The organism is Zhenhengia sp. (genome assembly GCF_046966505.1).
Taxonomy (GTDB): domain Bacteria; phylum Bacillota; class Clostridia; order Lachnospirales; family Cellulosilyticaceae; genus Zhenhengia; species Zhenhengia yiwuensis.
The window spans coordinates 288,357-346,027 of sequence record NZ_JBKVCH010000001.1 but is presented as its reverse complement, the minus strand read 5'-3'; the positions used below and the strand labels follow the sequence as shown (position 1 = coordinate 346,027).

Here is a 57,671-nt window from a genome sequence, read left to right as displayed (position 1 = left end):
CTGTATAGACGTAACAAAGAAAGTTTGGAATTTTGTTTTGGGCCTTTTTTAAGTATTGGGGCACTCATTAGTCTCTTTTATGGAGAAAGTCTAATTAGCTGGTATATGAATTTATGGATGGTATAAAATAAAATTTTAAGTAGATTTTAAGGGTTTCCTATAAATCTACTTTTTTAATGTGGAAGAAGAGATTTGAAAAATACTATAGGCTTTTTAAACCTAATTTCATTTTTACTTTTATCTAATTTGATAGAATTTAAAAATTTTTAAAATTTTACTAGCATTTAGAGTTTATAAGGTGTATATATAAGGTATAAGGTTAAGTGTTACTTAAAAATAAATATAAAAGTGTAGATAGACGAGCCCATTCTAGATCAGCTCATCTATCTATGCCACTAGAAATCTATTTTGATATTTTAGTCCCCCTTCTAAAAGACAAAGTGGATTTCTGGGTACCGCAGGCTTGGTGGTGGCAGCTGAGTTCCATGCGGCATATATATTCTTTGATAAACCTTTTTAAGCCACATTTAATAACTATAAATTGCAAGCCTCAAGGTAAGCTTAAGGTAATCCTAAGACTAGGCTAGCTGACTCAGGACACTTGCAGTGATACATGCAGTATGCATCCCTTTCACTTAGAGAATACTGACCATGCAGCCAAAGCGAAGTAAGCCCTGATGTCGCACCTGATGGTTAGCTCTAAATGGTTAATAAATGCTGTTTAAGCCTTTTAATCAAAGAATTGCCACATTATAAAAAGCCATCCTAAGTTATGCTCTTATTTTAAGGGGGAGAGTATACTTGGGGTGGCTTTTTGTGTTTTTAAGAAAAATATAAAAAAGTAGGAGTGCGAAAGTATATTTTGAAGTTATTTAGGTAATAGTTCTACAGTAGGAAAGGGGTGTAGGGTAAGATGTGAGAAGGAGCAAGATGCCAATGCAGGGTAAAAGAAAAGAGAAGGGTATGACGCTTTTAGAGGTAATGCTAACATTAGTATTAAGTAGCTTCTTTTTTTGTTGTGCACTACAGTTTATAGGAACGGGAACGAAGTTTTACATTAAGACGAAAGAGAAACAGGAGCTTAGACTTGCTATGAATCAAGTTATGCGTACCTTTGAAGAGCAATATGAGGAGGCTGCACATCTATGTATTTATATAGGGGAATCAGCAGATAACTTAAAATCATTGAGTAGCTGTAAATATGAAAAGCATAGTAAAAAGCCCATAATGGAAGGGGATTATACACATTACTTTTTATATTATATAGATTATTATATGCCTTACGAAATGTATAAAAAAAAGGAAAGTGTAACAACAAGAATTGAGTTAAAAGAAAATTCAAGCAAAAAACAAGAAAATGAAGAAAAACTGTTTAAAATTAGTTTTCAAAGGCAAACTTTAATTAATAATGATTTAAAAATAAAGTTGGATGTAAAAGATGACTATCTTATTTTAAATCTTACTGTATTTAATGAGACAGGTACCTATTTAGAAGATCAATTAAAGTTAGATTTGCGTTACAAGTTATAGAAGGAGGGTCTATGGGGTATTATATCGGTTTAGCATTAATGGGAGAAAAAATAAAGCTGATTAATGTTAGAAAAAAAGGCATACATTGTCATTTAGAAAGAAAGCTCTCAATAGATTTGGAGAAACCACTGCATTTAAATGGAGAATTTGAAGAGCATAATGATCTGAAAACTCAGTTAGAACAAATCCTCTGCCAGAAAAAATTTAAAGGCAATAAAATAGGGATTCTTTTACCTTCTTATGCTGTTATAAGACGTACGATCAAGGTGCCTTGTTTTATCAATCCACAAATTAAAGAGTATATTGAAACAAATAAGGCACAGTTTTTACCCCTAGCTGCAGATACATCTACTATAGATTATGAAATGTGTAGAATGCAGTTAGATAGGGTGTATCAAAGATATCAGATTAGAGGAATAGACCATACATTTCTAGTTCCGTTTACATTTTGGTTAGAGGATTTAGGGTTTCATACACTCATCATTACAACTTTAGGAGATACCTTACCTTATGTTATAAGAGATCTAAAAAGAGAAGGGCATTATTGTCTATTGTGCTCAGAAGAAGAGGTGTGGCATGTCATTTTCTATGAAGCTGACCAATGTGTTTATGAACATATAATAAGAAAAAATGTAGAAGGACAAAAGAATGAAGCATGGGAAATTTTTAAAGTGATTCAGTTTATGTATCCTTATGAAAATAGAGGAGAATTAAAAGAGCTGCTTTATCTTCAGGCAAATGATAAGTATGAGAGGGATATGAACAAAGAGGTTGTGGAAGAAGTTTGTAGTTTGTTAAATAAGAAGATTGAGGACATATTAAGCCCTAGTCCGTTAAACTATATCGGTTTAATAGGATTAATTCATCAAATGAGCGAGGGAGGAAAAAGGCATGAATCTCGTACCTATACCCTATAAGAAATACTATGTTAAGCAGCGAAATAAGAAGATAGCCTTTAGGTTATTACTAGCCATGAGCCTTATAAGCCTAGCTATGAGTCTTTCGATTACACTTAAAAGAGAACAGATTACGAAACAGTTAGGGATAATTAGTCAGTTCCTTAAACAAGGAAGCTATGAAAGTATGGTAGAGATGGAAGAACGTATACTGGAGCAGGAAAAGCATTTGAAGGACTTAGAGAATACTAACATAAAATTACAAAATGAGAAATTGCAGACACTAAGACATTTGGAGTACTTAAAATCAGCACATACAAATGCCCTACATATACAGGGATATGACTTAAATCAAGAAAATAAGACATTAGAGATGAAGGGATATACAGGTTATAGAGAAAATCTCTTAGACTATATAGATTGGATAAAAGAAATAACTCATTTCAAAGAGATAACATTTGATACCATAAGTAGTGATCAAAAAGAAGAGCTACTCTTTACTATTTGGATAGAGATAGACTAGGGGAGTGAAATATGTTGAGTAGTATAAGATGTCGTAAAGGATTAGTGACTGTTTATGGAATATTAGTAGGTATATATTTTGGGGGAATGTTTCCCTTTCAGTTAAGAGAGCTTATGGAGATTCAGAGACAGGCAGATATGCAGCAGAAATACTATGAGGACTATATGAGGCAGCAGAAGCATTATGAAGAGACCATAGCCTATGAAGCTGTACTGAATTTACAAATCAAAAGCTATGAAAAAGAGTTTTTAAGTTATGAGACAGATTATATAGGGACTGAAAGATTACGCACCTTTTTAAGTCGTTATCCTATTAAAAATCTACAAGTAACAAGGCAGAATAGTAGAGCTAAGGATGATGGAGTACTAACACTTAGGGAAGAAGTTTACCAGATTACTTATGAGAGTACTTTTTATGAATCTTACGAAATCGTTCAGAACTTACTCAGAGTAACGGGTGCTTCTAATTTACAAAAGATTTTAATGACTAACTTAGATCAGCCAATGGTTAAGTCAGATTTAACTTTTGTACTACGTTTAGAGGGAGATAAGGATGAAGGTAGGGACAAAAAAGTATAAAGGTTTTAGCTATTTAGAAGTTGTTGTAAGTCTAGGAATTATAATGAGTGTTATACAAATTTTTAGTATGGGTATGTATTATACTATAAGATCTTATCAAAAGTTGAAGGAGGCTGAAGAAGCTACTCTATATGGAAAAGAAGTACTGCAAACTATGCTTAGGTCTATACAAAAGGGAGAGTATATAACACCAGATATACTTAAGGATTATGTGGATAGCAGAGAAGAGCAAGTACAACGTTATGAATATCACTGTATTCTTATGGAAGACATTCCAGTGGGAACAACACTTACGTGGGAGCAGATTGAAAAGGGTGTACATTTTACATCGGGAGAGGTATTTGACTTAGAGATTTTTAAAAGATTGTATGATGAGGGAGCGCTAACACTTAGAAGAACAAGTAATAAAGCAGCTACACCTTCATATTATGAGGGAATTGCATTACAATCTACATCCCTTAGGCCAGTTATGATTACACAGGGTGAAGTAATAGAACAAGCAAGAGAGTTGATTGACTTAGAAGTAGCTTTAGGGGGAGATAAAGTGCATATAGAAGTTAATGCAAAAGTTCTAGATTTAAACGAAGTGCAACCCATTTTTATAATTTGGGAAGGGATAGACTACTTAGAGGGTAGAAATCTTGATATAGAGTGGATTAATCATACACCATGTAAGATTATTCTAGGTTTAGTAGGAGATGTAAAGGGATTGGATGGCATACGTTTTACAGTGGAAGAAGGAAGTCCACTACTAATGATTAAACTGCTAGAGGAAAAACCTGGTAAAGATTCACGTTATATATTAATGGAAGCCGTGACGAAACAAGAAAATGAGGAGCATAAGATACTTAAAACGTATGTAGTCATGCAGTAGAGAAGTATGGAGTGATAGAAGGAAAGGAACTACGAGGAGCATTTAGCAAAGAGAGGTCGTTAATAGAAGTCAGGTCATAGAAAAGATGCTAGAGGATAAAAAGAAGTGAGCAAAGGAGAGGGGTTGCATGAAGCAGAAAATAAAGAGAAGAAATGAGAAGGGCTATACCCTCTTCTATACACTTATAATTATGTCACTCATGCTTTCTTGGTCTGCTTATCTATTTACTAAGGTAGATCTTTATAAGATGTTAGTAGTGGGAAAAAAGTATGCAGCCAATACGTATTTAGCAGCCGAGACTATGGCAATTAATGAAGGAGAGCGTATTGCAGGGCGCTTTAATAAGTTGAGTGGTTATGAATTGATGCAGGAGGAAGAAGTTTTTAAGGTTTTATCTGAATGGCAAGAGGAGTACTGTGATTTGTATTATACAGCCAAGACTTGCATGGAAGTAACAAAGAGTTTATTTCATACGCAGTCCAAAGATGGGTATTTTTATCAAAGTAATCAGGTCAAGCCTAAATATATAATTCAAGGAGATCGAGAGAGTCAAGAGCTTGTGCTAGAAGTAGAAAGCCGGACGCATCCCTATAATATGCAAGATGTATCTAATCCTTTAAAAAAGGATTTAGTCAACCTAGAAAAGATTAAAAAGACATTGGGGACAATTGATAAAGGGATTAAAAGGTCAATTGAAGAAATGGAACCTATAAAAAAGCAGGAAATCTTAGAGGGATTAAAACCACAATTTAGTATTTTAGAAGAAGAGATGCTTACGAAGCCTTTATATGAAGTAGAGAGCATTGCAAGAATTAAAAGTGGTTTTAGTATTTTAAGTTCACAGACGGTTTATCTTACCTTAAAACTAAATAAGAAGGCAGCAAATTGTGAAAAGAAGGTAGAAAATGCGGTCTACTATTTTACATTACCTTATGAGCTTGAGGTAGGTTATTTAAAAGCTAAGAAAAATTCAAATTAGACGTTATAGGGGAGAAGGTTGGGCAAAATGTCTATATGTGAAGGAAAGTAGGGAGTTAGTCAAATGTTTAAGGGGTTTAATAAGAATTTTAATAGAGGTTTAAAAAGAATTATTATAATGGTTAGTATATCTTTAATACTTGTTGTATTTGGGGTTTTAAAGATGAGTGTATATGATACTAAAGCACAACAAGAAGAAGTATTAGGTCAACCTTTAGAACGAAGCTTAAGTGATGCAGGTGAATTATTGCAGCTTTACAAAAAACAAAAGAAATTGATAGAAAATGAAGCAGTTACGAGAACAGTAGGATTAGAAGCAGGTAGCGTAAGAGCTGTAGAACTTTACAGTATGAGACCAAGAGAAATAGATTTAGAGTATACCATAGAGGTGACAATGGAGGTACCTATATCAAATGGAGATAGAAAGTGTATCAAACAAAAATATGATATAGTCATGGATAAAAGTATACCTAGTAGTCTGGCTACCAATATGAAAAGTGCAGTAAAGACCAGTCCGTTTGTGAGTCATGCTACAGAGCAAGTGGCTTATACGGATGAAATCAGCGTAAAAGAGCAGAATAAAATTAAAGAAGTTTTATCTCTTTTATTAGCTAAGGACCAAGCGTTTTTTAAAAATTATGAACGGAGTTGGTTAAAAGGATATGAGCAATGGGTAAAATTCCTCACGCAGGCACCTGCTTTTTATAAGCAAATTAAAATAGATGAAAGGGCTTATAGGGAAAACTACAGCTTAAATTTATCACCTTATGGGTTAGAAGATGAAACGATTAGGTGGGATATGGATCAAATAAGTTTTCATATAGGCCCTGCTACGACTAAAGACTTCAAATACGTATGTGTAAATATTCCAGCAGAAGTATTGCGCGATTATCATAATAAGCTATACTATAATTACGAATATTTAGTGACATTAAATAAGGAGGCTGTTACAAGTATAAAGTTTATAAAGAAAGAGCCTCTTTAATAGAGAAAGGAAATGACAACATGTTGAGAAAGCTTTATCCTAAACTTTATTTAGGTTCTATTTTTGAACTGGACCTAGAAGCATTAAAAAAAGAAGGTATTAAAGGACTTATATTTGATATTGATAATACACTGGTACCTTATGATGTAGCAGAGCCAACAAAAGAGATTATTGAACTTTTTAATACACTTAGAAATGAAACATTTAAAATATGTTTGATGTCTAATAATGTAGAAGATAGAGTAATGCGCTTTAACCAAAATTTAAAGGTATTTGCTATCCATAAATCGGGTAAACCACGTATTAAAAGTTTTAAGCGTGCATTAGAGTTAATGGATTTAAGTAAAGAAGAAGTAGCTATTGTAGGTGATCAAATCTTTACAGATGTTTATGGAGGAAATAGAATGGGGGTTAAGACCATTTTGGTTCAGCCAGTAAGTGATAAGGACGAATGGATGACAAAGATTAAGAGGGGACTTGAGCAAAGGGTGATTAAACTTTATGAAAAACATGGCAAATAAGAGAGCAGTATGTGGTGTAATAGGTAATCCTATAGGGCATACTTTATCGCCACTTATTCATGATACATTAGCAGCACATATGGGACAAGCTTTAGACTATGTCCCGTTTTTAGTAGAATCAGCACATTTAGAGGAAGCGATTAAGGGAGCACGTGCTCTGAATATAAAGGGGTTAAATGTGACGATGCCTCATAAAAAAGAAGTTATGGAGTATGTAGAAGCATTAGATGAAATGGCTAAGAAGGTAGGGGCAGTCAATACACTTGTAAGTACCGAGACAGGCTATAAAGGCTATAACACAGATGCTATGGGGCTAAGAATGGCATTAGAATGTCACCATTTAGATTATGAAAATAAAAATGTAGCAATCATTGGAAGTGGAGGAGCAGCCTATGCCAGTGTAGTAAGTGTTATGGATAAGGCTAAGAGTGTTCATGTTTTTAACCGTACAAAGGCCAATGCACAGCTCCTTAAAGAGCATTTTGAAGAACAAGATTATAATAAGATAGAAGTATATAGTGAAGAAGAACTACCTAAAGTACCTATTGATTATGTGATTCAAACAACAGGAGTAGGTATGGGAAAATTAGAAAATCAAATACCAAAATGTACAGGCACCTTGCTTAAAACGGCTAAGATTGCTGTGGATTTAATTTATAATCCAGACGAGACATGCTTTCTTAAGGAAGCAAAAGAAAAGGGATGTTTAACACTTAATGGATTTGATATGTTATTTTATCAAGCGGTTTTAGCTTATGAGCTCATGCATCATTGCACACTGGAACGTACATCTTTAGAAAATATCAAGCGTGGCATTATAAATCAGCTAGAGCAAATGAAGTAAATTTGTTAGAGAAATTGATGAGATCATTCAATAAGATAGACAAATGAATTGATTAGGATGATAGCAATGAATAAAAAGGGTTTTACATTAATAGAGATGGTAACCGTTATAGCTATTATAAGTATTGTGAGTATGATATTTGCAGGAGGATATACTTATCAGACTAGGCAGGAGATGAAGCGATTTGCTGAGCAGATTGGAGAAACAATCCAAGTCATGCAGCAAAAAGCTTCCATAGAAAATGCAACATATGCTTTAAGTAAAGGTGTAGAAAAGGACAAGAACTACATGGAGGTTATAGGTAAACGAGCGCGTATTTTGCAATATGAAGTGCCGAGTCAGTTTAACGTAGAATTTAAAAGAGATTCTGTAGATGCTTCAAAAATAGAATTTGCACAAGATATGTCACCCTCTTATGCGGGAACCATTATCGTTAAGCATCGCTATTTACCTTATCAAATTAGAATAACTGTAAGACCTGTAACAGGACTTGTAACCATCTATCCGTTAGAAGAAATATAGAAAAGGATTAACTAAAGATGAATAACATTTATTTAATTGGGTTTATGGGGTGTGGCAAGAGCACCCTTGCCAAGAATTTAGCGGAAGCATTAAATATGCATTGTATGGATTTAGACCAGCTTATTGAAGCGAAGGCAGGGCAATCTATTCGTGAACTTTTTGATGAAAAAGGGGAGGAATATTTTAGAGACTTAGAGACCTACTATCTAAAAGAAACAAGTAACCTTAAAAATACTATTGTTTCTACAGGGGGTGGAGCTGTAGGGAGAGAAGTGAATAGACAGTTTCTAAAGGCGCAGATGACTTTTTATTTAGAATGGCCATTTGAAGTACTTTATAGCCGGATAGCAGGAGATGAAAAGAGACCACTCTCAAAAAGTTATGAGCAGTTATTAGAACTTTATCAATATAGACGTGCGCTTTATGAGGAAAGTGCAGTATATACTATAGGTTGTCAAGATGAGACGCCATATTTACTGGTAAAAAAAATCATAAAACTTTTACAGGAAAAATAAGAGAAAGGAAACAAAACAGATGAAGATTGCAGTAATTAATGGGCCTAATCTGAATTTTCTAGGCATACGTGAGCCACAAATTTACGGATATGAGACATTAAAAGACTTAGAGCATATGCTTAAGAATGAAAGTGAAAAATATAAAGCAGTAGAATTGGAATTTTTTCAGTCAAATAGTGAAGGAGCACTTATAGATTTTATGCAGCAATGCTATTATAATAAGGTAGATGGGATTATTATGAATCCTGGAGCACTTACCCACTATAGCTATGCCCTTGCAGATGCTATTAAAAGTGTATCTATTCCGGTAGTAGAAGTACATATTTCAAATATTCATGCAAGAGAAAGTTTTAGAAGTCATTCAGTAACAGCCGCTAATAGTATAGGTATTATTGGTGGATTTGGATTTGATGGTTATACTATGGCTTTGGCAGGGCTTGTAAAATATTTAAATCAAAAAAGTAAAGAATGAATAAGAGGAAGTTACTTAAAAGAAATAAAAAATTGAGAAGAAGCAATAAGGAAGTATAAAGAAAGAGATAACTCTAGGCAAGTACTGAGTATTGAAAAGGATAAAGAAGAGAAGACTTATAGCTAAATATTGAAAATAAAATAAAGGAGAGAGTAAGATGATAAATAAAAGAGTTCAAAAATTAAGAGAGCAAATGGAAGCTTTAAATCTAGATAGTATACTTATTTCAAATCGTTCAAATATACGTTATTTAAGTGGTTTTACAGGTTCAAGTGCACTTGTTTACATTACAAAGGATAAACAAATTTTGATTACAGATTTCCGTTATATTGAGCAGGCTACTATGCAATGCCCAGAATTTGAAATTGTAAATCAAACTACAAAGGGATTAATTGGAACAGCTATGGAAATTGCTGAAAGTCATAAGGATAAGCATATTGGTTTTGAAAGTGATCATACTAATTATAGTACCTACTTATCACTTAAGGAGCGTAGCTGCTTTAATTTTGTGCCAACAAAAGAAGTGGTAGAAAACCTTCGTCAAATCAAAGATGCAGCTGAAATTGAGAAATTAAGAGAAGCTGAAAGAATTGGTGATCTAGCCTTTTCACATATCATTCCTTTTATTACAATGGAGTATAAAAATGGTTTAACTGAAACAGATATTGCCCTTGAACTTGAACGATTTATGCGTATGCATGGTGCAAGTGGTAACTCATTTAATCCTATTGTAGCAGCAGGTAGCAAGTCTTCACTTTGCCATGCTGTACCAGGCAAAGAAACTCTACATGAAGGTGACTTTGTTGTAATGGACTTTGGTTGTATTTATGAAGGATACTGCTCCGATATGACACGTACTGTGGTGATTGGTCAGCCATCTGAAAAGCATCTTGGAATCTATAATACGGTTTTAGAGGCGCAAAAAGCAGCACTTGCAGCAATTAAGCCAGGTATGAAAGGTAAGGAAGTAGATGCTGTAGCAAGAAAAATCATTACAGATGCAGGTTACGGAGATTACTTTGGTCATGGCCTAGGACATAGTGTAGGTATTGATATCCATGAAAATCCAAGGTTTTCAATGGCTGAAGAACGTACTATAGAGCCAGGCATGGTACTTACTGTAGAACCAGGAATCTATCTTCCAGGTTTCGGTGGGGTACGTATTGAAGATATGGTCGTTGTAACAGAAGATGGCATAGAGAACCTTACACATTCTAAAAAAGAGCTTATCATTATAGAATGATGCAAAAAATCGTTGAAAAATCTAATAATCTAGTTTACACTATATTAGGAAAAACACATTAGGAGGAAAGCCCATGATTCAAGCAGGCGATTTTAGAAACGGCGTTACCATTGAATTTGAAGGTAACTTATATCAAATTATTGAATTCCAACATGTAAAACCAGGAAAAGGTGCAGCGTTCGTACGTTGTAAAATTAAAAACATAAAAACAGGCGGTGTGGTAGAAAAAACATTCCGTCCATCTGAAAAAGTACCAAAAGCTCATATCGACCGTAGAGATATGCAATACTTATACTCAGATGGTGAATTATATCACTTCATGGACGTAGATACTTATGACCAAATTGCTGTAAATGCAACTGCAATCGGTGATTCTTTAAAATTTGTTAAAGAAAACGAAATGGTTAAAGTTATTTCTCACCAAGGTAGTGTATTTGGTGTAGAACCACCAATCAACGTTGACCTTCAAATCACAGAAACTGAACCAGGTCTTAAAGGTGATACAGCACAAGGTGCTACAAAACCTGCAATCGTTGAAACAGGTGCAAGAGTAATGGTTCCATTATTCATCGAACAAGGTGAAATGATTCGTATTGATACACGTACTGGCGAATACATGGGTCGTGCATAAAACCTCATATTGAGCGTGAACTTAGGCATACAAGATTTTATATCTTGTATGCCTTTTTTTCTTGTTGTTTTTTAGTTCTACTGAGACAAGCTTAAGCATATAGTAAAGTATCAAATTATACAAAGGAGGAACTTTATGATAGAGAACAGTATTTTAGAGATTATGCCTATGAATCTCAAAAGTATGCTTCTTGAAATAAAAGATCCCATATGTAACAGTATTCAGGAAATGAGGGTAAGAGCTTATAAGCCTATCATCTTACTTGTAGAGGGAGAAGAATATGGGTTAAGTAATAAGGGGATTGATCAAGTGGGAGCAGGCTATGTGGCAACGCTTCAAGATGTACAAGCTATTTTAAAGTTTTTAAGTGGATATTCCTTATATGCTTTAGAAGATGAGCTAAGGCAAGGGTATGTCACCATTCAAGGCGGACATAGAGTAGGACTAGTAGGCAAGACTGTTATAGAGGAGCAGAAAGTTAAAACACTTAAATACATAAGTGGACTTAACATTAGGTTCTCACATGAAGTGCTTGGATGCAGTGATAAGGTACTGCCTTATCTGCTTTCACGGGATAAGGTCTATCATACACTTATCGTCTCACCACCTAAGTGTGGCAAGACCACTTTATTACGCGACCTTATCCGTAACCTAAGCAATGGTTTTAGTGGGTTTGGTCCCTATACAGTGGGAGTAGTAGATGAAAGGTCAGAAATAGCTGGCTGTTATATGGGTGTACCACAAAATAATATGGGCATGCGTACAGATGTACTGGATGCCTGCCCGAAAGTAGAAGGTATGCGCATGCTGCTTAGGGCTATGGCACCAGATATTATTGCAGTAGATGAAATTAGTAGTAAGGCAGATATGGAGGCTATAGAAGAAGTACTAGGAGCAGGTGTAACCCTCTTATGTAGTACACATGGGAAAGACCTGGAAGATTGTATGAAAAAGCCAGTACTAAGTAGCATGCTTGAAAAGGGTTTGTTTGAAAAAATCGTTGTGCTTTCTAGTAGAAGAGGCCCATGTACCATTGAAGCCATAGAAGACGTCAGAAAAAGCAGGGTGAAAGTATGTTAAAAATCTTAGGTATTTTAATGGTTTTTACAGGTTGTAGTTTAACAGGGATTATGATTGACCTTAACTATAGAAAAAGAGTTAAGGAACTAGAAGAATTGATTTATGCATTGGAATGCTTAAAGGGCGAAATCAGCTATAGATTATCTCCCTTGCAAGAAGCGAGCGCTATCATAGGGCAGCAGATGAGATATGGTATAGGAGAGATTTTTACCACTTTTGCAGGGCATCTTAATGAAAAGACCATTGATGATGTGTATACCTTATGGCAAAAATCTTTAACATCAACGGCTTATAGCCTGCATCTTAATGAAGATGACTATAACAAACTAGATGAGTTCGGTAGGGGATTAGGGTATTTGGATAAGCATATGCAAGAAGTTAATATTGAACTCTATTTGAGCAAATTTAAAAACATCTTGGACAAGGCACTTAAAGAGCAGGAGAAATCAAGCAAACTTAGAACAGGGATGGGCATTCTAATTGGTGCCTGTATCAGTATACTGATTATTTAGGAGGAGAGAAAAGATGGATCAAATGATAGAGCTTTTAAAAATTGGGGGCCTTTCAATGGCGGTTATGTTTATGAGTATGATTTTAAAGCAGGCGGGTAAAGATTCTTATGCCAATATGGTATCGCTAGGAGGGACAGCCCTTATACTCATTATTATTGCGAACTATATTTTACAGCTATTTGAAGTGGTGGAGACCATGTTTATGTTCTAGGAGGTAGAAAGATGGAAATTATGAAACTGGTTGGCTTCGCGCTAGCAGCTGTAATTCTTACCCTCTTTATTGGGGAACAGCATAAAATGTCGGGGAATCTCATTCGTATTTTTGCATGTAGTTTGCTACTCATTTTACTTTTGCCACAGCTGCAAGTGATTTTTGCTATTATTAATGATCTATCTACAAAGATGAGTCTAGAAGATACTTATCTTAAGATTATATTTAAAATTATTGGGATTGCGTATATTGCTGAGTTCGGCTATCAGCTTTGTAAAGATGCAGGAGAGTCAGCTATAGCTAGTAAGGTACAGTTAGCAGGAAAGGTACTTATTTTGGTACTTGCTTCACCTATTGTGCTGGCACTTATTGAACTTATTACGCAGTTAATTTGATAGACGGGGGAGTCATATGCAAAAGAGGATAATGGTACTTATAAGCTTTTTACTTGCTATGGTATGCTTATGCGTACCTTGTATGGCAAAGGAAGAATCCCAGCTTTCTACACAAGGCATTTTGCAGCAGCAATTTGACCTTCTAAACTGGGAGGAAATCAAGGAACTTGAAGACCAGCTGAAACAATCTGTACCCTATATGCAAGACTTTAACTTAAGTGAGCAGGTCGCAAATCTGATTACTGGGGAAGAGCGGTTTTCTTTACAGGAAATTATGATGCAGATAGGGGAGCTTTTCATCAAAGAATTTAATACATATTTTAAGATTATCTTAAGGTTTATTTTAATTGTTATCTTATGCAGTATCTTGCAAGTGCTAAGTCAGTCCTTTCAGTCGCAAAACACGACAAAGGCAGCTTTTCTAGTATGTTATGTACTCGTTATCTATACGCTTACACAATCTTTATTTGTCATTGTAGAGTTAGCCCAAAGTACCATCTCCAACTTGTTCCAGATGATGCAGGTTACACTTCCAACCTTATTAGCTTTTATGGCAGTATCAGGCTATATTACATCATCAAGTGCACTAGCACCTGTTATTATTGGGGCATTTAATATTATGACTTTTTTCATTCAGAAGATTTTGCTTCCTGTCATCATTAGCATTATAGTACTGCAAGTCGTTAGTACAATGAGTGAAGAAATCAAAGTAGATAAGCTAGTAGGCCTCTTTTATAAAGGGATGAAATGGCTTTTGAGGGGAACGCTTGTTTTAAGTATTGCCATTATGGGGATTTATAAGCTAACGCTTCCTTATGTAGATGTAGCGATTAAGAAAGGTGCAATTAATCTTTCTACAGCCTTTATTCCTATTGTAGGCGATGCAAGTCGTGGAGCGCTGGAATTTATTATGTCTTGTAGTGCACTTATTAAGAATGCCTTTGCTATAGGCGTTATTATATGGGTTGTACTCATTGCAGCCATTCCGCTTATTAAGATTTTAAGCCATGTGGTGCTCTACCATATTGCAAGTGCTTTAATTCAGCCTATAGGTGATAAGAAAATGGCCGAGATTGCGACCATTCTAGCTAAGGGTTGTGAATTTATTTTAAGTGCAGTAGGTATTGTAGTGGTACTGACCATTGCTTCTATGATTATCTGTGCAAGCATAGGAACAAGTATGACATAAAGGAGGGAGATAAGATGAAGCAGTACTTAATGATGATTATATGGACCATGTTATTTGTTATTGTAGTAGAAATGATTTTTCCATCTTCAGATTTAAAGAAGTACTTAAAAATAGTACTTGGATTTGTAATGGTCTACATGATTGCAAGTCCTATGATTAAGCTGATCACCAGTACCCCTCTTTTAGAAGCTGGCAGCTTATCTAGCTATGTACAGTTTTATGAAACGCAGTTTAGAGAGGGGAAGTATACACCTTATGAAGAAGAGCGTAAAAAACAGGAGGAAAGTATGCTCACTATCTATAAGGAGCAGATAGAAAATCAGTTAAAGAGTCTTATAGAAACAAGCTTACCTGTAGAGGTAGAAGCACTTTCAAGTAAAGCAACTCTTGAGGGAAGCCATTTTAATTTAGAAAGTCTAGAAATAGAAGTAGCTTTGAAGGAGGAAGAGGGGCTAGTGGGAATAGGTGATAAGACGGAGAGTTTGGTGCTTGATCAAAGTGCATTAGAAAAAGAAATAAAAAAATGCATAAATAACTTCTATAACGTGGACAACACTAATATATATATTATAGTACAAGATAGTTAAAGTAGGGGAGGAAATGAAGTGGTAGATAAAGAAGATGAAAAGAGACAATTTACCATTAATGTAGGCAGCATCAGTCAACTCGAACAGCCTGTAAGAGAGCGAGTCAATCAGCAAGCAGCCGCAGGGCAGGGGCAGTCTAATAAGAGCGAGGAGAAGGGCAAAAGTGGCGGTAAGGATAAACCAAAGCTTAAGGCCAACACCACCATAGGGGTTGCACTTCTTGGAATTGTTATAGGAGGCATACTCCTTACTTATTTGCCAGAACCGGCCAAAACGGTCATTAGTGAAGGTGCAGAAATGGTACAAGTTAGCTCAGGAAACACAGGTAGTACAGGACAAATGACGTATGAAGAATTACTCGAGATAAGAATGGAGGAGATTTTAGGAAATCTTGATGGTGCTGGCAAAGCCAAAGTCATGATTACAACATCAGGGTCAACTGAAAAAGTAGTGGCAGAAGAAGTAGTTCAAAATAAGCAAGGTACAGAGGAAACAACTGGGTCAGGGACAAAGAAAACGAGTGAAAAACAAGATGTAGAGCGTAAGGTGGTGATGGAAAAGGGCGGAACACCTTTCATCATCAAAGAAAACAAGCCACAAGTTGAAGGGGTACTTGTTTTAGCAGAAGGAGCAGATGATGTGAATATTAAAAATGCCATTATACAATCTGTGTCATCGCTCTTAGATGTTCCAGTACATAAAATAGCTGTCTATAAGATGGTCAATAATTAAGAGGGGGTTCTTATATGTTTCAGTTTAAGAGAAATCAGGTTATTGTAACAGTACTTGTTTTTATGATCGCCATTGCAGCGTACCTAAGTTTAACAGAAGCACCAGCTAACTTAAGCGTTCCAGATATGAATGAAGCAACTATTCCAGTTGCAGATAGTGAACTTGATCAAGACTTCTTCGATGAATATGGTGTGATGGAAACACTTCCTCCAGATGAAATGGATGATATGGATGGTTTAAGTGTAGAAGTATCTACACCAGATGCTGCGGTAGGAAGCAAAGAAGTTGTTATTGCTAACAAAACTAATAAAGATGTAAAAGAAGAAGGGCTAACAGATCAAAAAATAGTAGAAGTAAGCTACTTCGCTGAAGAAAAAATGCTTAGAGAACAATCAAGAGCTGAGCAAATTGAGAAGCTTAATGAGTATGTAGCAGATCCAAATCTTGATAAAGATTCAAAAGCAAAAGCTGCTGAAAGTCTTTTAACCATTCAAGATCGCATTGAGAAAGAAGCAGGTGCTGAATCACTTCTTCGTGCAAAAGGCTTTAAAGATGTCTTTGTAAGAATGGATAAAGATACAGTAGATGTAGTCGTTAATAAAGATGATGCTTTAACCGACGAAGAGATTGCTCAAATTGAAGAAATCGTTCAAAGAAAAACAGGTTATTCAGTAGGTAAAATCAAAATATCTTGTTTAAAAGTGAATAATCAATCAGCATCTAACTAATACATATACGGGTCAAGGGGTAAAAATTTACCTTTTGGCCCTTTTTTCGTACAAATCTAATTTGCAACTTTTGTATATTTTGATATAATAAGTATAAAAGTACATATTCTTTAAATGCCCAAGATGTATGATTAGTTTGCAAGTTGGGTATTTATATAAATAAAGAAAATGGGAGGCAATTACTGTGGAAGAAAATAAAGTAATCGATGTAGATTTAGATAACAAAGAAGTAGGCGAGGTTCAAATTGCTGATGATGTTATAGCAGTAATCGCTGAAATTGCTGCATTAGAAGTAGAGGGTGTTTATGCAATCGCAGGTAACAAAAACGATATCGTTCAAACAATTAGAGGCAAAAAAGCTTCAAAAGGTATGAAAATTGAAGTAAGTGACCATGAAGTATTCGCAGACCTTTCTATTGTGGTACAATACGGTGTTAAAATACAAGAAGTATGTTTAAAAGTACAAGAAAAAGTGAAAAATTCTATTGAAACAATGACAGGACTTGACGTACAATCTGTAGATGTACATGTAGTAGGCGTTGATTTTTCAAAAACTAAAGCGCAAGAAGAACACTAAACACAGTGAGCTAACCTCTTTTTGGGGTTAGCTTTCATTAATGAGGAGATAAAAATGACAAGACGTGAAGCAAGAGAACTTATAATGAAAATGCTCTATGAGATGACTTTCCATCCAGAAAAGGATGCAAACCTTTTATTAGAAGGTTACACACAAGATATGAAAGGTAAAGTAAAAGACTTTATCGTAAATGAATTTAACGGTGTATTACAGCATCAAGAAGAAATCGATTCTATCATCGAAGCGAGCAGTACAAACTGGTCCATAAACCGTATTGCAAAAGTAGATCATATGCTTTTACGCATGGCAGTTTATGAACTTAAATGGGGAGAAGATATCCCACAAAAAGTAGCTATTAACGAAGCCATTGAAATTGCGAAAGTTTATAGTACAGATAAATCACCAAAATTCATCAATGGTATCCTTGGAAATATTGCAAAATCAATTGAGGGATAAGAATGAAACGAAAAGTTGTAGCTGTATCCGAGATTAATAGATATGTAAGCCATTTATTAGAAGAAGACTATCTCTTATCTGATGTATGGCTTTCAGGTGAAGTATCCAACTGCAAATACCATCAGTCAGGTCATATTTACTTTACAATCAAAGATGAGCGTGCGGGCATCAGCGCAGTGATGTTCGCCAAAGATGCGGCTACCTTGGATTTCACCTTAAAGGAAGGCCTTAAAGTCTATGTAAGAGGACGTATTTCCCTTTATGAGAAGACAGGGCAGTATCAGTGCTATGTGATTGAAGTAGAAAAAGAGGGCAAGGGTACTTTATACGAACAGTTTGAAAGACTTAAAAAGCAGCTTGAAGAAGAAGGGCTTTTTGACCCAAGATATAAGAAGCCTCTCCCAACTTATCCGCAGAAGGTGGGAGTTATTACTTCAAAGACAGGCGCAGCCATCCAAGATATTTTGCAGGTTTCAAAAAGAAGAAACAACGCCATTCCTATTTATATTTATCCTACAGCTGTTCAAGGGGAGTACGCTACAAATGGCATTGTAAGTGCCATTGAACGTGCTAACCAAGATGGGCTAGTAGATGTTCTCATTGTAGGACGAGGCGGTGGGTCTATTGAAGACTTATGGAGTTTCAATGAGGAAGCAGTAGCGCGTGCTATTTTTGCTTCTAGAATTCCTATTGTTTCAGCTGTAGGACATGAGATAGATTTCACCATTTCTGATTTTGTAGCAGACAAACGTGCGGCTACACCATCAGCAGCGGCTGAAATTGTTATTCCAGATAAAGAAAGCTATCTTCTTAAAATTGATAGGTCTAAGGAACTTCTTAAGCATCATTTAACAAGGCACTTAGATCTAGAAAAAAGAAGGTTAGAACAGCTCTTATCACGCCCAGTTTATCAAAATAAACAAAAATATTTTAGAGATTTAATGATTCGAGTAGACTATAGTGAGGAGCAGCTCGTAAAGGCCTATACAAAACATCTTACTTTCACAAGAAATGTCTTAAATGATAAGATTACCAAGATGGAAAAACTCTCACCTCTTCTTACATTAAAAAGAGGTTATAGCGTTACAACTACTGAGTCGGGTGAAATGATTACACATAAGGATCAAGTAGAAGTAGGCGATCACATTAAGGTAGCACTTAAAGAGGGTACTTTACATGCAGAGGTAGTAAAGAAAGGATAAGGTTATGGCTAAAAAAATAGCAAAAAACTTTGAAAGTGCAATGGAAGAGCTTGAAAAGCTTATTTATAGCTTAGAAGATGGCTCACTTTCACTTGATGAAAGTATTAAAACTTATAAAAAAGGTATGGAACTTGCAGCTTTTTGTAGTGAAGCACTTCAAAAGGCAGAGCAGGAAATATATGTACTTGAGCACAATGCAATAAGTAAAATGAATGGGGAATATAATAATGGAGAATAAACTGGAGCTTTATAGGAAAAGAATAGAAAACCAGCTTAAAGAAGCCATTCCAAACAATCATGGAAGCTTTGGGGAGCTTTATGAAGCCATGGCTTATAGCCTTTATGCAGGTGGCAAACGTATTCGCCCATTACTTATGCAGCTTGCTTATGAAGCAGTAGGGGGAAAAGAAACCATTACCCCTTATCTGTGTGCAATTGAGATGATTCACACCTATTCACTTATCCATGATGACTTACCTGCTATGGACAATGATGATCTTAGACGTGGTAAGCCAACCAATCATAAAGTATTTGGAGAAGCAACAGCTATTCTTGCTGGAGATGCACTTTTAAATGGTGCTTTTGAAATGATGTTAGAAGATGCACTTAACCAGGACGATATGAATCGTGTTAGGGCAGCACATGTTTTAGCAGAGGCAAGTGGTGCTAGAGGTATGATTGGTGGACAAATTCTGGATATGCAAAGTGAAGGTAAGCAAATTGATAAAGATACTCTAGATAGTATTCATCTACATAAAACAGGTGCACTTATTGCAGCAGCCGTTCATATGGGTGCGCTATTAGGTGGCGCTTCATCTAATGAAGTGACAGCCCTTACGTTTTATGGTAAGTATTTAGGAAAAGTTTTTCAAATTATTGATGATGTGTTAGATGCTACATCAACAGTAGAAGAATTAGGGAAGCCTATTCATAGTGATATGAAAAATGAAAAAAATACGTATTTATCTTTCTACGATGTAGACACTTGCTATAGTATTGCAGAGGAACTTACAACGAAAGCGATTAAATGCTTAGAACGTGTAGAAGGTGATACATCCCTACTTGAGCATGTGGCATTCAGCCTGGTTCAAAGAAGGAATTAGGGGGCAAAAATGAAACAATTAACACAGCTTTTTAGCAATGATCTTTTAATGGTAGCTTTATTAAGTTGGTTTATTGCACAAGTACTAAAGGTCATTTTAACTTTAATTAACGATCATAAACTTGATCTTAATAAACTTGTCTCTTCCGGTGGAATGCCTAGCTCACATAGTGCTATTTCTACTTCGTTAGCTATTGGTGTTGGTCAACTTCATGGGTATGATAGTGCAATTTTTGCAGTAGCAGCAGTACTAAGCTTTATTGTTATGTATGATGCAGCAAATGTGCGTTTAGAAGCTGGTAAACAAGCAGCACTTTTAAATCGTATTATTGACGTGATGCAGGACCCTAATGTGACACTAGAAGTAAGACTTAAAGAATTACTTGGACATACACCACTTCAAGTTGCCGCAGGTGCTGTACTTGGTATTGTAACTGCATTAATTTTTATACCATAATGTTAAAATGACAATCTTATGGGTTGTCATTTTTAGTATGATTAATAAATATGAATAAATTTACAATAAGTAATTAATGAAAGTGTGAGAACATGCTAAAAATATTAGATAGTATTAAAAATATAGAGGATCTCAAGAAGATAGATCAAGAAGAACTAGGCTTTTTAGCAAGAGATATACGTCAATTCTTAATACAGTCTCTTTCTAAAACAGGTGGACATTTGGCATCTAATTTAGGTGTTGTAGAACTTACTATAGCACTTCATTATGTTTTTAATTCGCCAGAAGATAAAATGATATGGGATGTAGGCCACCAGGCTTATGTGCATAAATTATTAACAGGTAGAAGAAAAGGGTTTAAGACTTTAAGAAAAACAGGTGGAATGAGTGGATTTCCAAAACGTAAAGAAAGTAAACATGATGTATTTGAAACAGGACATAGTTCAACTTCTATTTCAGCTGCACTTGGAATGGCTATCTCAAGAGACCTTAAAGGAGAGAATAGTCACGTTATTGCTGTTATAGGAGATGGGGCTTTAACGGGTGGTATGGCTTATGAAGCACTGAATAATGCAGGTAGAGGGCATACGAATCTTATTGTTATTTTAAATGATAATGAAATGAGTATTTCAGAAAATGTAGGTGGTATGAGTAGACACCTTAACCATATTCGTTCGAGTAAAGATTATTTACGTGCAAAAGAAGGCGTAGAAGATGTGTTAAAACGTATTCCAGCTATAGGTGGTCAGTTAGTAGGCGCTGTGCGTAAGACAAAAGATGGTGTAAAGACTTTTCTAATTGAGCATACATTGTTTGAGGAAATGGGCTTTACATACTTAGGGCCTATAAATGGACATAATTTTAATGACCTTATTGAGATTTTAGAGAATGCAAAAGAGATGAAGGGACCTATTTTAATCCATGTGAAAACAGTTAAAGGTAAAGGGTATAAACCAGCAGTGGAAAACCCAAGTAGCTATCACGGAGTAGGACCATTTGATATTAAAGCAGGGGTAGCACCTAAAAAAGCAGGCGGCTATACTTTTTCAGATGCTTTCGGCTATGCTATGGTAAGTTTAGGTGAAGAAGATGAAAAACTTATAGGGATTACAGCAGCTATGGCAGATGGTACAGGACTGAACCATTTTGAAAAGCAGTTTCCTAAACGTTTCTTCGATGTAGGTATTGCAGAGCAGCATGCTGTAACTTTTGCAGCAGGACTGGCAGCTACAGGTTTTAGACCAGTATTTGCAGTATATTCATCTTTCTTACAACGTGCCTATGACCAGATTCTTCATGATGTATGTCTTCAGAATTTACCTGTTATCTTTGGAATAGATAGGGCAGGTCTAGTGGGTGAAGATGGCGCAACACATCAAGGTATATTTGACATTGCTTATTTAAGCCATATGCCAAATATGACAGTACTTTCTGTCAAAATGCCTGAAGAGATGGAAGGGGCGCTCCGTTATGCGAAGCGTCTTAATAGCCCAGTAGCCATTCGTTATCCAAGGGGAACTGTGAAGTTAGATCCTAAGTACCAACTTAAATATGATGACGTTCGTATGGTAACTTTAGAAGAAGGTCAGTCTGTTTGCTTACTGGCAACAGGTAAGATGGTAGAACAAGCATTAAGAGTAAGAGAAGCCTTATTAGATTTAGGTATAGAAGCAGCAGTTGTAGAAGCACCTTGTATTGTGCCAATGGATGAGGAAGGTATTCAGACAGTGGCTAAAACGTATGATTATATCTTCACAATGGAAGACCATGTGAAAAAAGGTGGCTTTGGTATGCAAGTAGGTGCCTTTATGTTAGAACATGGCTTAAAAGCTAAGCTGCATAACTTTGCCTATAAAACAGGTATTGTAGAGCATGGAGATATTCCATCTTTATTAGAAAGTGAACACTTAAGTGTATTAGATATGGTAAGTACAATTACAGAAATGATAAAGGAAGAGAGAGCATAATGGCAGATAAAGAAAGACTCGATATTTTGATTGCGCAAAGAGGCCTTGCGGAATCACGTGAACGTGCTAAAGCTTATATTATGGCAGGCGTTGTGTATGTAAATGGACAAAAAGAAGATAAAGCAGGACTTAAGGTCGATGTGACAGCATCTATAGAAGTACGTGAAAAAATGCGTTATGTAAGTCGTGGTGGATTTAAACTTGAAAAAGCAATGGCACAGTTTCCTATTGAACTTGAAGGGAAAACTTGTATGGACGTAGGTGCTTCAACAGGTGGTTTTACAGATTGTATGCTTCAAAATGGTGCAGTAAAGGTCTACTCTATTGATGTAGGATACGGACAGCTTGCTTGGAAGTTAAGAGAGGACGAACGTGTTGTATGTATGGAAAAAACAAATATGCGTTATGTAACCCATGAACAGATTCCAGAAGAAATCGACTTTAGTTCAATCGATGTATCTTTTATTTCTTTGACAAAAATCTTACTTCCTGTCTATAATTTAATTAAAGAGGGTGGAGAAGTAGTAGCCCTTATTAAACCACAATTTGAAGCTGGTCGTGAACAAGTTGAAAAACACGGTGTTGTAAGAGATCCAAAAGTGCATAAACAAGTTATTCATTTAGTATGGGAATATGCAAAGAGCATTGGTTTTAGCATTCGTGGGCTTGATTTTTCACCCATTAAAGGACCAGAAGGAAATATTGAATATTTAATTTATCTTAAAAAAGCAACAGAGGAGCTTCCATTAGAAACGGACACACTTATTGAAAAAGTGGTGAGTGCATCACACGATACATTATAGGTAGGTGGGGAGTATGAAACATATTGGGATTATACCCAATCTTTTAAAAGATAAAGATTTAGAAACAACAAAGGTGGTCATAAGTTGGCTTTTAGGACATGATTTTAATGTTTATATGACACATCATATAGGTTCCTTACTCGATGAATCTATTCAAACCTTAGAAGAAGAGCATCTTTATGAAACCTGTGAGGTCCTTATTACCATTGGTGGAGACGGCACTATTTTAAGCGTAGCACAAAAAGCTTGTTTATATGATAAACCTATTATAGGTATCAATTTAGGTAGACTAGGCTTTTTAGCAGATGTAGAAATGTCTGAGATAGACCAGTTCTTACCAAAACTTTTAACAGATGATTATACAATAGAAGAACGTATGATGCTTATGATCAAAGTCATTGACCCATCAGGAGAGGCACATAAATTTTATGCACTTAACGATGCCTATGTTGCAAGGGGGAGTTCTTCAAGAATTTCAGAATTCGAGATTAAGGTGAACGAACATTTTCTAGATCTTTATCCAGCAGATGGTATTATTATTGCTACCCCTACAGGTTCAACGGCTTATAATCTTTCAGCAGGAGGACCTATTGTAGCACCATCAGCTAGTCAGATAATGATTACCCCTATCTGCCCGCACTCCATTTATTCAAGAGCGGTTATTGTAGCTGATACAGATGCTGTGCAGATTAAAACTAATAACTATGATGGTACCACGCTTGAGCTTGTAGTAGATGGTCAGATGAAAATGAATATTACTCCTATGCATTTTATTGAAGTAAGAAAAGCACCTTATACAACAAAACTCATTAAGCTTTCTGACTTGCATTTTTTTGAAATCTTAAGAAAAAAAATAGTGGAGAGGCGTAAATAAACTATGGGAATGAAAGAACAAAGACAATCGAAAATATTAAGTCTTATTCAAAAACAAGAAATAGAAACACAAGAAGAACTTGCAGAAAACCTTGAAAAAGCAGGGTTTAAAGTAACACAAGCCACAGTGTCTAGAGATATTCGTGAGCTTAAGCTTACAAAAGTTGCAGGTAAAAATAATGCTCAAAAGTATGTAGCATTAACCAACTATGAAAATCAAATTTCAGAAAAAGTCATTCGTGTTTTTAAAGCTGGTTTTGTATCTATGGATGTAGCGCAAAATATTTTAGTTGTCCGTACTTTAGCAGGTATGGGTAATGCTGTAGCAGCAGCTATTGATGGCTTTAATTATGAAGAAATTGTAGGAACACTTGCAGGAGATGATACGATTTTCTGTGCGATTCGTAATATAGAAGAGATAGGTGACGTGATTGCCAAGTTTCAAGAAGTATTAAACTCATAAGATAAGGAGTGATAAAATGCTTACGTGTTTACATGTTAGAAACATTGCTCTAATCGAAGAGATTACACTGAATTTGCATCATCATCTTAATATTTTTAGCGGTGAAACAGGTGCGGGAAAATCTATGCTCATTGACTCTATTCAATTTGCTATAGGTAACCGTACTTCTAAACAAATTATCAGGAAAGGTGAGCAGTGTGCTTATGTACGCCTCACTTTTGAGGATGATAAAGGACTAGGAATTGCTTACTTAGAAGAAAATGGTTACCCTTATACACATACAACTATTGAAATGGAACGCATTTTATATGTATCAGGGCGAACAGTTTATAAAATAAATGGTATTACATGTAATAGACAAGTGGTGAAAGATTTAGCAGCACTACTTATAGATGTTCATGGTCAACATGAACCTCAATCTTTATTAGATGTGTCTACCCATGTCCATATGTTAGATAGCTTTGGAGACGAAAAGTTTCTTCATCTTAAGGAAGCTTATAAAACACATTATGAGCGCCTTATGAATTTGAAAAATGAACTAAGTAAAATCAGTACAGATGATCGTAAGAAGCTACAGCTCCAAGATATGCTAGAATTTCAGATTAATGAAATTGCTGCATGTAAACTAAAACCTCATGAAGAAGAAGAACTTAAAAGTCAATATGAGATTTTATCCCATGCAGAGAAGATTCTTATGCAATGTCAGAAGGCTTATGATGCCCTAGAGGCAGATGGGCATCACGCAGGTGCTATAGAACTTGTAGGCAAGGCAACACAACATATACAAGATGTTAGCCATATTAATGAAGAATTAGGGAGCCTTCATGCAAGGCTTTTAGCAGTAGAAGCTGATCTTCAAGATATTACTTATCAAGTAAGACGTTTTGCAGACCAGATTGAATATTCACCAGAACTCTTACAAGAAATTCAGACAAGACTTGATACAATCTATAGACTAAAACAAAAATATGGTAGTTCTATTAGTGAAATTCTAGTATATAAACAAAACTGTGAAAAAGAGCTTGAAGAGCTATTAGGTAGCACGCATAATAAAGAAAAATTAGAGCAGGAAATAGCAGATTTAGAAAATAAATTAAATACTATTGCATTAGAACTTACAGAAGGCAGAAAAAATATTGCTGAGAGTATAGAAGTACAAATTAATGAGCATCTGCATGACCTTCAAATGCCCCATGCACAGTTTAAGGTGGCTATACAGCAAAGTGAAACGTTTAACCGTAATGGGCAAGATGAAGTAGAATTCCTCATTCGTACTAACTTAGGTGAAGATATGCATGGACTTGCAAAAATTGCATCAGGTGGGGAAATCTCAAGAGTAATGCTTGCTATTAAGACCGTCCTTGTACTAGGTGATAGTATAGAAACTGTTATTTTTGATGAGATTGATACAGGTATTAGTGGGCTTGCGGCGCAGAAAGTGGGCGAGAAGCTAGCAGTTATCTCAAGAGCAAGACAGGTTATATGCATTACGCATCTCCCTCAGATTGCAGCTATGGGAGACCGTAACTATTTAATCGAAAAAAGTGCTGTAGACAATCAGACTAAAACACAGCTAATGACACTACCAGATGACAAGCTTCAAGAAGAACTTTGCCGTTTAATGGGTGGTTTTATTACAGAGAGTACTTTAAAAAGTGCAAAAGAGCTTAAAGAATCAGCAAATCGTTATAAACAAGGCATCGCATAAGCGATGCTTTTTTTATATGTAAATCTTACCTTGTCAACCTATCTTGAAGCTGAATAATTGTATTTTAAAAAGGAGAATTTAAACATATGACAGCAAAATAGGACAGATAGGATGTGGCAGAAAATGAAAGACAATCAAAAACTTAAGAAATGGTTCTGTTACATATCACTAATACTTCTCTTTATGATATGTAGCCCAATGATTATTTCTAAATTCTTACCTAACCATATTCAAATTGCACAAGGTACAATAGAAGAGGAACTTTTTAAATGGCCGTTTAAGGCACAAAAAGATACTAATGATGATTTAGAGCTTTCTTTACTTGGATACATTCCTATTAAAACCGTTAATGTAGAAGTTGTAAAGCCTAAGGTACTAGTCCCTTGTGGGAATCTTATTGGTGTAAAGGTAGAAGCAGAAGGCATATGTGTTCTGGGTACAAGCTCTTTTACATCAGGAGGGAAAGAAGTATCTCCATGTAAAAATAAAATAGAAAAAGGAGATATTATTTTAGAAGTAGAGCATGTTCCTCTAAAATCAAAGGAGCACTTTAGAGATCTAATTAAAGAAAATGAAGATCAAGATATAATGCTTAAAGTAAAACGTCGAGAGGAAGTTATGGAAGTTGTTTTAAAACCTGAGTACTGTGAAAATGAAAGCAGTTATAAATTAGGCTTATGGGTAAAAGACAGTACACAAGGTATTGGAACAGTTACCTATTTTGATCCAGAAACTAAAGTATTTGGTGCACTGGGTCATGGCATTAATGATGCCGATATAAAAAGATTGCTACCTATTAAAGCAGGAGAGGTGACAAAGGCTACTATTACAGCTATTAGAAAAGGAGAAAAAGGAGAACCTGGTGAACTTAAGGGAATTATTGAATATACACCAAGAAATATATTAGGTAATATTGAAACCAATACAGCACTTGGTATCTTTGGAACGCTTAATAAGAGAGGAGAGGCACTTTTTATAAAAAATGCGATGCCTATTGCTTATCAAAATGAGATAGAAGAAGGTCAGGCAGTAATTTTAAGTAATATTATTGGGGATGAAGTCAAAGCATATAGTATAGAAGTTAGAAAAGTAGCACGTTATACAAGTGAGCCTGCAAAAGGAATGATTATAGAGATTACAGATCCAAGACTTTTGGAAATGACCAATGGGATTATACAAGGGATGAGTGGTAGCCCTATTATACAAAATGGTAAATTAATAGGAGCAGTTACCCATGTTTTCATTCAAGACCCTACAAAAGGGTATGGGATTTTCATCGAAAATATGATTAATAATGAAATAAAATAGAGATACTGTAAAAAAAAATAAAATATTCCAGAATATGGTATTGATTTAAAGTTTAAAATTAGATATAATATTATTATATTTCGGTAAAATATTGGAGTTTATACAGGTAGGGGGAGTCGTTTTGCAGGAAACAAAAATAAAAATCGTATTGGCTGATGACAATAAAGATTTCAGTCAGATTTTAAGAGAATTTTTGAACAAACAAGAAGATATGGAAGTAGTAGGGTGTGCGGCTAATGGAGTTGAAGCATGTGAACTGGTAAAAAGTTGTGAGCCAGATGTGCTTATTTTAGATGTAATTATGCCATATTTAGATGGAATTGGTGTTTTAGAAAACATTCAATTGATGAATAACATTAATAAACCACTGGTTGTGATGCTTTCCGCAGTGGGACAAGATAAAATTACAGAACGTGCATTAGGCTTAGGGGCAGCATATTATATTGTGAAACCATTTGATATGGATACGCTTACAATGCGTATTAGACAGCTTAAAGCTATGACAGGTGGTTCTATTCAAACTAAAGCAGACACAATGACAACATCTGCCTCAAGTTCAGCTATTTTATCTACAAATAATAATAGTAGCATGGGTATGAAGGCGCAAAGGCCAGTTGTCACTCAACATAGCCTTGAAACAGAAGTGACAAGTGTTATTCATGAGATTGGTATTCCAGCACATATTAAAGGTTATCAATATTTAAGAGATGCGATTATTATGGCTATTAATGATATGGATATTTTAAATTCTATTACCAAACAACTTTATCCATCCATTGCTAAAAATTATAATACAACACCAAGTCGTGTAGAACGTGCTATTCGTCATGCTATTGAAGTAGCATGGAGCCGTGGAAAAATGGATACTATTGATAAACTCTTTGGTTATACTGTAAACAATGGTAAGGGAAAGCCTACTAATAGCGAGTTCATTGCACTTATTGCTGATAGATTAAGACTTGAGATGCAAGTAAGTTAAAGTATTGGGAATGCTAGATTTATGAGCAATAGTGACACCAACTAACATTTTAAAGTATGATCTATAAACTCTTTTGAAGCATTGATTGTGGAATTTTCTAGAGTAAAACCTATAAATTTCTTTAAATAAAAACTATAAATCCTTCTAATTGATTGGTTGAATGGTATACCATATATTAGGAGGATTTTTGTATGTTTGATAACTGCTTTAATAGGATTGGAAGAGACAATAAGAATAAAATATAAGTATTTTATTGAAGAGTATAATAAGATTAAATTGGTTGATATTAATATATATTACGACCCTATAATTAGAATTGATAATTTACCTAAAGATAACATAAAAATAGGTAGAAAAATACATTTTCATCCGATATACTGAATAAGAAAAGATATGTAAAGGAAAGATTTGAATGAAAAAGTTTAGCAAAAAAAATACTTTAATAATCCTGATGGCTGGAATAGCAAGCACTTTGGTAGGGTGTAGTATGAATCAGCAAAATGTTACACCACAAATACAAGAAGAGAGTAAAAAAGAGTATTTTCAACCAGTCAGCTTTACTTATTCAGGAGCGGGAGGTACTTATGATATAGTAGCCAACTCCCCAAGAAAAAGAGCTGTTACGTTATCACAATTTATGACAGAGATGTTATTAGCATTAGGGCTAGAAGACCAAATAGTAGCAACTGCTCTACTAGATAATCCTATATTACCTGAATTTGAAGAAGCCTATAGTCAAATTCCTGTACTTGAAGTTGGCGAAGGACATGCTATCTCTAAGGAAGCTTTTATTGCAAGTAATCCAGACTTTGTAAGTGGATGGGACTCATCTATTAGCGAACAAACAACAGGTTTACCTGATGAACTCATTGCAAAAGATATTGTTCCTTTTATGGCTAAATCCTATGAGGGGGATGCTACTGTCGAAACAGTATATGAAGACTTTGAGCTTTTAGGTAAATTGTTTAATGTACAAGATCGTGCAGACGAAGTCATACAGCAAATGAAAAAGGATATAAAAAGCGTGACGGATAGGGTCGGTTCTATTAAAGAAGAAGAACGTGTCAAAGTGATGGTTTATGATTCAGGACAAAATGATGCTATGGTAGTTGGTACGGGACTTGCAAACAACTTAATAGAACTTGCAGGGGGCAGTAATGTATTTGCCAATGATGTTAATAGACCTTACGTTAATGTTTCTTGGGAAAGTGTAGTAGCTAGAAATCCAGAAGTTATATTGATAACAGAGTTCATGGCAGGAGATAGCGCAGATAGCAAAATAAGTTTTTTAAAAAAACATCCAGCATTAAAGGATGTAGAGGCTATTAAAAATAATAGATTATACGTTGTTAGATTAGCAGACTTATCACCTGGAATTAGAAATCCTATGTTGATTGAACAAATGTATCACGATTTTTATGAAGCGCCTAATATTGAAGAAAGTAAGGCAGAATAATGATAAAAAATAAAATAAGACATTGGACAAAGAGGAATTTTTTGTTGGGGGTGAGTGTATTAATCGTACTCTTAATCCTTTCAATAGTAATAGCGGTGGCTATAGGAAGCACCTATATTGCTCCTAGAGAAGTTTATAAGGCAATCATTTATAAACTGACTAATGGATTAATGTATAAAGATACAAGTGATGCAATGGTTATGGCAATTATATGGGAAATACGCTTACCAAGAGTCTTATTAGGAGCGCTTTGTGGTGCAGGACTAGCCCTATGTGGGATCTTGATGCAGTGTGTCACTAAAAATCCAATAGCTGAACCTTATGTATTAGGACTTTCTTCGGGAGCATCTTGTGGTGCTGTTGCAGTCATTGTTTTAGGGAGTATGTCGTCTGTAGGTATAACAAGCATTACAATGGGAGCATTTTTAGGTGCTATTTTAACGGGTATACTTGTTTTTGCTATAGGGACTCAACTAGGAAGAACATCTTCTACAACACGTCTTGTCTTATCGGGAATGGCTATCTCTACTATTTTTTCTGCACTTACCAATTTGCTCATTTATGCATCCCCAAATACCAATCAAGCTAAAACAGCACTTTTTTGGACAGTGGGCAGTTTAGGTGGTGCAAAGTGGGAGATTTTATTATTTCCATTTATAATATTTTGTATAGTTATGATCATTACATTTTTCCTTTCTAAGTCACTGGATATTTTGTTAGTAGGCGATACGAGTGCTATTATACTTGGGATTAACGTTAAATGGATTAAGGTATTGCTTCTACTATTAACAACACTATTAACATCTGCATTGATTGCTGTTACAGGATCAATAGGCTTTATAGGACTTGTAGTCCCTCACATATGTAGGACTTTAGTTGGAAGTGATCATAAAAAACTTATTTTATTGTCATCATTAATAGGAGCAATATTCTTAATAGGATCAGATGTTATGGCTAGAGGCTTGTTCCCACCGCTAGAACTACCCATAGGCATTATTACAGCTTTGGTAGGAGGGCCTTTTTTCTTATATCTTATTTCCAAAAAAAATTATTCATTTGGAGGAAATGAGACATGTTAAAACTTCAAATTAACAATCTAAAATTTAGTATTGATAATGAAGAAATACTTAAAGATATTTCTTTTGATATAAAAAACGGAGCATTTGTAGGTATTATAGGACCTAATGGATCTGGTAAATCTACATTACTCAAAAATATATACAGAGTGTATAAACCATCTAGTGGCAAGATTATATTAGATGAGAGGGTATTAAGTAAACTAAAAGAGAAAGAATGTGCACAAAAAATAGCAGTCTTAGCACAAGAGAGCAACACCTACTTTGACTTTACAGTAGAACAAATTGTAAAAATGGGGAGGTATCCCTATAAATCAATTTTTGAAGACTATTCTAAAGAGGATCTGCAAATAGTCAGACAAACGTTACAAAAGGTAGGATTAGAAAATGATATGAATCGGACATTCTCCAAGCTATCCGGAGGGGAAAAACAGCGTGCTTTAATTGCACGTGCTTTAGTCCAAAATGCTGATTTTTTAATACTAGATGAACCGACCAATCACTTGGATATAGGGTATCAGATTCAACTTATGGATTTAGTAAAAAACCTTAAAATGACCACTTTAGCTGCCATACATGATATTAACTTAGCAGCAATGTATTGCGATTATCTTATTGTGATACACAAAGGAAAAATCATTAAAGTGGGTTCTCCAGAAGAGGTGATTACGGTAGCATTATTAAAAGAAATATTTGGGGTAAATGCCTATGTAGGTATAAATCCAATTAATAAGAAGATACAAGTGTCTTTTATGTCAAATATTGGATAAATTTAAAGTAAAAATACTTGTTAAGTTTTAGATTGTATACTAAACTATTTAATAGATTATTTAATGATATAACTCAAATATATAGGAGTGAAAAAATGAGATTATCACCAAGAGACAAAGAAAAATTACTCATTGTAGTTGCTGCAGAAGTAGCAAGAAGAAGAAAAGCTAAAGGAATTAAATTAAACTATCCAGAAGCTGTTGCATTAATTACTGATGAAATTATGGAAGGTGCAAGAGAAGGCAAAAGTGTTACAATGCTCATGAACGAGGGTAGACAAATCCTTACACAAGATGATGTCATGGATGGCATTAAAGAATTAATAGATGAAGTACAAGTAGAAGCAACTTTTCCAGATGGTACAAAGCTTGTAACGATACACAACCCAATTGCATAAGGAGAAATACACATGATACCAGGAGAATATATTTTACGTAAAGAACCTATTATATGTAATAAAGATAAAGAAAGTACAAATATAATTGTTGTGAATCGTGGTGATAGACCCATTCAAGTAGGTTCACATTTTCATTTTTATGAAGTGAATCAAGCACTTGAATTTGATAGACAGCAGGCTTATGGTAAAAGACTTGATATTCCAGCAGGAACAGCAGTAAGATTTGAGCCAGGGAATGAAAAGCAAGTCTCTTTAATTGACTTAGCAGGAAAAAGAGAAGTTTATGGATTAAACAATCAAATTGATGGGCCATTAACCAAGGAGGATAAATAAAGTGAGTTTTGAAATAGGAAGAAGACAATATGCCGATATGTTTGGGCCTACAACTGGGGATAGTATACGACTTGCGGATACAGAACTATTTATCCAAATAGAAGATGATAAGACTATCTATGGCGAAGAGATGAAATTTGGTGGTGGTAAATCTGTTCGTGATGGAATGGGGCAAAATTCATTAGAAACAAGAGAAAATCCATTAGTAATGGACCTTGTTATTGTTAATGCAATTATCCTAGATTATACAGGTATTTATAAAGCAGATATAGGTATCCGTGATGGTAAAATTGCAGGGATTGGTAAGTCAGGTAATCCACTCATTATGGATGGTGTCGATTTTATTATTGGTGTTGGAACAGAAATCATAGCAGGTGAAGGATTAATTGTCACTGCAGGTGGTATTGATACACATGTTCACTTTATCAATCCAAAACAATGTGAAGAAGCACTTGTATCCGGTATAACAACTATGATTGGTGGTGGTACTGGGCTTGCAGAAGGAAGTAAAGCAACCACATGTACGCCAGGGACATGGCATATTCATCGTATGCTTCAAGCTGTAGAGGATATTCCTATGAATATTGGACTTCTTGGAAAAGGCAGTGGTGCAGCAAAGGCACCAAATGAAGAACAGATTAAAGCTGGTGCCGTAGGGCTTAAAATCCATGAAGACTGGGGAGCAACACGTTCAGCAATTGATTATTCTTTACAAGTTGCAGATGAAATGGATATCCAAGTTGCCATCCATACAGATACACTTAATGAATTTGGATTTGTAGAAGATACTATTGATGCGATCAAAGGTAGAGTCATTCATACATTCCATACAGAAGGTGCAGGGGGTGGACATGCACCAGATATTATAAAAATGGCCTCACAAATGAATGTTCTTCCAGCCTCTACAAACCCAACAAAACCTTATACAGTAAATACTATTGAAGAACATTTAGATATGCTTATGGTATGTCATCACTTAAGTCCAAATGTACCAGAAGACGTTGCTTTTGCAGATTCTAGAATTAGAAAAGAAACAATAGCAGCAGAAGATATTTTACAAGACTTAGGTGTATTTAGCATGATGAGCTCAGACTCACAAGCTATGGGCCGTGTAGGTGAAGTTATTACAAGAACATGGCAAACAGCACATAAGATGAAGATTCAAAGAGGATGCCTTGAAGGCGATCATGAATATGGAGATAATAATAGAGTAAAACGTTATGTAGCCAAATATACGATTAATCCTGCTATTGCTCATGGGATTAGTGATTATGTAGGTTCCATTGAAGTAGGTAAAATCGCAGACCTTGTGATTTGGCACCCAGCCTTCTTTGGTGTAAAAGCTAATATGATTCTTAAGAGTGGTATGGTAGCGAATGGTTGGGTAGGGGATGTCAATGCTTCTATTCCAACACCACAGCCACAACAGTATACAGAAATGTTTGCATCTTATGGGAAAGCTAAGAAAGCATGTAATATTACTTTCGTATCTCAAGCAGCTTATGAGGATGGTATTAAAGAAAAACTTGGCTTAGAGAAAGTTGTTCTTCCAGTAAAAGGCATTCGTAATGTAACGAAGAAAGATATGAAATTAAATGATGCAACACCAGAACTTACAGTTGATCCACAAACTTATGAAGTAAAAGTTAATGGTGAATTGATAACTTGCGAGCCAGTAGATGAAGTACCAATGGCTCAAAGGTACTTCTTATTCTAAAGAGATAAACAATACGCTAGATAAAGGAGCACATTATGATTATAGAGAAAGTAATTGGTAATATAGAAGATAAACAAGATATTCAAGCATTTCATATAGAAAAAGTTATTTTAGAGAGTGATGGATTACTTAAGAGAATTCAACGTGTGAAAACGGACCATGGTACAGAGCTTGGGATTAGCTTATCTCCTAATAGTGTATTAAGAGATGGTGATATTTTACACGAGGATGGTAACAATCTTATCGTCATTAGTGTTAAAGCTGATGATGTGTTAGTGATTCGCCCAGTTGATATGATGCAAATGGGGATTGTTGCACATATGTTAGGTAATAGACATTTACCTGCTCAATTTGAAGAAGATAGTATGATTGTGCAATATGATTATTTAATAGAACGACTTCTTAAAGAAGAAAACTTAAGCTATACAAGAGAAAATAAAAAATTAAAACAGGCATTTAGACATGTTGACCACAGCCACTAATAGGCAACTTCTTCAACTTTTGCAAATTTGTGATTCAAATTTTCCAATTGGTGCTTTTAGTCATTCTTATGGTATGGAAACTTATCTAAGAGATGAGTGGATCACAAATCGAGAAAGTTTTGAGGAGTATATTAAAGCTTTCTTAAAAGGTCAGTTTATATATTCAGATGGTTTAGCTATACGACTTGTCTATGAGGCACTTAGTACCCAGAACTTAGAGAAGTTATGGGAAATAGATCAATTAATTACAGTGCAAACTATGGCAAGAGAAACAAGGGAAGGTACAAAAAGAGTTGGACGACAAATGTTACAGCTGATTTTGGATCTTTATGATAATCCCATTTTAGAAATTTATCAAAAACGTATTGCACAAGCAGTATCTTATGGTCATCCAGCACTTGTTTTTGCAATTGCTGTACATACCATGGGTATTAGTGAAAAAGATGCTATCCTGAGTTATAGCTTTAGTACTGTCTCGAGTTTAGTGCAAAATGGCGTACGTGCTATTCCATTGGGACAAAGAGACGGGCAGATCATTTTAAGAGATATAAGTGAATTTTTAATAGAACTGTATGAAGCAATTAAAAACTTGGAAGAAGAAGATTTTGGAATGACTATACCAGGTCTTGAAATTGCGCAAATGAGACATGAGACATTACACTTTAGACTTTTTATGTCATAATCAGTAAGGAGGAATAGGATGAGACCAATCGTAATCGGGGTCGGAGGACCAGTTGGAGCAGGAAAAACTTTATTAATCGAAAGACTTAGCCGAATGATGTATCCAAAGTATAGTTTAGGTGTCATTACAAATGATATTTATACACTAGAAGATGCTAACTTTTTAATTAAAAACTCCATATTACCTGAAGATCGTGTAATAGGGGTAGAGACAGGTGGATGTCCACATACTGCTATTCGTGAGGATGCCTCTATGAATTTTGCAGCTATTGATGAGATGAAAAAAACTCACCAAGATCTAGATATTATTTTCTTAGAAAGTGGTGGCGATAATCTAGCAGCTACATTTAGTCCAGATCTTGTTGATTTTTCAATTTATATTATTGACGTTGCACAAGGTGAGAAAATTCCTAGAAAAGGTGGACAAGGGATGATAAAAAGTGATCTTTTTATCATTAACAAAACAGATTTAGCACCTTATGTAGGAGCTAACCTAGAAGTCATGAAACAAGATACCATTACATTTAGAGGACAAAAAGAATTTATTTTCACGAATCTAAAGACAGATGAAGGTGTTAACCAAGTGATTGAATGGATTCAAAAGAATTGTTTATTAGAAGGTCTGAATTAAGAATGAAAGAAGGATTAACAGGCTATTTAGAACTTGGTATGCAAAGCAAAAAGGGTTCTTATAGTGCCAAGACGCTTCTGCAAAAGGGTGCTTCTCGTATATCACCAGCAATGTATTTAGATACCAGCGATATTCCTTGTTATTTTATGTTAAGTTTAGGAGGAGGATTTGTAGCAGGCGATGTATACGAAAATAAGTTTACACTTGAAAAGGACGCAAAAGTCATCTTAACAACACAATCCCCTAATAAAATTTTTAAAAGTCCTAATCAAATACCAGCTATCCAAAAGACTTTTATTCATTTAGAAGAAGGTAGCCAGTTAGAGTATATTTCTGATAGTCTTATAGCTTATGAAGATGCTTATTATGTACAAGATACAAGAATTGATATGACAGAAAATGCAAGTCTTGTGTATATCGATGGCATTACTTCAGGATGGGCGCCTACAGGTGAAAAACTTAAGTATGAAGAAGTCAAGTTAAAAACCCATATTTATATGGATGGTCAGCCCGTTGTACTTGATTACCTAAAACTTACTCCTAAAAGTTCTACAATGCAGGCATTAGGAATGTTAGAGGAATATACACAGTTTGGAACTATGATGGTTATTGATTCTAGAATAACAGATAGTATGATAAAAGAAATGAGAATGTACATTGAGCAATTAGGTAAACCCGTAAGATACGGACTTTCAACACCACAATGTAATGGCTTTGTACTTCGTGTATTAGGTAACTTAACACAAGATATTGAAAAAGTAATAGAACGATGCCATGATTATATTCGAGAGCAACTCTATGATATTGAACCATTAAGATTAAGAAAATATTAATTAAGGAACATACAAAATGAAAGTACATATTAAAAAGAGGAATTGAATCTTATTAATATGTACTTTTTAATTATCCTATCTAATCGTTTAATAATATAATATTAAAGAGCGATACCATTAAGAGAGTTTTTTGGGTCTATATGAAAAGTAGGTACTTAAATTTCCAGTTTAATCCTAACATAGGTTAATTTCTTATTTGCTCAATAATGGTAAAATAAAGTTAATCATTTAACAAGCGAAGGAGAAATGGATATGTCAGTTACTTTTAAAAAATTTGATCATATTATTACAGAGCAATATGCGTTAGAACAAGCTTTTCTAACAGAATATAAAAATGGAAACCATACATTGAGTACACCATTTATTAAGCTTAATCCATATGGTATTGCACCTTTAACAGCACTTATTTTATTTAAAACAGAACAAGCTTTAGGGGTAAATGTACTTGTGAAAGGGAAAGAAAAAGCAGGAGATATAACTGCTACTTTTGAAAAAAATACAGAACATGTATTACCTATTTACGGCTTATATGCAGATTATAACAATGAAGTTGTGATTACTTTAGAAAATGGTGAAAGTCATACTGTTTACATTCAGACAGAAGCAGCACCAGAAAAAGTACTTCTACCAACTTACTTAGAAACAACACCAGGTTACTTAGGTGAAAATGTTATTTTTGTTAGCCCAACTTCTAAAGCAATGACAGCAGCTTATGACTATAAAGGGGAAGTACGCTGGTATGGAACATTAAACTTTGCCTTTGACTTAAAACGTATAAAAAATGGGCGTATCCTTCTTGGAACAAATCGCCTTGTAGCACCACCTTATCATACAACTGGTCTTTATGAAATGGGCATGATTGGTAAAATTTATAAAGAATACCGTCTTCCAAGTGGTTATCACCATGATGAATTTGAAATGGAAGATGGCAATCTTTTAGTTCTTACACAAGATCTTCCAACAGGCACAGTAGAAGATATGTGCGTTCTTATTGATAGAGAAACAGGTAAGATCTTAAAATCTTGGGACTATAAAAAAGTATTACCTCAAAATGTAGCCGGTTCAGGAAGCCAAGATGCACATGACTGGTTCCATAATAATGCAGTATGGTATGATAAAAAGACAAATTCTCTTACATTATCAGGTAGACACCAAGATGCTGTCATTAACTTAGACTATGAAACAGGTGATTTAAACTGGATTATTGGTGATCCAGAAGGATGGCCAGCTGAAATGGTAGAAAAATATTTCTTCACACCAGTAGGAGATGAATTTGACTGGCAATATGAACAACATGCTTGTGTTGTCCTTCCAGATGGCGATATTATGGTATTTGATAATGGTCACTTCCGTGCTAAATCAAAAGAAAACTATGTACCAGCAGATAAGAACTTCTCTCGTGGGGTAAGATTCCGTATTAATACAGAAGATATGACTATTAGACAAGTATGGCAATTTGGTAAAGAAAGAGGAAAAGACTTCTTCTCAACTTATATTTCTAACGTAGAATACTATGGTGAAGGCCATTACATGGTACATTCAGGTGGAGCAGGTACTTTAAGAGGGGAAACATGTAACGTACCTCCTGTTATGCATGAAGGTAAAGAAGAAGGCTTAGTGATGAATTCAATCACTATTGAAATTAAAGACGATGTGATTATGCATGAAATGCACTTACCAGGCAACTTCTACCGTGCAGAAAAACTTTCACTTTACTGTGAGGAAGATGTTTTAACATTTGGCAAAGGTGAGCTTCTTGGTTCATTAGGTGTTACAGAAGAAATGATGACGGAAGTACCAGCAGAAAACGGTGGTATGGTACCAGATACTTATAAAGTAAGAATTGGTGAAGAAGAAGACCGCATCATCTTAAAAGCAAGTTTTGAAAAAGGTCAACTTGTTATGATTATGCTTGAAGGTGAAGAAACTACACATCGTTATTTTGTACCAACAACAAAAAGACCATTCCTTGCAATGTGTGTAGGAACATTCCAGGAAACAGATGAAAGAGCTGTAGAGCATCCAATTAGTAAAGAAGGTCTTAAAGGTGACTTTAAAGTGACACTTCTTATTGATGATCAAAAGTATGAAACGGGTGTTAGTGTAACTTGTTAAGAAAAAGTAAAAGAGGCTATGCAAAGCATAATTTGCACAGCCTTTTTTCGTTGTAGTGAATAGTTTTATAAAAAAGGGTCTACACCTTAAAGAGAATGCTGTCAAAACATTGATAAATAGCATGAACGATAGTATAATGTTTACTTAAAAAGAGGAGGTTGAAAATGGAGATTAATAAAGACCAATTTAAGAAAATATTTTTAACTGCGGCAGCTATTATTTTATTTTACTGGGCGCTGCAAAATCATATAGAAGTAGCAGATTGGTTTAATCAAATCTTAGGACTTTTTGCACCTATTCTGCTAGGGCTTGCTATAGCCTTTATTATTAATATTCCTATGGCTGCTATAGAAAATAGACTTTTAAAAGCCGTACCTAATAGATTCAATAAGTTTAAGCGTCCTGTAAGCTTGGTTCTAGCTATGCTTCTTATGGTAGCAGTTGTAGTACTTGTTATGGTTATTATTATTCCAGAACTTGTACGTACTTTCTTGATTATTAAAGAAAGTATTCCAGGTTTTGTAACACAGGTACAAGATTTCTTAAATGATATCATTCAGTACTTCCCAGAGCTTCAAAGTGAAATGACCATTACGATTGACTGGGCAGAATGGGGCAAGAAACTTTTTGAATGGATTCAACGTGGTGCAACAGTTCTTGCAGGTTCTACTTTTAGTGTAATTTCAGCAACTTTTAGTGGGGTATTTACTTTTGTGCTAGGTCTTGTTTTAGCTATTTATGTATTACTTCAAAAAGAGAAGCTAGGCATGCAAGCTAAAAAAGTGATGTATGCTTATATTAAAGAGGATAGGGTAGAACATTTATTACGTGTACTCCATATAGCAAGTAGAGCATTTAGTAACTTTTTTACAGGGCAGTGCTTAGAGGCTATGATTTTAGGCGGAATGTTCTTTGTAACGATGTCTCTCTTTAATCTTCCTTATGAACTGATGATTTCAGTGACTATTGGGTTTACAGCACTTATTCCTATTTTTGGTGCTTTTTTAGGATGCTTTATAGGAGCCTTTTTAATCGTTGTAACCAATCCGGTTCAAGTTATTTGGTTTCTTATTTTATTCTTTGTGCTTCAGCAGTTAGAAGGTAACTTGATTTATCCTCGTGTTGTAGGAAGTTCAGTAGGCCTTCCAGGTATTTGGGTACTCATTGCTGTAACATTAGGTGGTAGTATGTTTGGTGTATTGGGTATGCTCATGATGGTACCGATGTGTTCAGTAGTCTATACTTTATTAGGTGAAAGCGTCAACAAGCGTATAAAGGATAGGAAAATTAGTAAGCATAAAATAACTAAAAAGTTTAACGTATAAAATACTGAAGCAAAGGTTAAGTTGAAACGATTAATAGATTGAAAAGCTTGTTCTAATGATTTATCACAGAGAAGAAGATAGCCTTGTGGTGAGCGTATCAGTGACTTTTGAATTTAAAGAGCTTATTATTGATAAAAAACTATAAAAGAAGTGATAGTTTACTATCACTTCTTTTAAATTGCGCTTTAATGATAGACAACCTATAATAAAAAAGAAGAAATAGATAGAAAAGGTGAAGAAAATGATTTATACAATAACACTCAATCCTTCATTAGATTATGTTGTGAGGGTCAATGATTTTCAAGTTGGTGGGATGAACCGATGTAGTGAAGAGCAGATTTATGTAGGAGGGAAGGGAATTAATGTTTCTCTGATTTTACATCAGCTTGGTATAGAAAATGAAGCATTAGGTTTTGTAGCAGGGTTTACAGGTGGGGAGATTATACGTCTGTTAGATAAGGCACAGGTGAAACATAATTTTATTACGCTTAAAGAAGGTATGTCCCGTATTAATATGAAGTTAAAAAGTGGTGAAGAAACAGAGATTAATGGAAGGGGACCTCATTTAGAAGTAAAGGATCTTATAGAACTTGAGCAGCAACTAGAGTGTATGAAGGAAGGTGACTTCCTTATTCTAGCAGGGAGTATCCCTTCTACATTACCAAGTGATACTTATGAGCAGCTGGTTAAAAAATTCAGTAGCCGTGGTATAGCTTGTATTGTAGATGCTACAAAAGATCTACTGCTTAATGTATTACCTTATGGGCCATTTCTTATTAAGCCTAACCATCATGAACTTGGGGAGCTTTTTGACATGGAACTTAAAACACATGAAGAGGTTATTCCTTATGCTAAAAAGTTACAAGAAAAAGGTGCTCGTAATGTACTCGTTTCTATGGCAGGATTAGGCGCAGTACTTGTAACGGAAGATGGCACAGTTCTTACGCATGAAGGCATAGACGGTAAAGTCAAAAATTCGGTAGGAGCAGGAGACTCTATGGTGGCAGGCTTTATTGCTGGTTATAAGGTAAGTGGAGACTTTAAAGAAGCACTGAAAATGGGTATGGCTGCAGGAAGTGCCACAGCTTTTGAAGAGGATCTTGCAACAGGTGAGCAAATAAAAAGTTTATTTCATAAGCTCTAAGCATAAATCTTTAGTCCTTCTTATATATAAATAATAAGAGAGACTGAGGGGGAATGCAGATGTATGACCACCATGAAAATAAATTGGGAATGCTTATTAGGGAGAGAGTAAGAGAAAAAAATTGGTCTATGCGTAGGCTGAGTCAATATGTACAGATGGACCAGGCAACACTTTCAAGAATTGTGAATGGCAAGCAAAAGGCAGGACTTGTTCATATGCAGAAACTATCACAGGCATTAGATTTATCGATGCATACACTTATTGAAGCAGCAGGTTTTCAGATGAATTTAGAAGAGCGGGAGACAAGCAAAGCATCTGTATCAGATGAGTACCCAGATTTGATGGACTCTATTTTTAAGTTTTATGGACTAGAAAAAGACCCTTTATTAATAGATAAAATTAAGGCAGAACTTATTAAATATGAGCCATATGCTTTGACACATGAAGGAGAAGATCTCATTGATAGAAGGCTAGGAGATAAAATAGAGGCTTTAAGTGCAGAAGGTCTACTTATTGAAAGGCTGAAAGTCCTTTATAAGCATTTTAAAGAAGAGGCATTATCTAGGGAAAAAAAACAAATTATAGGGAGTGGGTTATTATACTTTGTCATTTCAACAGATATTATACCTGATTATATCTTCCCAATAGGTTATTTAGATGATGTGATTGCCATTCGGCTTGTGGAAGAAAGGCTAGCTAAGTTATAAGTAAAATAGGAAAGTATACCTACTTTAGTATACTTTCCTATTTTCATTTATAAAGAGATTCCCTTGTCATAGGAAGCGTGTTGTTAACGCCCTTAGAGAATAAGATTTGATGTAAGTCTACAATCCCATTATTAAAGCAGGCGGCACAGGAACATAAATACATACGCCACATACGGATAAACTTTTCATCAAACATAGTCTCAATCTCAGGGAGATGTGCTTCAAAGTTCTTATACCACTCAAGTAAGGTCTTTGTATAATGTCTACGTAAGCTTTCTACATCTAAAGTATAGAAATGATGGTTAGCTGAAAGGGTGATAATTTCTCTAAGGCTTGGGATAACCCCACCAGGGAAGATATACTTTTTAATCCAAGCATCTCCTGGAGATTCAGTTAGTCCGCTAATATAGTGAAGGAGGCACAAGCCTTCCTCCTTAAGTACGGCATCTACAGCTTTAAAGAAAGTAGGGTATTCCTTACGGCCTACATGCTCTAGCATACCGACACTTACGATACGGTCAAACTTAAGGCCGGAATCAATAAGATCACGGTAATCCATAAGCTTCACATCGAGCAAGTCCGTAAGGCCTTCAGCTTGGATACGTGACTTAAAAGCTGCATGCTGCTCAGTACTAAGGGTAATGCCAAGTCCTTTTACTTTGTAGCATTTGGCCGCTTCAATAAGAAGATTACCCCAGCCGCAACCAATGTCAAGAAGTGTCTGACCTTCTTCTAAGTAGAGTTTCTTAAGTATATGATGGATTTTATTCATTTGCGCTTCATAAAGGGTGTCTGTATCTTTTTTGAAATAAGCACAGGAATAACTCATGGTTTTATCTAGCCAAAGCTTATAGAAATCATTACCTAAGTCATAGTGAGAAGAAACTTGCTGCTTCTGGGTCTTGGCATGAGTAGAAGTATGAAAAATATGAGGTAGTAGATGAAAGTGTGTATGAAAATGTCTCTTATATTTTAAGATGGCATCAAGGGATTCATATAAATCTCCTTCAATGTCAAGGGCTTTATTCATATAAGCTTCACCAAAGGCTAAGGTATAGCTTTTGATAAATTCCATTGTATGAATAGGTTCATTGAGGATAATTTTGAACTGTGAGGGGGGCGTTCCTACTTCTATTTCCTCTCCATCCCAAAAGCGTAAAGTAAAATGGGTATCTTTAAACTTGGAGACAAGTTCTTTAATAGGTGTCTTTTGCATAATCAAACCTCCTTATAAGCAAGTATGACCATAAACTTCCTATTTAATGCTTAGACAAGAAAATTTTAAAGAAAGGTATTGAATAGTGTAGAGTGGGAAATGTATAATGAATAAAGTTTGATATTTTAAGAAAGAAAAGGAAGTAATATGGATAAAAGAATTGATTTAACACAAGGACACATGGTAGGAAAGCTCATTAAACTTGCGATTCCTATTATGGGAACGTCTTTTATACAAATGGCGTATAACATGACAGATATGATCTGGATTGGACGCGTTGGCAGTAGCGCTGTTGCTGCAGTTGGAACAGCAGGCTTCTTTACATGGCTTGCTATGGCCTTTATTATGATTTCAAAAGTTGGAGCAGAAATAAAAGTAGCTCAGAGTATAGGGGAGAAGGACCTAGAAGGGACTAAATCCTATATTTTAAGTGCCATTCAGATTAATGTTGTTTTAGCTGTGCTTTATGGCTTATTCCTAATTGCATTTTGTAATCCACTTATTGGTTTTTTCAATTTAGGCGATGGTGAGATTATAGGTATGTCTAAAACGTATCTTATTGTGATGGCACTGGGTATGGTATTTTACTTTATCAATCCTGTTTTTACAGCCATTTTTAATGGGCTTGGAGATAGTAAAACACCATTTATTATGAATACAATAGGGCTTGTTTTTAATATGATTTTTGATCCACTTCTTATATTAGGATTTGGTCCTATTGCTCCAATGGGTGTATTAGGTGCGGCCCTAGCAACCGTAGCTGCTCAAATTATTGTAACAGTAGCTTTCATCATCGTTTTAATTAAAAGAAAAGAAAGCTACTTACGTATTAATTTATTTACAAAACCTAAATGGGACTCTATCAAAACTATTTGTATTATTGGCTTTCCTGGAGCTGTGCAAAGTGGACTCTTTACACTTTTCTCAATGGTGATTGGACGTATTATTGCTGTATTTGGCCCTGTACCAATTGCTGTACAGAAGGTAGGTTCTCAGATTGAAGCCATTTCATGGATGACGGCAGGAGGGCTTTCAACAGCACTTGGAACTTTCACAGGCCAAAACTATGGTGCTAAAAAGTATGACCGTATTGAAAAAGGGTTTGGCATTACAATGGGTATGGCGCTTATATTAGGTGTTTTTGCAACGGTACTTCTTATTGGATTTGGTAAACCACTCTTTTCTATCTTCATTCCAGAAGCAGAGGCTATTGCAGGTGGAGAAGTTTATCTTAGAATTTTAGGTTACTCACAGCTCTTTATGTGTGTTGAGATTACGATCACAGGTCTTTTTAATGGGCTAGGAAGAACTTATATTCCTTCTATTGTGGGCATTCTATTAACAGGTGCACGTATTCCGATGGCTTATTTCTTATCACAGCCTGGGATTTTAGGTATTAACGGGGTATGGTGGAGTATTAGTATTAGTAGTATTTTAAAAGGTTTAGTGCTGGCGAGCATTTGGTTCTATCTTGTAAAACGTAAAAAGCTTTATAAAGAAGGTGCGGTGATGGCAGATGCAGTATAAAAATAGCATTCAAGCTACTTTTATAGAAAGGCCTAATCGCTTTATTGCTTACTGTGAGGTAGAAGGCAAGCGGGTGAAGGTGCATGTTAAAAATACAGGACGTTGTAAGGAACTGCTTGTACCTGGCTGTACGGTCTATTTAGAACATGACCCAAATCCAAACCGTAAAACAGCATATTCTCTCATTACAGTACAAAAAGGTGAGAGGCTTATAAATATGGATTCTCAAGTACCTAATAAAGTATTTTATGAAGCCATTCAAGAAAAAAGTGTGACTTTGCCAGGTCTACTAGGAGATGTAACGCTTCTTAAACCTGAAAAGACTTATAAAAACTCTCGATTTGATGCGTACATTGAAACGAAGCAAGAAAAAGCTTTTGTAGAAGTCAAAGGGGTTACCCTTGAAGATGAAGGTATTGTACGATTCCCTGATGCGCCAAGCGAGAGAGCTGTTAAACACATTTATGAACTCATAGAAGCTATGGAAGAAGGATATAGGGCTTATCTTATCTTTATCATTCAAATGAAAGGTGTTAAGTATTTTACACCAAATCGTGTAACACATGAGGCTTTTGCCAAAGCAGTAGAGCATGCTGCGGCAAAAGGTGTTCATATCCTTGCTTACGACTGCAAGGTGACAGAAGAATCGATTAAAATAGGAGAAGACGTGAAAGTCATCCTTCAACCTTAGAGGGCTATTGCATAAGCAATAGCCTTTTCTTATAACCCATCCTTTTTGCATAATAGTACATAATTTAGCCACAGAATTTACAAAGTTTTGTCACAATCAGTTGGTATAATAAGGCAAGATCATAGAGATGAGAGGGGCACTATAGAATGCTAAAGAGAATCTACATAGCAGATGATGAAGCGAATATATGTAAGCTCATTCAATCTTTTTTAGAGAAAGAAGGATTTGAGGTCAAATGTTTTGGAAATGGAGTAGACCTTTTAAATCGTTTTAGAATAGATCCGGCAGATTTACTTATTTTAGATATTATGATGCCAGGAATAGATGGTTTAAGTTTGTGTGCCATGATTAGGCAAGAAAGTAGTGTACCTATTATTATTGTTTCAGCCAAAGATAGTGAGATTGATAGGGTAACAGGCATTACCATAGGAAGTGATGATTATCTCGTTAAACCCTTCTCTCCCCTAGAACTGGTGGCGAGGGTTAAGGCACTTTTTAGAAGAAATGAGCTTTTGCTGGGACAAAGTCATGTGGAAAGTGAAGTCCTTACCTATCACACACTTATACTTAATATGAAAATGCGAACTTTAATTATTAATGAGCGAGCTGTAACACTTACACCAATGGAGTTTGACTTCCTAGCTTTTTTGGTGAAAAACCAAGACCGTGCGGTCAGCAAAGTGGAACTTTTAAAAGAACTGTGGCAGGTAGACTTTGAAACAGATACAAGAGCAACAGATGATGTGGTAAAAAGACTACGTAAGAAATTAAAGGAGCACGGTAGCATTTCTATAGAAACGGTATGGGGGTTTGGTTATAGAATAGGCCAGGAGGTATAAAATGAAACTCAGTATACGAAAAAGTATTTTTTTACCTGTTGTTATTATTTTACTTTCCATTCCTATTTTGACTTATATTGTGTTTAATAAGACTTCTTCAATCTTTATGGAAAAGCAAGCTAGGTATGATTTAATGATGCTCTTAAAAACAATAGAGCCTTTTGTAGATCATACTTTTGGGAAATATATGAAATATCCGCCTAGAACAAAAGAAGAGCAGCTCATCTTCAAGCAGCTTCAAGCAGCAACTTTTTTTGATGAGATTAAACCTATTTTACAAAATGGACTTAATGAGACAAGAGTTATTCTATTAGATAAAAATGAAGAGCTTATTTATCCTATGGGGGGACATTTTGAAGAGGGTGCAAAGGCAATTTATGAGTACTGCATGGCAAATCCAGAAATCTTTAGAGAGAGTGGTAGCATTCATAAACGGACCATTGAGGATAAACACTATTTGATTGGAAGTATTCATAAGACTAATAATCCTAAGGCAAATGTGCAGTATATAATAGGCTATAGTATTGTGCCTAATACAGATAAATTTTTAAGTAGACTCTCTACGCTTGTCTTTGGTATAACAGGGATTATTGCGGTCATTATTTTACCATTTATATGGAATCTAGCAAATCGTATTTCAAATCCTATTAAGAATCTATGTAATCAGGCTAAAGCTATTGGAGAAAGTAATTTTACACAGAATCAAGAAGTAAGTAATTTGCAAGAGATTAAGGATTTAAATACCGCTATGAATGAGATGGCTATGCGTCTTGAAAGTTATGATAGAGGGCAGAAAGTATTCTTTGAAAATGTATCTCATGAGCTAAGAACACCTCTTATGTCTATAAGAGGCTATGCAGAAGGTATTGAGTGTGGTGTATTTGAAGAGACAACTTATCCAGCGGCGGTCATTATAAAAGAAAGTGATAAACTTGCTACTTTAGTTAATCAGCTACTGACACTATCTCGTATTGATAATGCGAAGCAGCGTATAGAGCTTCAGCCTATTGAAGTAACGGACTTTTTAAAAGGGCGTATAGAAGTCTTTAGACCTTTAGCAGAGCAAAAAGGGATTCTATTTAGATTGCAAGCAAAAAGGACACGTATTGTGGCAGATGAATACTTACTTGAAAGTGTTATTGATAATCTGTTTTCTAACTGTTTAAGATATGCCACATCCTCTATTTTGGTACAAGTTACTTCGGATGGCTTTATCATTGAGGATGATGGCAAAGGATTTGATACGGAAGACTTTCTTCATCTCTTTGAAAGGTTTTATAAAGGTCAGGGAGGGCAGACAGGGCTAGGACTTGCTATTGTGAAATCAAGTATCGAATATATGGGAGGACATATAGAAGCGCATAATGCTAAGGGACAGGGCGCTATCTTTAAACTTCATTTTCCAAGAGGCTACTAGAGGCTGATACAGTATGTATCAGTCTCTTTTGCTATATCTCCAAAAGGGTTACCTTCCTATAAGCTGCCACATTTTTGCCACAAAGTTGCCACCGGAATGCTCTAGGATAAGTTTAGATGAAAATGTAACATAGTCCTATAGTGCAGATTTAAAGGAGGTTATAAGATGCTTGAAGTGGTAGAAGTATCTAAGAAGTACGGTAATAAGCTGGCGGTAGATCGCATTAGCTTTACTGTAGGCAGTGGTGAAGTTGTAGGATTCCTAGGAACCAATGGTGCTGGTAAGTCCACCACTATGAATATGATTACAGGATACCTTTCCTGTAGCGAAGGGAAAATTACAGTAGATGGTCATGACATTTTAACAGATCCGGAAAAGGTAAAAAAACAAATAGGGTATTTGCCAGAAATTCCACCTCTTTATCAGGACCTGACAGTATGGGAAAGTTTATGCTTTACTTATGACTTAAAAAAAGTGAAATTAAATAAGAAGGAACATCTAAATGAGATTTGTGAACTCGTACAAATTACAGATGTAAAAAATAAACTTGTACATAACCTTTCTAAAGGGTATAAGCAAAGAGTAGGATTAGCTAATGCACTTATTGGTAATCCACCCCTTTTGATTTTGGATGAACCTACAGTAGGCCTTGACCCCAAACAAATTATAGAGATTAGAAAGCTTATTCATGAACTAGCGAAGACAAGAACGGTTATTTTATCTTCTCATATTCTTCAGGAGATAGAGGCTGTATGTGACCGTATCATTATTATTAATCAGGGCAAGATTGTGGCAGACGATACACCTATAAAGCTGATAGAAACGCAGCAGACGGAAAAATGTATTACATTGCAAGCTCAGGGTAAACCAACCCAAATCGTAAGCTTACTTAAAACGATTCCAAATGTAGAAGATGTAACTTACAAAATGACAACCCAGCAAGATGTGTATGAATATTACTTAGAGACAAAAGGGGTAGATGTACGTGCTACTTTATCCTTTGTGCTGGTCCAGAATCACATACCGCTTTTGGAACTAAGATCTAACCAGCCTACTTTAGAAGATGTATTTATGAAATATACAACAAAGAGTTACGATGCCTATACATTAGATGAAGAAGAAGGGGGAGAGGAAGATGTTTGCGATTTATAAGCGTGACATGCGTTCTTATTTTGTAACGCCTATAGGCTATGTGTTTCTAGCTATCTTTTATGCTATAGCAGGGTATTATTTCTTTGGCTATCAGCTTTATGGAGGTAATGCGGATTTTAGTTATTTATTTGATGCACTTTTTAGTATGGTCATTTTCTTATCACCGCTTTTAACTATGAAAATGTTTAGTGAGGAAAAGAGACATAAGACAGATCAAGGACTGATGACAGCGCCTGTTAGTCTTACGGGTATAGTAGCAGGCAAATATTTAGCAGCTCTTAGTATTTTTATGTTAGCCCTTGCTATTACCCTTTTATATTTAGGTATCGTAGCAGTGAAAGCACCTGTAGAGTTAGCTGTATTTTTGGGGCACTTTATAGGGATGTTTTTACTAGGCGGAGCCCTTTGTGCTATAGGGATGTTTGTATCTGTTTTAACGGAGAGTCAAGTTATTGCAGCCGTTGGGACTATTGGATTTGGTATATTCTTTACTATGGTTGACTCAGTAGGTGTGATGTTAGGTACGCCACTCATAGAAAAAGTTTGCAATTATTTATCTTTCTATACACATTATCAAGATTTTACAACAGGTCTTTTAAATATAGCGGATGTCATATTCTTTGTCTCTATTGCAGCTCTCTTTATCTTCTTGACTGTTAGAGTACTAGATAAAAGACGTTGGAGTTAAGGAAGGGATGTGAGGAAATGAAAAAGAAGTTAACTGTACAGAAAAAAACAGGGATTATGAGTACGGCAATTACTTTGATTGTGGTGTTATGCCTTATTGTTGTCAATGTTATTGCCTCTGCCTTTACAGAAAAATATCCAGTGAAAATAGATTTAACCTCTAATAAGGCCTTTGAGCTATCTGAAGACTCTATTAAATACATAAGTGATTTAGATAAAGACATTACGATTACTGTTATGAATACACGAGATAGCTTTGCTAGAGGTGGTGAATACTATGAGCAGGCTATAACTGTTGTAGAGCAGTATGCTAAGTATAACGATAATATTACGTTAGAATTCATAGATTTAATGGCTAATCCAACATATGCTTCTGAGCATGCTGATTTAAGTATTAGTGTTAATGATATTTTAGTAGCATGTGGTGAAAATACACAGAAGCTAACAGCTTACGACCTTTTCAACATTCAACAGTCTTGGTATGGTGGTAGCATTACGTCTTCTAATGCTGAACAAGCTATGACAGGTGCTATTATGAATGTGACAAGTGAAGAGAAAACAAAAGTAACCTTTTTAACAGGACACGAAGAAAATGAAAATATAAATTTAGAAGATCTACTTGAGAAAAATAACTTTGAAGTAAATAGTATCATGCTTCAGGCTGAGGCTATCCCAGAAGACACAGAGATTTTGATTGCTATTGCACCACTTAGAGATTATACAGAAGAAGATATAGAAAAATTGGATAGCTTTATGATGGAAGCATCTGAAAAAAATAAAACCATGCTATACTTTGCGTCCGCGGAGCAACCAGAGCTTCCTGTATTAGAGGGATGGCTTGAAAAATGGGGCTTATCTGTACCACGCGTTATGGTAGCAGAAACAGACCAAAATAGAGTAATTAGTAATAATGCTTACTTTGGTATTGCAGATATAGATGATTTTCTTGTTACAGAGCATATGACCAATACAGATATTCCACTTACTATGCCATTTGCTCGTCCAGTAGAGATGTTATTTACAAGTAATATGGGCTATAACACAGGAAGCCTTCTTGCTTACTCTGAATCTGCAGGGATTATTGATGAAGATGTTAATTCCGTAGAGGATATTGTTCAGGAAGGGCCAATTAGTGTTGCAGCTAAATCTACTTATAATCAAGATGGCGTAAATGCTATGCTATGTGTATTTGGTTCTGATATGATTTTAAACGAGCAGTTTTTAAATAGCAGTTCACTTGCTAACATGGAATACTTCTTATCTTTCTTTAATACAGTAGCAGATCGTGAAAATGTATTTTCTATTGCACCAAAAGTTTTAGGAGGGGGTTCTTTTACTTTAACGCAGGGGCAAGTACTCTTATATACAGTAATGCTTGTTATTATACTTCCAATTGCTGTACTTGCAGTAGGTATTACTATTTGGATTAAACGAAGAAGGAGTTAGATACCATGAGTAAACAGACTAAGACTTTAATAGGTTGTACGCTTCTTTTAGTCCTTCTGCTAGGAGGAGCAGCCTTTGCACTCACATGGGAAGGCGTACCAGAAGAAGAGACTGCAGCAAGTGAGAGCATAGAGCTTATAAAAGAGGAAAAGAATCAAGTAAGTAAAATAAAACTTGAGACAGATACGGAGCAGATAGAACTTATTAATCAAGGTGAAGAAGAAGGTTTTAGTGTAACAGGTCTAGAAAATATGCCCCTTTCTACTAGTGCTGTAAATAGCATTGTTGAGGCATGTATCAATCTTGAAGCGAGTCAGGAAATCAAAACAGAAGAGGCTTTAGATTTAGCTCTATATGGATTAGAATCACCTGCTATTAAAGTTCAAATGGATATGCAAGATGGAAAAGCGTACCAGTTAGCTATAGGAAATGAAGCACCATCTTATCAAGGGCAGTATGTTCTTTTTAATGATAAAGTGTACTTGATTAGTACAAGTGTTGCTATGAGCTTTGACCAAACACTCTATGATTTTGTGGAAACGCAAATTCTGCCTACCAAATCAAGTGATGTACATATTGAAGAATTGGTATTAAAAAATACAGGAAGACCTGAAATAAAACTTACTTATGTACCAGAAGAAACAATTGTTACAGAAAAAGAACCTGAAGAGGGAGAAAATGTAGACGCAGCCCCTGAAGATACTGCACAGAATGGAGAAGCTGATGCTGCATCAGTAGATACATCAGAGTCTAAAGAAACAGAAGTAGAGGAGGAAGTGATTCCAGCTTATTATAAAATGACAGCACCGTATGCAAAGGATCTTACAACTTATGATGTAACTTCTTGGGCAGATGGCCTATTTAGTATCTATGCTACAGCTGTTGAAGGGATTCGTGTAGATGAGCAGAAAATGAAAGATTATGGATTTGATGCTCCTCTTTCTGTTCTTGAAATAAAGCTTTCAGATGGGCAAAATTATAGATTAACCGTTACAAGACAAAATGACACTTATTATATGATGAGAGAAGGGACGCCGATTATTTATAATGTTAACCAAAGTGATTTAAGCTGGCTCGATATTACACCTATAACACTGACACGCAATATGTTTGAAAATAGAACAAGTGATGATATAGCAAGTATTAGCGTTACAACGGAGTCAGAGACATTAAATCTTATACCAGATGGAAAAGAACTTACAAGTGAAGAGCTTAAAGAAGTAGGCAATATGATTATAGCTTTCACACCAACTAAAGTAGAGCCGGTAGAAAGTTTTAATTTGCAGACGGTAGCTACCATTACGTTAAGTTATAAAGATGGAAAAACAGATAGATTAGAACTGATTCCAACTGGAAGTGGAGAGCTTTATATGGTACTTAATGGTGTATGTGAATACACAACGAATGAATGGAGTTTTACATCACTCCTTGAAAAATGTAAGAGTGTATATGAAGAAGTAGAAGAATAAATGGAGTAAAAAAGTCAGCCTTTAAAGGTTGACTTTTTTGCATATAAATAGGTAAAAATCAATATATTTTGCTAAAACTAAAAAAAGTTATGTTTTATGTATTTGGAATATTTAGTATAATAAAATTACATTTAATTTATTATAAGGTTTAAATATACCAGAAACAAAAGATAGGGGAGGGGTAAGATGAGTTTAATCGAAGTACAGGCATTAAGTAAAAGCTATAGGAATACGATTAAAGAGCCAGGGGTAAAAGGTGCTTTTAAACATTTAATACATCCTAAATATGAGGATAAAGTGGCTGTATCACATGTTAGTTTTACAGTGGAAAGAGGGGAGAAAGTGGCTTATATTGGCTCTAATGGAGCAGGTAAATCTACTACAATAAAAATGCTGACAGGTATACTATTACCAACATCAGGTAAAATTTCAGTAAATGGTCTAGATCCGCATAAAAATCGCATAGAGAATACTAAAAATATTGGTGTTGTATTTGGGCAGAGAACACAGCTTTGGTGGGATATTCCTATTATAGAGTCTTTTAAGTTACTAAAAGATATTTATGAAATTCCAGGACCTATGTATAAGAAAAATTTAGAGATATTTTGTGATATATTAGGGATGGAGCAGTTTATCCATCAACCCGCTAGAAAGCTATCTTTAGGCCAGAGGATGCGTGCCGATATAGCCGCTTCACTTTTACATAATCCACCTATTCTTTATTTAGATGAGCCAACTATAGGACTCGATGTAGCTGTCAAGGAGAAGGTGCATGAATTTTTAAATTATATTAATAAGGAGAAGAAGACAACCATTTTATTAACAAGCCATGATTTAGCAGATATAGAAAAAATATGTGATAGAATAATCATCATTGATCAAGGTACAGTGATTTATGATGATACCATTCAAAAGATTAAAGGTGAACTGATTTCAGAAAGAAAAATAAATGCCCTTATAGAGGATACAGGAAATGTCTTAGAAGAGAAACTGAAAAATTTACCTGTAACCGTTATAAGAGAAGATACTAATAAGGTAAGTATTTTATTTAGTCAAAATGAAATAGCAGCGGTTACCATACTTGAAAATATGCTTCAGATAACGGGTATTCAAGACTTTTCAATAGAAGAGCCAGGACTTGAGCAGCTTATTAAAAAAGTCTATAATGGTACCTTTTTAATAAGCTAGGAGGTGAATAATGAAAAAGTATATCTCTCTTTTTAAATGTGCAGTACAAGAAACTATGATTTATAGATGGAACTTTTTCTTTGGTATTCTCTCGAAGTTTGCTGTAACAATTGTTATGTTTTATATTTGGAGAATTATGTTTAAATCTAATCAGATCATAGCAGGATATACATGGGAGAGTATGAAGGTTTATTTATTCGTTTCTTTCTTATGTACGTCTACTATTTCATGGAATGCAGAAATGAGCATGTCAAAAAAAGTTATTCAAGGTAATATTATTGCTGATTTAATTAAACCTGTTAATCTCAGGACAGTCACTTTAGTACAAGCTATAGGAAATAGTTTTTTTAGTAATTTATGTGCAATAGGCATTATGTTTTATTTTGCTATATTTATTTTTAAGGTATCTTTGCCAACAGATTTTCAAATATGGATTTCGTTTCTTATAAGTATAGGGTTATCTTTTTTGCTTAATTTTATCTTAAGTTATATCTTTTCTTTATTTAGTTTTTGGACTTCAAATGTTTACGGTATAGCAACGGCTAGGTCTACTATTTCTAACTTTTTTTCAGGTGCGTTAGTCCCACTTGAACTCTTTCCACCCCTATTAGCAAGAATTGCTTTTCTACTACCTTTTAAGGGAATAGTATATATACCCACTTCTATTTTTATAGGAACTTTAAGTGGAAGTGAGATCTATCATGCACTTATGGGACAGACAATATGGCTGATGGTATTGTGGGGAATAAGTAGCCTATTATGGAAGCAGGCTGTTCAACAAGTTACCATTAGTGGAGGTTAATATGACGACTATCAATAAGTTTATAAGTCTTTATATAAAACTTATGATTCAACAACTAAAATGTATGATGGCATATAAAATGGATTTTCTCATTATGCTAGCTTTTACATTTTTTACACAGATTTCAGGCTTATTTTTTATTTATCTTATCTTTTCAAAAATCCCTTATATAGATGGATGGAATATGTGGGAAGTCATTTTTATGTACGGAATGATTTATTTTACAGAAGGTGTAATAAATTTTTTGTTTGAAGGAACTTGGTTGTTAGGTCAATATATCCATTCAGGTAATTTAGACCGCTATATTTTAAGACCACTTCCTATAGGGATGCAGGTTTTAGCAACTAAAATTAACCTAGATGGTTTTGGAAAGATTCTCATTAGTGCCTGTATGATGGCAAAAGCTTTAAGTATGCTAGAAGTGAATTGGAACCTCGCTAAGGTAGGGATGTTTATACTTTTTATACTATCGGCAAGTATTATTCGCGTTTGTTTGAACTTATCAGCTAATTGCACTTGCTTCTGGCTCAAGAGTGGTAACACATCTTTTGCGCATCTGATTCACACTTTTTCTGAGTTTGGTAAGTATCCTCTGACAATTTTTCAGACAGGTATTCAGTTTGTACTTATTTTTATCATTCCTTATGCCTTTATTAGTTTTTTTCCCACTTTGTATATTTTAGATAGAGGGGAGTATGCTGTTATAGGTTTATTAACACCTGTAGTAGCACTGATTACCATATGCATTACGTTTGTTATTTTTAAACTGGGACTCAGAGTATATGACAGCCCGGGCAATTAATACAAGAGTGTATTGAGTATGTTGATTTCTTTCTATAGGACCAAAATAAGAATATAACAATAAGGTTGTATAGTGATTATTATAGGGAATAGTCATAGGCTTATTAATGGGATAGAGTCTTTCGTAAATTAATCCTTGCCAAGTGGTCAACTAAGGATACTAGGGATGAATAAATTAGGCCTAAATTTAACTTTAAAGACAATAAAAAGAGGAAACCTTAGTATTCCCAAAGTTTCCTCTATGATTTAATCGGAATGACCAGACTTGAACTGGCGACTCCTCGCCCCCCAGACGAGTGCCCTACCACCTGGGCCACATTCCGATACAAAACAATGAAAAGTGTTTTATATTCTGAATTATATCATGTGAAGATGGAAAAATAAACAAAAAAATGAGGAAATGTCATTGATTTTTTTTAGATGACTTGAATTCTTCAAGAAACCTTTACAATATCTAGCCTAGGCTATACTGGATGTATATGGGAATGCTTTTAAGGCTCATATGGGACTTAACTTAGTAAATTATCTATGATAGAATAAGAAATCATAAGAGATAATTGATATTATTTAAAAATTTTTGTTCTATAAATTAGTCGTTAAAGGAATGATGTATGTGAGTATTAGAATACAAAAGAGAAATGGTACTTTTGAACCACTTTGTATAGAGAAAACAAAGAAAATGGTTGAATTAGCCTGTGAAGGGCTTGCAGGTTGTGATCCTTTAGAACTGGAATTAGACGCACATATTCAGTTTAGAGATGGGATGACCACAGCAGAAATTCAGAAAATTCTTATTCAGACAGCTATTGAAAAAGTTATTCAAACGCAAGTAGATGGTTTCGGTAATGCAGTTAAGACCACTCACACAAACTGGCAGTATGTAGCAGCAAAGCTACTTGCTTTTGATCTTTATAAAAAAGCTAAAATCAATAGAGGTTACAATCATTTTGGTTATGGGGACTACTTTGAACTTGTAAAAAAGATGGTAGAGATGCATCTGTACGGGGAGTACCTAACAGCAGTTTATACAGATGAAGAAATTAAAGAACTTGCAGCATATATTAAGCCGGAACGTGATTATTTATTTAACTATGAAGGACTAAAACTGCTTGCAGACCGCTATTTAGTAAAAGGGTTCAAAAAAGAAGTGTTTGAATTACCCCAAGAGCGTTTTATGACCATTGCTATGCATTTAGCTATACCTGAAAAAGAAAATAAGGTGTACTATGCTAAAGCTTTCTATGACCTGATGAGTCAGCTTAAAATGACTTCTGCTACACCAACACTTGGTAATGCAGGAACACCTTTCTATCAACTTAGCAGTTGCTTTATTTCAGCTGTAGGGGATAATCTTTGGTCTATCTATGATGTAAATCAGAAATTTTCACAGGTTTCTAAACATGGGGGCGCGCTAGGCATTTATCTTGGAAAAGTAAGAGCGCTTAATAGTGAAATACGTGGTTTTAAAAATGCATCAGGTGGGGTAATTCCTTGGGTAAGACTTTATAATGCTACAGCTGTAGCTGTTGACCAATTAGGAAAGCGTAAAGGTGGGACGACTATTACCCTCGATGTGTGGCATAAAGATTTATATGATTTCTTAGAAATTAGAACTAATAACGGTGATGACCGTAGAAAAGCGCATGATGTATTCCCTTGTGTAGCTATTCCAGATTTATTTATGAAGCGCCTGGAAAAGAGAGAAGAGTGGAGTTTATTTGACCCTTATGAAGTAGAAAAGCTTATGGGTTATAGACTAGAAGATGCCTTTGATGATATAGAAGATGAAGCCTTTACAAAGCGTTATCTCGAATGTGAAGCAAATTCATTCTTACAACGTATTACGGTTAAGACATTAGATATTATGAAAAAAATCATGAAGAGTGCTGTAGAGACAGGAACACCATTTATCTTCTTTAGAGATACAGTAAATAGAGCCAATGCAAATAAGCATGCCGGCATGATCTATGCTTCTAATCTCTGTCAGGAGATTGCTCAAAATGTAAGTGAAAGTGAAAAGATAGAAGAACAGATTATAAATAAAGATGGTATACCAGAAGTGCTAACAACAGTAAAATCTGGGGATATGGTTGTATGTAATTTAAATTCTATTAACTTAGGAAAAACTGAAATAGATGAGCTTAAAGATAGTATTCCACTGCAGATTAGAATGCTGGATAACGTTATTACACTTAATCAATTACCTGTAGCAGAAGCAAAAATTACAGGAGATAAATACCGTGCCATTGGTCTAGGAACAAGTGGTTATCAGCACTACTTAGTTAACCACAATATTGCATGGGAAAGTGAGGAGCATCTTGAAGTAG

63 protein-coding genes and 1 tRNA gene (2 of these 64 cut by a window edge) are annotated in these 57,671 nt (G+C 35.1%); 62 read left to right on the top strand and 2 right to left on the bottom strand.

From position 1 onward, the window contains the following. The 50 genes from ACLTBU_RS01745 to ACLTBU_RS01500 all read left to right on the top strand — a co-directional run. A protein-coding gene (locus ACLTBU_RS01745; protein ID WP_412217199.1) for a prepilin peptidase crosses the window boundary here: on the top strand, positions 1-126 show its end. 540 nt of this gene lie to the left of the window's left edge; 126 of the gene's 666 nt are visible here — the last part of the coding sequence; the start codon falls outside the window, past its left edge; its stop codon occupies positions 124-126. Positions 127-936: 810 nt separating this feature from the next. Continuing rightward, positions 937-1,530 (top strand): PilW family protein, encoded by a 594-nt coding sequence (locus tag ACLTBU_RS01740; RefSeq protein WP_320650641.1) that lies wholly within the window; start codon positions 937-939, stop codon positions 1,528-1,530. 11 nt (positions 1,531-1,541) lie between these two features. Further along, a complete protein-coding gene (gene pilM / locus ACLTBU_RS01735) occupies positions 1,542-2,447 on the top strand; it encodes a pilus assembly protein PilM (RefSeq protein ID WP_412217197.1) in 906 nt (301 codons plus the stop codon). Beyond that, positions 2,422-2,949: a hypothetical protein gene (locus tag ACLTBU_RS01730; protein WP_412217196.1), complete on the top strand. Its 528-nt coding sequence runs from the start codon at positions 2,422-2,424 to the stop codon at positions 2,947-2,949. The genes pilM and ACLTBU_RS01730 overlap by 26 nt, the downstream gene beginning before the upstream one ends. A gap of 11 nt (positions 2,950-2,960) precedes the next feature. Then, positions 2,961-3,527, top strand: a complete 567-nt coding sequence (locus tag ACLTBU_RS01725; RefSeq protein ID WP_177669429.1) for a hypothetical protein — start codon at positions 2,961-2,963, stop codon at positions 3,525-3,527. Then, positions 3,502-4,401: a hypothetical protein gene (locus ACLTBU_RS01720; RefSeq protein ID WP_320650643.1), complete on the top strand. Its 900-nt coding sequence runs from the start codon at positions 3,502-3,504 to the stop codon at positions 4,399-4,401. The genes ACLTBU_RS01725 and ACLTBU_RS01720 overlap by 26 nt, the downstream gene beginning before the upstream one ends. Positions 4,402-4,528: 127 nt before the next feature. Then, positions 4,529-5,380 (top strand): hypothetical protein, encoded by an 852-nt coding sequence (locus ACLTBU_RS01715; RefSeq protein WP_177669432.1) that lies wholly within the window; start codon positions 4,529-4,531, stop codon positions 5,378-5,380. A gap of 162 nt (positions 5,381-5,542) precedes the next feature. Continuing rightward, positions 5,543-6,364: a hypothetical protein gene (locus tag ACLTBU_RS01710; protein ID WP_412217193.1), complete on the top strand. Its 822-nt coding sequence runs from the start codon at positions 5,543-5,545 to the stop codon at positions 6,362-6,364. Positions 6,365-6,384: 20 nt separating this feature from the next. After that, positions 6,385-6,885 carry a YqeG family HAD IIIA-type phosphatase gene (locus ACLTBU_RS01705; protein ID WP_249331336.1) on the top strand — a complete coding sequence of 167 codons (501 nt, stop codon included), beginning with the start codon at positions 6,385-6,387 and terminating at the stop codon, positions 6,883-6,885. Then, the gene (gene aroE / locus ACLTBU_RS01700; protein ID WP_249331337.1) at positions 6,866-7,729 is read left to right on the top strand and encodes a shikimate dehydrogenase; all 864 of its coding nucleotides are present in this window, start codon (positions 6,866-6,868) and stop codon (positions 7,727-7,729) included. The genes ACLTBU_RS01705 and aroE overlap by 20 nt, the downstream gene beginning before the upstream one ends. Before the next feature lie 66 nt (positions 7,730-7,795). Next, positions 7,796-8,251: a type II secretion system protein gene (locus tag ACLTBU_RS01695; RefSeq protein ID WP_177669439.1), complete on the top strand. Its 456-nt coding sequence runs from the start codon at positions 7,796-7,798 to the stop codon at positions 8,249-8,251. Positions 8,252-8,268: 17 nt separating this feature from the next. Continuing rightward, positions 8,269-8,766, top strand: a complete 498-nt coding sequence (locus ACLTBU_RS01690; RefSeq protein ID WP_177669440.1) for a shikimate kinase — start codon at positions 8,269-8,271, stop codon at positions 8,764-8,766. 19 nt (positions 8,767-8,785) lie between these two features. Next, positions 8,786-9,238: a type II 3-dehydroquinate dehydratase gene (gene aroQ / locus ACLTBU_RS01685; protein ID WP_412217192.1), complete on the top strand. Its 453-nt coding sequence runs from the start codon at positions 8,786-8,788 to the stop codon at positions 9,236-9,238. A gap of 157 nt (positions 9,239-9,395) precedes the next feature. Beyond that, positions 9,396-10,481 (top strand): M24 family metallopeptidase, encoded by a 1,086-nt coding sequence (locus ACLTBU_RS01680; protein ID WP_412217190.1) that lies wholly within the window; start codon positions 9,396-9,398, stop codon positions 10,479-10,481. 73 nt (positions 10,482-10,554) lie between these two features. After that, positions 10,555-11,112, top strand: coding sequence for an elongation factor P (efp, locus tag ACLTBU_RS01675; RefSeq protein WP_177669444.1), 558 nt, complete (start codon positions 10,555-10,557; stop codon positions 11,110-11,112). A 135-nt stretch (positions 11,113-11,247) separates the two neighbouring features. After that, positions 11,248-12,192, top strand: coding sequence for a stage III sporulation protein AA (gene spoIIIAA / locus ACLTBU_RS01670; RefSeq protein WP_412217188.1), 945 nt, complete (start codon positions 11,248-11,250; stop codon positions 12,190-12,192). Then, positions 12,186-12,704 (top strand): hypothetical protein, encoded by a 519-nt coding sequence (locus ACLTBU_RS01665; protein ID WP_412217187.1) that lies wholly within the window; start codon positions 12,186-12,188, stop codon positions 12,702-12,704. The genes spoIIIAA and ACLTBU_RS01665 overlap by 7 nt, the downstream gene beginning before the upstream one ends. A 13-nt stretch (positions 12,705-12,717) precedes the next feature. Further along, positions 12,718-12,915 carry a stage III sporulation AC/AD family protein gene (locus ACLTBU_RS01660; RefSeq protein ID WP_177669450.1) on the top strand — a complete coding sequence of 66 codons (198 nt, stop codon included), beginning with the start codon at positions 12,718-12,720 and terminating at the stop codon, positions 12,913-12,915. An 11-nt stretch (positions 12,916-12,926) separates the two neighbouring features. Further along, the gene (gene spoIIIAD / locus ACLTBU_RS01655) at positions 12,927-13,310 is read left to right on the top strand and encodes a stage III sporulation protein AD (RefSeq protein WP_177669452.1); all 384 of its coding nucleotides are present in this window, start codon (positions 12,927-12,929) and stop codon (positions 13,308-13,310) included. A gap of 16 nt (positions 13,311-13,326) precedes the next feature. Then, the gene (locus ACLTBU_RS01650) at positions 13,327-14,499 is read left to right on the top strand and encodes a stage III sporulation protein AE (protein WP_412217185.1); all 1,173 of its coding nucleotides are present in this window, start codon (positions 13,327-13,329) and stop codon (positions 14,497-14,499) included. A gap of 14 nt (positions 14,500-14,513) precedes the next feature. Continuing rightward, the gene (locus ACLTBU_RS01645) at positions 14,514-15,086 is read left to right on the top strand and encodes a stage III sporulation protein AF (RefSeq protein ID WP_412217184.1); all 573 of its coding nucleotides are present in this window, start codon (positions 14,514-14,516) and stop codon (positions 15,084-15,086) included. Positions 15,087-15,104: 18 nt separating this feature from the next. Further along, entirely contained in the window at positions 15,105-15,818 is a 714-nt protein-coding gene (locus tag ACLTBU_RS01640) for a hypothetical protein (protein WP_412217183.1), read from the top strand. Positions 15,819-15,832: 14 nt separating this feature from the next. Beyond that, positions 15,833-16,546, top strand: coding sequence for a SpoIIIAH-like family protein (locus ACLTBU_RS01635; RefSeq protein ID WP_412217182.1), 714 nt, complete (start codon positions 15,833-15,835; stop codon positions 16,544-16,546). 184 nt (positions 16,547-16,730) lie between these two features. Next, positions 16,731-17,123: an Asp23/Gls24 family envelope stress response protein gene (locus ACLTBU_RS01630; protein ID WP_177669462.1), complete on the top strand. Its 393-nt coding sequence runs from the start codon at positions 16,731-16,733 to the stop codon at positions 17,121-17,123. 54 nt (positions 17,124-17,177) lie between these two features. Continuing rightward, the gene (nusB, locus tag ACLTBU_RS01625) at positions 17,178-17,579 is read left to right on the top strand and encodes a transcription antitermination factor NusB (RefSeq protein WP_412217180.1); all 402 of its coding nucleotides are present in this window, start codon (positions 17,178-17,180) and stop codon (positions 17,577-17,579) included. A gap of 2 nt (positions 17,580-17,581) precedes the next feature. Beyond that, on the top strand, positions 17,582-18,781 hold the full coding sequence (gene xseA, locus ACLTBU_RS01620; RefSeq protein ID WP_412217179.1) for an exodeoxyribonuclease VII large subunit: 1,200 nt from the start codon (positions 17,582-17,584) through the stop codon (positions 18,779-18,781). Between the two features lie 4 nt (positions 18,782-18,785). Further along, complete coding sequence (gene xseB, locus ACLTBU_RS01615) at positions 18,786-19,019, top strand: exodeoxyribonuclease VII small subunit (protein ID WP_412217177.1); 234 nt, start codon at positions 18,786-18,788, stop codon at positions 19,017-19,019. Further along, positions 19,009-19,884, top strand: a complete 876-nt coding sequence (locus ACLTBU_RS01610) for a polyprenyl synthetase family protein (RefSeq protein WP_412217175.1) — start codon at positions 19,009-19,011, stop codon at positions 19,882-19,884. Before xseB ends, ACLTBU_RS01610 begins: the two co-directional genes overlap by 11 nt. Positions 19,885-19,893: 9 nt before the next feature. Then, positions 19,894-20,340, top strand: a complete 447-nt coding sequence (locus ACLTBU_RS01605) for a divergent PAP2 family protein (RefSeq protein WP_177669472.1) — start codon at positions 19,894-19,896, stop codon at positions 20,338-20,340. A 92-nt stretch (positions 20,341-20,432) separates the two neighbouring features. After that, on the top strand, positions 20,433-22,307 hold the full coding sequence (gene dxs / locus ACLTBU_RS01600) for a 1-deoxy-D-xylulose-5-phosphate synthase (RefSeq protein WP_249331347.1): 1,875 nt from the start codon (positions 20,433-20,435) through the stop codon (positions 22,305-22,307). Next, complete coding sequence (locus ACLTBU_RS01595) at positions 22,307-23,110, top strand: TlyA family RNA methyltransferase (protein WP_177669474.1); 804 nt, start codon at positions 22,307-22,309, stop codon at positions 23,108-23,110. Before dxs ends, ACLTBU_RS01595 begins: the two co-directional genes overlap by 1 nt. Before the next feature lie 13 nt (positions 23,111-23,123). Further along, complete coding sequence (locus ACLTBU_RS01590) at positions 23,124-23,984, top strand: NAD(+)/NADH kinase (protein WP_177669476.1); 861 nt, start codon at positions 23,124-23,126, stop codon at positions 23,982-23,984. A gap of 9 nt (positions 23,985-23,993) precedes the next feature. Further along, complete coding sequence (argR, locus tag ACLTBU_RS01585) at positions 23,994-24,446, top strand: arginine repressor (RefSeq protein ID WP_412217343.1); 453 nt, start codon at positions 23,994-23,996, stop codon at positions 24,444-24,446. A 16-nt stretch (positions 24,447-24,462) separates the two neighbouring features. Then, on the top strand, positions 24,463-26,154 hold the full coding sequence (gene recN / locus ACLTBU_RS01580) for a DNA repair protein RecN (RefSeq protein WP_320650645.1): 1,692 nt from the start codon (positions 24,463-24,465) through the stop codon (positions 26,152-26,154). 123 nt (positions 26,155-26,277) lie between these two features. After that, positions 26,278-27,462 carry a SpoIVB peptidase gene (gene spoIVB / locus ACLTBU_RS01575; protein ID WP_249331350.1) on the top strand — a complete coding sequence of 395 codons (1,185 nt, stop codon included), beginning with the start codon at positions 26,278-26,280 and terminating at the stop codon, positions 27,460-27,462. 121 nt (positions 27,463-27,583) lie between these two features. Continuing rightward, on the top strand, positions 27,584-28,441 hold the full coding sequence (gene spo0A, locus ACLTBU_RS01570) for a sporulation transcription factor Spo0A (RefSeq protein ID WP_177669482.1): 858 nt from the start codon (positions 27,584-27,586) through the stop codon (positions 28,439-28,441). 487 nt (positions 28,442-28,928) lie between these two features. Further along, complete coding sequence (locus ACLTBU_RS01565) at positions 28,929-29,897, top strand: ABC transporter substrate-binding protein (RefSeq protein WP_249332399.1); 969 nt, start codon at positions 28,929-28,931, stop codon at positions 29,895-29,897. Positions 29,898-29,947: 50 nt separating this feature from the next. Continuing rightward, complete coding sequence (locus ACLTBU_RS01560) at positions 29,948-30,976, top strand: iron ABC transporter permease (protein WP_320650649.1); 1,029 nt, start codon at positions 29,948-29,950, stop codon at positions 30,974-30,976. Beyond that, the gene (locus ACLTBU_RS01555; protein WP_177669488.1) at positions 30,970-31,743 is read left to right on the top strand and encodes an ABC transporter ATP-binding protein; all 774 of its coding nucleotides are present in this window, start codon (positions 30,970-30,972) and stop codon (positions 31,741-31,743) included. The genes ACLTBU_RS01560 and ACLTBU_RS01555 overlap by 7 nt, the downstream gene beginning before the upstream one ends. A 95-nt stretch (positions 31,744-31,838) precedes the next feature. Further along, positions 31,839-32,141 carry an urease subunit gamma gene (locus ACLTBU_RS01550; protein ID WP_177669489.1) on the top strand — a complete coding sequence of 101 codons (303 nt, stop codon included), beginning with the start codon at positions 31,839-31,841 and terminating at the stop codon, positions 32,139-32,141. A 12-nt stretch (positions 32,142-32,153) separates the two neighbouring features. Continuing rightward, positions 32,154-32,474 carry an urease subunit beta gene (locus tag ACLTBU_RS01545; RefSeq protein WP_177669491.1) on the top strand — a complete coding sequence of 107 codons (321 nt, stop codon included), beginning with the start codon at positions 32,154-32,156 and terminating at the stop codon, positions 32,472-32,474. A gap of 1 nt (position 32,475) precedes the next feature. Further along, positions 32,476-34,191 carry an urease subunit alpha gene (gene ureC / locus ACLTBU_RS01540; RefSeq protein ID WP_177669493.1) on the top strand — a complete coding sequence of 572 codons (1,716 nt, stop codon included), beginning with the start codon at positions 32,476-32,478 and terminating at the stop codon, positions 34,189-34,191. Between the two features lie 35 nt (positions 34,192-34,226). Then, positions 34,227-34,673: an urease accessory protein UreE gene (locus tag ACLTBU_RS01535; protein WP_177669495.1), complete on the top strand. Its 447-nt coding sequence runs from the start codon at positions 34,227-34,229 to the stop codon at positions 34,671-34,673. After that, positions 34,654-35,355, top strand: a complete 702-nt coding sequence (locus tag ACLTBU_RS01530; protein WP_177669497.1) for an urease accessory protein UreF — start codon at positions 34,654-34,656, stop codon at positions 35,353-35,355. The genes ACLTBU_RS01535 and ACLTBU_RS01530 overlap by 20 nt, the downstream gene beginning before the upstream one ends. An 18-nt stretch (positions 35,356-35,373) precedes the next feature. Further along, complete coding sequence (gene ureG / locus ACLTBU_RS01525; protein WP_177669499.1) at positions 35,374-35,985, top strand: urease accessory protein UreG; 612 nt, start codon at positions 35,374-35,376, stop codon at positions 35,983-35,985. Positions 35,986-35,987: 2 nt separating this feature from the next. Further along, positions 35,988-36,818, top strand: coding sequence for an urease accessory protein UreD (locus tag ACLTBU_RS01520; protein WP_412217173.1), 831 nt, complete (start codon positions 35,988-35,990; stop codon positions 36,816-36,818). Between the two features lie 252 nt (positions 36,819-37,070). Beyond that, the gene (locus ACLTBU_RS01515; protein ID WP_249332401.1) at positions 37,071-38,933 is read left to right on the top strand and encodes an aryl-sulfate sulfotransferase; all 1,863 of its coding nucleotides are present in this window, start codon (positions 37,071-37,073) and stop codon (positions 38,931-38,933) included. 164 nt (positions 38,934-39,097) lie between these two features. Then, complete coding sequence (locus tag ACLTBU_RS01510) at positions 39,098-40,258, top strand: AI-2E family transporter (protein WP_177669505.1); 1,161 nt, start codon at positions 39,098-39,100, stop codon at positions 40,256-40,258. A 241-nt stretch (positions 40,259-40,499) separates the two neighbouring features. Continuing rightward, positions 40,500-41,402 carry a 1-phosphofructokinase gene (gene pfkB, locus ACLTBU_RS01505; RefSeq protein ID WP_320650958.1) on the top strand — a complete coding sequence of 301 codons (903 nt, stop codon included), beginning with the start codon at positions 40,500-40,502 and terminating at the stop codon, positions 41,400-41,402. Positions 41,403-41,461: 59 nt separating this feature from the next. Further along, positions 41,462-42,109: a DUF1232 domain-containing protein gene (locus tag ACLTBU_RS01500; protein ID WP_412217172.1), complete on the top strand. Its 648-nt coding sequence runs from the start codon at positions 41,462-41,464 to the stop codon at positions 42,107-42,109. A gap of 43 nt (positions 42,110-42,152) precedes the next feature. On the opposite strand, the gene ACLTBU_RS01495 is transcribed toward ACLTBU_RS01500, so the two are convergent. Continuing rightward, positions 42,153-43,325: a class I SAM-dependent methyltransferase gene (locus ACLTBU_RS01495; protein WP_412217171.1), complete on the bottom strand. Its 1,173-nt coding sequence runs from the start codon at positions 43,323-43,325 to the stop codon at positions 42,153-42,155. 147 nt (positions 43,326-43,472) lie between these two features. On the opposite strand from ACLTBU_RS01495, the gene ACLTBU_RS01490 reads away from it, so the two are divergent. The 11 genes from ACLTBU_RS01490 to ACLTBU_RS01440 all read left to right on the top strand — a co-directional run bounded on the left by ACLTBU_RS01490 (position 43,473) and on the right by ACLTBU_RS01440 (position 55,345). Continuing rightward, entirely contained in the window at positions 43,473-44,852 is a 1,380-nt protein-coding gene (locus ACLTBU_RS01490; RefSeq protein WP_177669512.1) for an MATE family efflux transporter, read from the top strand. Then, positions 44,842-45,543, top strand: coding sequence for a DNA/RNA nuclease SfsA (sfsA, locus tag ACLTBU_RS01485; protein WP_177669514.1), 702 nt, complete (start codon positions 44,842-44,844; stop codon positions 45,541-45,543). The genes ACLTBU_RS01490 and sfsA overlap by 11 nt, the downstream gene beginning before the upstream one ends. Positions 45,544-45,689: 146 nt before the next feature. Continuing rightward, the gene (locus ACLTBU_RS01480) at positions 45,690-46,382 is read left to right on the top strand and encodes a response regulator transcription factor (RefSeq protein ID WP_177669516.1); all 693 of its coding nucleotides are present in this window, start codon (positions 45,690-45,692) and stop codon (positions 46,380-46,382) included. Position 46,383: 1 nt separating this feature from the next. Then, positions 46,384-47,799 (top strand): ATP-binding protein, encoded by a 1,416-nt coding sequence (locus ACLTBU_RS01475; protein ID WP_412217169.1) that lies wholly within the window; start codon positions 46,384-46,386, stop codon positions 47,797-47,799. A 165-nt stretch (positions 47,800-47,964) separates the two neighbouring features. After that, positions 47,965-48,951: an ABC transporter ATP-binding protein gene (locus ACLTBU_RS01470; protein WP_412217168.1), complete on the top strand. Its 987-nt coding sequence runs from the start codon at positions 47,965-47,967 to the stop codon at positions 48,949-48,951. Then, the gene (locus ACLTBU_RS01465; protein ID WP_249332408.1) at positions 48,935-49,639 is read left to right on the top strand and encodes an ABC transporter permease; all 705 of its coding nucleotides are present in this window, start codon (positions 48,935-48,937) and stop codon (positions 49,637-49,639) included. Before ACLTBU_RS01470 ends, ACLTBU_RS01465 begins: the two co-directional genes overlap by 17 nt. A gap of 17 nt (positions 49,640-49,656) precedes the next feature. After that, a complete protein-coding gene (locus ACLTBU_RS01460) occupies positions 49,657-51,084 on the top strand; it encodes a Gldg family protein (protein ID WP_412217165.1) in 1,428 nt (475 codons plus the stop codon). A gap of 5 nt (positions 51,085-51,089) precedes the next feature. Continuing rightward, a complete protein-coding gene (locus ACLTBU_RS01455; RefSeq protein ID WP_412217164.1) occupies positions 51,090-52,553 on the top strand; it encodes a DUF4340 domain-containing protein in 1,464 nt (487 codons plus the stop codon). Positions 52,554-52,739: 186 nt separating this feature from the next. After that, the gene (locus ACLTBU_RS01450; protein WP_249332411.1) at positions 52,740-53,741 is read left to right on the top strand and encodes an ATP-binding cassette domain-containing protein; all 1,002 of its coding nucleotides are present in this window, start codon (positions 52,740-52,742) and stop codon (positions 53,739-53,741) included. Positions 53,742-53,751: 10 nt separating this feature from the next. Beyond that, positions 53,752-54,543 (top strand): ABC transporter permease, encoded by a 792-nt coding sequence (locus ACLTBU_RS01445; protein WP_412217163.1) that lies wholly within the window; start codon positions 53,752-53,754, stop codon positions 54,541-54,543. Position 54,544: 1 nt separating this feature from the next. Next, positions 54,545-55,345, top strand: coding sequence for an ABC transporter permease (locus ACLTBU_RS01440; RefSeq protein ID WP_249332413.1), 801 nt, complete (start codon positions 54,545-54,547; stop codon positions 55,343-55,345). Positions 55,346-55,594: 249 nt separating this feature from the next. Here the strand turns inward: ACLTBU_RS01440 and ACLTBU_RS01435 are convergent. Further along, positions 55,595-55,667, bottom strand: a tRNA-Pro gene (locus ACLTBU_RS01435). 290 nt (positions 55,668-55,957) lie between these two features. Here ACLTBU_RS01435 and ACLTBU_RS01430 point away from each other — a divergent pair. Next, positions 55,958-57,671 carry the 5' portion of a ribonucleoside-diphosphate reductase subunit alpha gene (locus ACLTBU_RS01430; protein ID WP_412217162.1) on the top strand. Its footprint extends 578 nt past the window's final position, so 1,714 of the gene's 2,292 nt are visible here — the first part of the coding sequence; its start codon is at positions 55,958-55,960; its stop codon lies off the right edge, out of view.

Bases quoted from the DNA above. Each gene is read 5' to 3' on its own strand.
- ACLTBU_RS01740 (WP_320650641.1), top strand. From the start codon at position 937: ATGCAGGGTAAAAGAAAAGAGAAGGGTATGACGCTTTTAGAGGTAATG.
- pilM (WP_412217197.1), top strand. From the start codon at position 1,542: ATGGGGTATTATATCGGTTTAGCATTAATGGGAGAAAAAATAAAGCTG.
- ACLTBU_RS01730 (WP_412217196.1), top strand. From the start codon at position 2,422: ATGAATCTCGTACCTATACCCTATAAGAAATACTATGTTAAGCAGCGA.
- ACLTBU_RS01725 (WP_177669429.1), top strand. From the start codon at position 2,961: ATGTTGAGTAGTATAAGATGTCGTAAAGGATTAGTGACTGTTTATGGA.
- ACLTBU_RS01720 (WP_320650643.1), top strand. From the start codon at position 3,502: ATGAAGGTAGGGACAAAAAAGTATAAAGGTTTTAGCTATTTAGAAGTT.
- ACLTBU_RS01715 (WP_177669432.1), top strand. From the start codon at position 4,529: ATGAAGCAGAAAATAAAGAGAAGAAATGAGAAGGGCTATACCCTCTTC.
- ACLTBU_RS01710 (WP_412217193.1), top strand. From the start codon at position 5,543: ATGAGTGTATATGATACTAAAGCACAACAAGAAGAAGTATTAGGTCAA.
- ACLTBU_RS01705 (WP_249331336.1), top strand. From the start codon at position 6,385: ATGTTGAGAAAGCTTTATCCTAAACTTTATTTAGGTTCTATTTTTGAA.
- aroE (WP_249331337.1), top strand. From the start codon at position 6,866: ATGAAAAACATGGCAAATAAGAGAGCAGTATGTGGTGTAATAGGTAAT.
- ACLTBU_RS01695 (WP_177669439.1), top strand. From the start codon at position 7,796: ATGAATAAAAAGGGTTTTACATTAATAGAGATGGTAACCGTTATAGCT.
- ACLTBU_RS01690 (WP_177669440.1), top strand. From the start codon at position 8,269: ATGAATAACATTTATTTAATTGGGTTTATGGGGTGTGGCAAGAGCACC.
- aroQ (WP_412217192.1), top strand. From the start codon at position 8,786: ATGAAGATTGCAGTAATTAATGGGCCTAATCTGAATTTTCTAGGCATA.
- ACLTBU_RS01680 (WP_412217190.1), top strand. From the start codon at position 9,396: ATGATAAATAAAAGAGTTCAAAAATTAAGAGAGCAAATGGAAGCTTTA.
- efp (WP_177669444.1), top strand. From the start codon at position 10,555: ATGATTCAAGCAGGCGATTTTAGAAACGGCGTTACCATTGAATTTGAA.
- spoIIIAA (WP_412217188.1), top strand. From the start codon at position 11,248: ATGATAGAGAACAGTATTTTAGAGATTATGCCTATGAATCTCAAAAGT.
- ACLTBU_RS01665 (WP_412217187.1), top strand. From the start codon at position 12,186: ATGTTAAAAATCTTAGGTATTTTAATGGTTTTTACAGGTTGTAGTTTA.
- ACLTBU_RS01660 (WP_177669450.1), top strand. From the start codon at position 12,718: ATGGATCAAATGATAGAGCTTTTAAAAATTGGGGGCCTTTCAATGGCG.
- spoIIIAD (WP_177669452.1), top strand. From the start codon at position 12,927: ATGGAAATTATGAAACTGGTTGGCTTCGCGCTAGCAGCTGTAATTCTT.
- ACLTBU_RS01650 (WP_412217185.1), top strand. From the start codon at position 13,327: ATGCAAAAGAGGATAATGGTACTTATAAGCTTTTTACTTGCTATGGTA.
- ACLTBU_RS01645 (WP_412217184.1), top strand. From the start codon at position 14,514: ATGAAGCAGTACTTAATGATGATTATATGGACCATGTTATTTGTTATT.
- ACLTBU_RS01635 (WP_412217182.1), top strand. From the start codon at position 15,833: ATGTTTCAGTTTAAGAGAAATCAGGTTATTGTAACAGTACTTGTTTTT.
- nusB (WP_412217180.1), top strand. From the start codon at position 17,178: ATGACAAGACGTGAAGCAAGAGAACTTATAATGAAAATGCTCTATGAG.
- xseA (WP_412217179.1), top strand. From the start codon at position 17,582: ATGAAACGAAAAGTTGTAGCTGTATCCGAGATTAATAGATATGTAAGC.
- xseB (WP_412217177.1), top strand. From the start codon at position 18,786: ATGGCTAAAAAAATAGCAAAAAACTTTGAAAGTGCAATGGAAGAGCTT.
- ACLTBU_RS01610 (WP_412217175.1), top strand. From the start codon at position 19,009: ATGGAGAATAAACTGGAGCTTTATAGGAAAAGAATAGAAAACCAGCTT.
- ACLTBU_RS01605 (WP_177669472.1), top strand. From the start codon at position 19,894: ATGAAACAATTAACACAGCTTTTTAGCAATGATCTTTTAATGGTAGCT.
- dxs (WP_249331347.1), top strand. From the start codon at position 20,433: ATGCTAAAAATATTAGATAGTATTAAAAATATAGAGGATCTCAAGAAG.
- ACLTBU_RS01595 (WP_177669474.1), top strand. From the start codon at position 22,307: ATGGCAGATAAAGAAAGACTCGATATTTTGATTGCGCAAAGAGGCCTT.
- ACLTBU_RS01590 (WP_177669476.1), top strand. From the start codon at position 23,124: ATGAAACATATTGGGATTATACCCAATCTTTTAAAAGATAAAGATTTA.
- argR (WP_412217343.1), top strand. From the start codon at position 23,994: ATGAAAGAACAAAGACAATCGAAAATATTAAGTCTTATTCAAAAACAA.
- recN (WP_320650645.1), top strand. From the start codon at position 24,463: ATGCTTACGTGTTTACATGTTAGAAACATTGCTCTAATCGAAGAGATT.
- spoIVB (WP_249331350.1), top strand. From the start codon at position 26,278: ATGAAAGACAATCAAAAACTTAAGAAATGGTTCTGTTACATATCACTA.
- ACLTBU_RS01565 (WP_249332399.1), top strand. From the start codon at position 28,929: ATGAATCAGCAAAATGTTACACCACAAATACAAGAAGAGAGTAAAAAA.
- ACLTBU_RS01555 (WP_177669488.1), top strand. From the start codon at position 30,970: ATGTTAAAACTTCAAATTAACAATCTAAAATTTAGTATTGATAATGAA.
- ACLTBU_RS01550 (WP_177669489.1), top strand. From the start codon at position 31,839: ATGAGATTATCACCAAGAGACAAAGAAAAATTACTCATTGTAGTTGCT.
- ACLTBU_RS01545 (WP_177669491.1), top strand. From the start codon at position 32,154: ATGATACCAGGAGAATATATTTTACGTAAAGAACCTATTATATGTAAT.
- ACLTBU_RS01535 (WP_177669495.1), top strand. From the start codon at position 34,227: ATGATTATAGAGAAAGTAATTGGTAATATAGAAGATAAACAAGATATT.
- ACLTBU_RS01530 (WP_177669497.1), top strand. From the start codon at position 34,654: ATGTTGACCACAGCCACTAATAGGCAACTTCTTCAACTTTTGCAAATT.
- ureG (WP_177669499.1), top strand. From the start codon at position 35,374: ATGAGACCAATCGTAATCGGGGTCGGAGGACCAGTTGGAGCAGGAAAA.
- ACLTBU_RS01520 (WP_412217173.1), top strand. From the start codon at position 35,988: ATGAAAGAAGGATTAACAGGCTATTTAGAACTTGGTATGCAAAGCAAA.
- ACLTBU_RS01515 (WP_249332401.1), top strand. From the start codon at position 37,071: ATGTCAGTTACTTTTAAAAAATTTGATCATATTATTACAGAGCAATAT.
- ACLTBU_RS01510 (WP_177669505.1), top strand. From the start codon at position 39,098: ATGGAGATTAATAAAGACCAATTTAAGAAAATATTTTTAACTGCGGCA.
- pfkB (WP_320650958.1), top strand. From the start codon at position 40,500: ATGATTTATACAATAACACTCAATCCTTCATTAGATTATGTTGTGAGG.
- ACLTBU_RS01500 (WP_412217172.1), top strand. From the start codon at position 41,462: ATGTATGACCACCATGAAAATAAATTGGGAATGCTTATTAGGGAGAGA.
- ACLTBU_RS01495 (WP_412217171.1), bottom strand. From the start codon at position 43,325: ATGCAAAAGACACCTATTAAAGAACTTGTCTCCAAGTTTAAAGATACC.
- ACLTBU_RS01490 (WP_177669512.1), top strand. From the start codon at position 43,473: ATGGATAAAAGAATTGATTTAACACAAGGACACATGGTAGGAAAGCTC.
- sfsA (WP_177669514.1), top strand. From the start codon at position 44,842: ATGCAGTATAAAAATAGCATTCAAGCTACTTTTATAGAAAGGCCTAAT.
- ACLTBU_RS01480 (WP_177669516.1), top strand. From the start codon at position 45,690: ATGCTAAAGAGAATCTACATAGCAGATGATGAAGCGAATATATGTAAG.
- ACLTBU_RS01475 (WP_412217169.1), top strand. From the start codon at position 46,384: ATGAAACTCAGTATACGAAAAAGTATTTTTTTACCTGTTGTTATTATT.
- ACLTBU_RS01470 (WP_412217168.1), top strand. From the start codon at position 47,965: ATGCTTGAAGTGGTAGAAGTATCTAAGAAGTACGGTAATAAGCTGGCG.
- ACLTBU_RS01465 (WP_249332408.1), top strand. From the start codon at position 48,935: ATGTTTGCGATTTATAAGCGTGACATGCGTTCTTATTTTGTAACGCCT.
- ACLTBU_RS01460 (WP_412217165.1), top strand. From the start codon at position 49,657: ATGAAAAAGAAGTTAACTGTACAGAAAAAAACAGGGATTATGAGTACG.
- ACLTBU_RS01455 (WP_412217164.1), top strand. From the start codon at position 51,090: ATGAGTAAACAGACTAAGACTTTAATAGGTTGTACGCTTCTTTTAGTC.
- ACLTBU_RS01450 (WP_249332411.1), top strand. From the start codon at position 52,740: ATGAGTTTAATCGAAGTACAGGCATTAAGTAAAAGCTATAGGAATACG.
- ACLTBU_RS01445 (WP_412217163.1), top strand. From the start codon at position 53,752: ATGAAAAAGTATATCTCTCTTTTTAAATGTGCAGTACAAGAAACTATG.
- ACLTBU_RS01440 (WP_249332413.1), top strand. From the start codon at position 54,545: ATGACGACTATCAATAAGTTTATAAGTCTTTATATAAAACTTATGATT.